Genomic DNA, 54,820 nt, shown 5'->3' on the forward strand with positions numbered 1-54,820 from the left:
GGCTTATCAAGCACCCTGTTGAGTTCTCAAAGAACAACCACACACCATCCGAAAGCCCTACACCGTAGGACCCCCGTCCGGGGCATTTCGTTCGTTCCGCGCCCGCCGCTCTCGCGCCGGGCACTTTTACTACGTTACCTCACCGTCTTCTCCGTGTCAACCGGTGTGTCCCGGTGTGTCACGCTTGGTACGGTTAAGCGCCGGTGAACCCGCGCAGCAGCGAGCCGCTGCGCTTGATCATCGGATTTGGCAGAACCGGCCGCTGCGGTTTCCCGCATGCTCGCCCGGTGCCCTGCCGGTCGACAACCTTACCCGGTCGGTTCCGCTCGTCCAAATCCGCCTCGCGGCGTTTTCGGTGAGCCCGTCCGGACCGCGTCTCCGAGGAGCAAATCCTCGTCTGACCCGGTGCCAGTCTGGTTCGGCGCTCTGGGCTCTTCGTCCCGTTTGCCCCGTTCCGCGCTGGCAGAGAGAAAGTTACGCGTCTGCGGGTTTGATCGTCAAATCCGCGTGCCGCGTCCCGCGTCACATCATCACCGATCGTCTGTCTTCCCAGCTCAGCCTGTTTTCGTGGGCGGCAGGGCCAGGCCGAGCACGGGCCGAAGGGCCCACCGGGTCGGGAAGCAGCGTCCTGGGTGAGCCGGCGGCGCGCGGCAACGATGAGGTCGTGACAGTTCTGGTGACCGGCGCGACCGGCCGGGCCGGATGGCACGTCGCCCGGACCCTGCACGACAGCGACCACCGGGTGCGCGCGGCGGTCGCCGATCGGAGCGCCACCGTGGGACGGGGCGGTGGCCTTCTCGTTCACCGACCCTGGCACCTGGGATGCGGCCTTCACCGGGGTGGATCGCATGTTCCTCATGCGTCCCCCGCAGGTCGACAACGCCAAGCGGGACATGCTGCCCGCCCTGGAGCGCGCCCGGCAGCTGGGCGTACGCCGGATGGTGCTGCTCTCCCTCCAGGGGGCCGAGAAGAACCCGGTGGTGCCACACCACGCTCTGGAGAAGTGGCTGCGCGCCTCCGGCCTGGAGTGGACCTTCGTCCGGGCGGCCTTCTTCATGCAGAACCTTTCCACCACGCACGCGGCCGACATCCGGGACCGGGATCAGATCCTGCTCCAGTTCGCCCACGACGAGCGCGCCGCCTGGTTGCCGCAGTCCGCGGCGCAGCGGACCGGGACGGGCTGACCCGCCCGCCGGTCGGAGCGGCTCAGGCGCCGGAGCCGCCCCGGCTCTCCCGGGCGGCCCGCCAGCCACGGACACCGAGCACTCCGACGGTGGTGCCGATCACCAGCGACGCGGCGATCAGCAGGGCGTGCACCCAGAGGAAGGCGGTCGGTACGCCCTCGCCCACCGCGCCGCCGGCCCAGGCGCGCCGGTCGTTCCAGATGGCGAGGGCGAACCTCGGCCAGATCACCCAGGTCCAGACGCCGACCCCGACGAGGAAGACCGACCAGCCGCGCGACAGCACCATGGTTGGCGAGTATGCCAGCGCCTGGACCGGCCATCACCGCCGCGACCAGCGACGGAGACGCTCCGGGGCTCGCGATCGGTGCGGACCCCGGAGCGGGGCGGCTCAGAAGCAGGTGCCGATGCCGCCGATCGCCGGGTTCGCCCGGTCGTGGTACTGGATCGTGCCGCTCGGGTCGGCCATGAAGCCGCCCCAGATGGTGCAGCCACCGCGGACGTACGCCCGGGTCGGGCCGGCCGCGTACAGCTTGTTGCCGTCGTCGGTCTGGGTGGGCAGGTACTGCGCGGCGAGGTAGACCTGGGTACGGGTGAGCGTGCCGACGTACGCGGACTTCAGGGTGACCGTGCAGCCGTAGCCGGTGACCGGGTTGTAGAGCAGGTGCACGGTGCCGAGCAGGGCGCCGGTCGAGGCATCGTGGATCGGGTCCTGGTCGACGGTGGTGTAGCCGAGCCCGCAGAGCGACTGCGCGCTGTACGGGTTGACCACCGCCTGCGCGGCCGCCCCCCGTCCCGCCGACCAGCGCCACGGCGAGCGCCCCCACGAACCCGATCCGTCGAATGGTGCGGTACATCTGCGTCCCCCTTTTCTCGGTGCTGCCGGATGCGGGACCAGAATCGTCGGCGGCCGTGGCCGGACGAATGTGCCGGCGGGATACTCCGCGGGCCACCGGAATGTGTGGCGAGAGGATCGCACCTGTCGCGAGCTGCGCGGGAAGCGGGCAATCGATAGACCGGTCCCGAATATGAGCTAATTCGCACCGCGACATTTTTGTGAACCCGGAATTGCCGTGCTGTTTCCGGAGACGGCGGGTGGGGCACCTGATGGCGGACTACTCGGACGACGTACCGGAGGTGTCGCAGATGCAGCCGTTCAATCCGTGGTCCTGGCGGGACCCGGCCGCCCTGGCCGGTGGATACGACCAGACCGACCCGGGCGAGGCGCCGCGCACGCGGCCTGGGCACGACGGCCCGGACGCGCCCGGCCCGGGCACCCCGATCGACCTGGTGGGCTACCGGGTGGAGGCGACCGACGGCCGGATCGGGGCGGTCGACGAGGCCAGCGACGACGCCGGCGCCCGGTGGCTGGTCGTGGACACCGGGCCGTGGATCTTCGGCCGCAAGGTGCTGCTACCGGCGGGCACGGTGGCCCGGGTCGACCACCTGGAGCGGGCGGTGCACGTCGACCGGACCCGGGAGCAGGTGAAGGAGTCGCCGGCCTTCGACCCGGACGACTTCGCCCGGCCCGACTACCGGGAGCAGGTCGGCAGCTACTACGAGGAGAGCTACCGGCGAGGCTGAGAGGCTCCGGCCGGACCCCGGCGAACGCGGTGAGCGACTACCGTGAAGGCATGGTCCGGCCGGTCATCCTCGCGCCGGAGGCCCTCGACGGCCTCCCGGGCGACCTCGTGCCGTCCTTCCCGACCAGCCCCGGCGACGGCCGGGAGCGGATCCTCGACGTCCTCCGTGCCGGTGGGTTGCGGTTCCGCGCCGGCGCGCGATGGCGGTCCGTGCTCTGACGAGCCGACCCCACCGACCCTGATGGGCGACCACGCCCCGGGTCGATCGCGCGCGTGCGCGTCCTGCATTCCATCGGCACGAAAGGCGTACCACCATGTCCGTTTCACGGATGCTCACCGGGGACCGCCCGACCGGGCGGCTGCACCTCGGCCACTACGTCGGCAGCATCGCCAACCGGGTGGCGCTGCACCAGCGCTACGACAGCTACTTCATCATCGCCGACCTGCACATGCTGACCACCCGCAACAGCCGGGAGGACATCTCCCGGGTCGCCGGCAACGCCCGGGAGATGGTCACCGACATCCTCGCCTGCGGGGTCGACCCGGCCCGCGCGACGTTCTACCTCCAGTCGGCGATCCCCGAGGTGGGCGAGCTGAACACCCTCTTCCAGAACCTGGTCACCGTCCCCCGGCTGGAGCGCGTGCCGTCGGTGAAGGAGATGGCGACCGACGCCGGCCGGGAGGAGATCCCCTACGGCCTGCTCGGTTATCCCGTGCTCCAGGCCGCCGACATCCTCTGCGTGAAGGGGCAGGTGGTGCCGGTCGGCAAGGACAACGCGGCGCACGTCGAGGTGACCCGGGAGATCGCCCCCCGCTTCAACCACCTCTACGGCGAGGTCTTCCCGGTGCCCGAGATGATCGCCTCTGCGACGCCCACCCTGGTCGGCACCGACGGCCAGGGAAAGATGAGCAAGAGCCGGGGCAACGCCATCGCGCTCTCCGCCGACCCGGCCAGCGTGCGCCGGGCGGTGCTGGGCATGTACACCGACCCGAACCGGGTCCGCGCCGACGTCCCGGGAACCGTCGAGGGCAACCCGGTCTTCGCGTACCACGACGTGTTCAACCCGGACCGGACCCAGGTGGCCGGGTTCAAGGAGCGCTACCGGGCCGGGCGGATCGGCGACGTCGAGGTCAAGGAGGCGCTCGCCGTCGCGCTCAACCGCTTCCTCGACCCGATCCGGGAGCGCCGGGCCCGCATCGAGGGCACCCCGGGCCTGGTCGACCAGTTGATCGTCGAAGGCACCGAGCGGACCCGGGAACAGGTCCGCGCCACCGTGGTCGAGGTCCGCCGGGCGATGGGGCTGACCGCGGCGTACCAGCAGGTGCGACGCCGGGCCGAGCGGGCCCGCAAGGCCGCCGCCACGCCGGCCTGACCGGGGTACGACGAGCGGGCCGGCCGGGAACCGGGGTGCCCCCGCCCCGGCCGGCCGCTAGGCTCCTCGGCATGACCAGCGCGCCCGCCCTCACCACCGGAACGTCGTACGACGTCCAGGTCGGTGCGGAGCGACGCCGGCGATCCGTCGCCCGCCCGCGCTGACCCTTCCCTGCGACCGGCGGATCGAGCCGCCGGTCACCGCCGATCGTCCTCGGTCCGTCCGCAGTCTCCCCGTCCGGAGATCCGCGTGACTGACGGATCCGACCAGATCGGCGTACCCATGGATCTTGAAAAGCTGCTCACCGACCGGCTGGTGCCGGCGTTCGCGGCCGTGGCCGGCGGCCCGGTCGACCCCGTGGTGCGGCGTTCCCCGCGCGCGGACTTCCAGTCCGACGCGGCGCTCGCGCTGGCCCGGCGGCTCGGGCGCCCACCGCGGGAGATCGCCGCGGCGGTGCTGGAGCGCGCCGAGCTGGGCGACCTCTGCGCGGCGGCGGAGGTCTCCGGGCCGGGTTTTCTCAACCTGACCGTCGCTGACGGGGCACTCGCCGCCCTGGTCGGCGGGCTGGCCGGCGACGAGCGGCTCGGGGTGCCGGTGTCCGCCGCCCCCGAGCGGGTGGTGGTGGACTATTCGGCGCCGAACGTGGCCAAGGAGATGCACGTCGGGCACCTGCGCTCCACCGTGATCGGCGACGCGGCGGTCCGGCTGCTGGACTGGCTCGGGCACCGGGTGGTCCGGGTCAACCACCTGGGCGACTGGGGAACCCCGTTCGGGATGCTCATCGAGCACCTGGTCGATCTCGGCGAGGCCGAGGCGGGGCGGGCACTGTCCATGGGGGACCTGGACAGGTTCTACAGGACGGCCCGGTGGAAGTTCGACACCGACGAGGTGTTCCGCCAGCGCTCCCGGCGGCGGGTCGTCGCGTTGCAGGGGGGCGACCCGCGCACCCGGGAGCTGTGGCGGCTGTTGGTGGAGCAGTCCGAGCGGTACTTCCTGGCCGTCTACGCGCTCCTCGACGTCACCCTGACCGGGGTCGACTTCCGGGGTGAGAGCGCGTACAACGACCGGCTCGCCGGGGTCGTCGCCGACCTGGACCGGATGGGCCTGCTGACCTCCAGCGACGGGGCGGAGTGCGCCTTCCCGCCGGGCTTCACCGGCCGGGACGGTGCGGCGTTGCCGCTGATCGCGCGCAAGGCCGACGGCGGCTACGGCTACCCGGCCACCGACCTGGCGGCGCTGCGGCACCGGACCGACGAGCTGGGCGCGACCCGGCTGCTCTACGTCGTCGGCCTGCCCCAGCGACAGCACTTCGCGATGGTCTTCGCGGTCGCCGAGCAGGCCGGCTGGCTGCGCCCGCCGGCCCGGGCCGAGCACCTGGGCTTCGGATCGATCCTCGGCGCCGACGGGCGGATGCTGCGCAGCCGGGCCGGCGACTCGGTGAAGCTGGTCACGCTGCTGGAGGAGGCGGTCGCCCGGGCCACCGAACTGGCCCGCGCCAAGAACCCCGGGCTGGACGCCGAGGCCGCCGCCGAGATCGGCCGGGCCGTCGGCATCGGCGCGCTGAAGTACGCCGACCTCGCCACCGAACGCACCCGGGACCACGTCCTGGACTGGGAACGGATGCTCTCCCTCGACGGGAACACGGCGCCCTACCTCCAGTACGCGTACGCCCGGATCCGGTCGGTGTTCCGACGGGCCGGGACCGACCCGCGGCCGGACGTACAGATCGTGCTCGCCGAGCCCGCGGAACGAGCGCTGGCGGTCGAGCTGCTCGGCTTCGCCGCGGTGGTCGCCGAGACGGAACGGACCCTGGCGTTCCACCACCTCGCCGGCTACCTGCACCGACTGGCCGTCACCTTCAGCGCGTTCTACGAGCGCTGCCCAGTGCTGCGGGCTACCGGCGAGCTGCGCGAGAGCCGGCTGCTGCTGGCCGACCTGACCGCCCGGACGCTGCGGCAGGGACTGCACCTGCTCGGCATCCGGACCGTGGAGCGGATGTGACCGGTCGTCCGGCGGGTCGGCGGGGCTGAGCGGTCAGCTCCGGGCCTGCCAGGTCTGCACCTCGACCAGGTTGCCCTCAGGGTCCCGCAGGTAGGCCGAGCGGATGCCCCAGCCGGGACGGTCGGCGGGCGCGGACACCACCGCGCCCGCCGGCTGGCCGGCGACCACGTCGTCCACGTCGGACACCGGGAGCACCAGCAGCACCCCGCCGTCTCCGGACCCCACCGGCACCGCCGCCTCGGCGGCCCGCCGGCCCAGAATCGCGAGCACGGTTTCGCCGGCCTGGTCGAAGCTGGCGTACTCGAACTCCGGGACCAGTCGCTCCGGTTCGGCGCCGAGCAGGTCGGTGTAGAAGCGCACGGTGGCCGGGAAGTCGTCGGCCACGACGCGGGCATGCATCGCCATGCCGCCGACCCTAACCGGATCCGCCCGCCAGCGAGGTCCCCCGCCGGTGGGCCCACCGTGCGCCGGGAAGCCGCGGTTCCGGTGAGCCGGAACACAGCGAAAAAACAATTGTTCCAAGCGCGGAAACAATCGAAACAAATTGCACCGTACGCACCGTCCTCATGGGACCAACAGCCCATAGGTGACCCGTTCCCGCCGATGATAGAAAAGAGGCGACAAAGGAACGGGCGGCACGCTCCACGAGACAGTCGGGGGGCGGGTTTCCGGAGTCGGTGACCGCCGACAGGATACGCCGCGCGTTCCACCATTCCCACGAGGAAAGGGGACCAGTCATGTCTGCCATGCTGCGTACCATCGGTCGGCTCATGACGGCGTTTGCGCTGCTCATCGGCGTCAGCGCCGGCACCGTCGCGATCGCCGGGCCGGCCCAGGCGGCCCGGGCGGGTGCCTACCAGGTGACCGTCACCCGTACCGGCGGATTCATCGGCGTGAACGAGACGTACACGGTTTTCCACGACACCGCGCACGTTTCCACCCCGGCGCTGATGACCGCCGTCGAGGGCCGCGAATTCCGTCACCTCTGCGCGTCGTACCCGCCCGCCGGAAACGGCGCCGACCGGTTCGTCTACACCGTTTCCGTGACCTACCGCAACGGAGTCACGAAGACGATCGTCACCGAGGACGGCGCCGACGCCCCCGAGCTGCTCTGGCGGGTCATCGGCACCACCTTGCAGATCACCCGCGACCTGGCGGCCACCACGGCCGGCTGAGCCGGCCGGTGACGACGGCCGGCCCGCGCGGTGCGGGCCGGCCGTCCCCGGTCCTGAAGAAGGTCAGCGCTCGTCCCGGTACGCCAGCAGCTCCCGCGCCCGCCGGCGGTGGGCGACCGCCTCGTCGTCGCGACCCAGCGCGTCGGCGAGGTCGGCGAGGTACCCGGCCACCGGCCCGAACGTCAGCACCCCGCTCCCCGCGCCCGCCAGTTCGTCGGCGGCGGGCAGCAGTTCGGCGTACAGCCGTCGCATCGTGCGACGGTCGTCGAGGGCCAGCGCCGCGCGGGTGGCGAGGCAGAGCCGGACTTCCCACATCAGGTCGTGCGGGGAGTCGGGGAGGGCGCGCAGCGCGACGCCGGCCTCGTCACGACGCCCCTCGGCCAGCAGCGTCGACGGTCGGACCCACGGCTCGTACGGGCCCCACTCCCGCTCGGCCGGACCGCCCACCTGGCCGGACGGGCGCAGGGAGAACAGGGCGAGCGGCAGCAGCCCCTCCGCCATCCCGGGCATGCCGGCACCGGAAAGGCGGACCTGCGCGGCCCGGTACGCGACCGCCGCCTCGGCCGGGTGCCCGTACGCGGCCAGGCGCAGGGCGCCGTACCACTGGGTGAAGACGCCGACCAGCGGCAGGTCGTACCGGTCGGCGAGGCGGTCGGCGGCCTGCGCGTCGGCGTCGGCGGCGGTGAAGTCCGCCAGCGCGCAGTGCGCCTGGAGGGCGATCAGGTGACCGAGGACCTCGAAGGTCACCAGCCGGTGCCGGGCGGCCAGCGCGATGAGCTCCACGCCGATGCGGACCCGGTCGGCAGCCTGCCCGGGGCGCTGGAACGTGTGCATGAAGCGGGCGTTGAGCGCGAACGCCAGCAGCGCCGGCTGCTCCGCCTGCCGGGCCAGCGCCTCCGCCTCCTCCGCCGCCCGTAGTCCCCGCTCGCCGGTCGTGCCGCGCAGTTCCATCGCCAGCGTGCTCAGCAGGCGGCTGCGCTGTTCCACCTCACCACCGGGAAGGGCCGCCAACGCGGCCTCGGCCGTCCGGACGACCTGACCGGAGAGCGCCTCGTCGTCGTTGCGGGTCCACACCCCGGGCACGTCGAAGGCGGTGAGCACGAGCGCGGTCAGCCCGGGGTCGGCCAGGTCTCGGACCGTACCGATCGCCTCGGCCCGACGACGGCGTGCCTCGTCCAGGTGGCCGGTCACGGCGAGCGCCCGGCCCAGCCCCATCACCGCGGTCAGCCGGCCCCGGACGTCCTCGCCGCCGGCCCGGTCGTGGGCGGCGACGGCCTGCTCCCACAGCCGCGCTGCGGCGTGCGGGTCGGCGCGGCGTTCCGCCTGCTCGGCGGCCGCCCGCGCGTAACGGGCGGCACGGGACGCGGTGGCCCGGCCCGCGGCGCGGCCGAAGTGGTACGCGAGGGCGGTCACGTCGTCCGGGCGGAGCCGTTCGATCGCCGCGCCGGCAACGGCGTGCCAGCGCGCCCGGCGCGGCGCGGACAGGTCGGCGTAGAGCGTGTCCCGGACCAGGATGTGCGCGAAGCGCAGCTGGCCGTCCGTGCCGCGCTCGGTGAGGAAACCCGCCCGCACCGCGTGATCCACCGCGTCGAGCAGCTGCTCGTCGTCGCCGGCCAGCGCGGCCAGCACCTCCGGGTCGACGTCCCGACCGAGCACGGCGGACTGCCGCAGCAGGGTCCGCACCGGCTCGGGCAGCTGCGCCAGGCGGTGCCGGATGACGTCGCGCACCCCCGCCGGGACGGACTCCAGGGCCGCGACGCCCTCCGTGGCGAGCAGCCGGGCCAGCTCCCGGACGAAGAACGGGTTGCCGCCGCTGCGCCGGTGGATCAGCCGGACCGTGTGGGCGTCCGGCTCCTGGCCGGCGACGGCTCCGGCAAGCTCGCCGGTCGCCGGCTCGGACAGCCCGCCCAGGTAGACCCGGACCGGTTCGGTCGGGGCGATCCGGGCCAGCGCCGCGGTCAGCTCCGGGGTGATCGCGGTGGCCCGGTAGGTGCCGACGATCAGCACCGGGCCGGCGACCGGCTCCGCCTCGCCGACCAGCGCGGTCAGCAGGTCCAGGGTGCCCTCGTCGGCGCGGTGCAGGTCGTCCACGACCAGCAGCAGCGGCCCGCGCGCCGCCACCTGGGTGACCAGCGAGACGGCGGCGCGGCGCAGCCGGAACCGGGTCACCGCCGGGTCCTCGACGGTGTGCCGGTCGGGTGGCGCACCGGTCAGCCGGGCGTCCGGCCGGTCCGCGCCGGCCGTCAGCGCGTCGGTGATCTGCGCCCACGGCCAGGCGACCGGCGCGTCGTCGTACTCGGGGCTGCGTCCCCAGGCGGTGGTCCAGCCGGCGGCGGCCAGGCGGCGGATGAGCGCCTCGGCCAGTGCCGTCTTCCCCGCGCCCGGGTCCCCGGAGATCAGCGCGAGTGCGGGCCGCTCGTCGTGGACGACTGCCTCGGCCGCCCGCGCCAGTCGATCCTCCTCGTCATCCCGGCCGACGAACGGTCGCCGGTCCTCCCCGGCGTGGCGGCCGACGAGGGGTGGCCGGTGCTGCCCGGGCGGCTGCTCGGCCGGACCGAGCTGTGGGGCCTGGGCCAGGATGTCGCTTTCCAGCTGCCGCAGTCGCGGGCCGGGGTCCACGCCCAGCTCCGCCACCAGGGTCTCCCGGGCGCTACGCAGCGCGGCGAGCGCGTCGCCCTGCCGGCCCGCCCGGTAGCGGGCCAGCGCCAGCAGGTGCCAGGCGTCCTCCCGCAGCGGATGCCCGGCGACGTGGCCGCGCAGGTCGGAGGCGGCCTCGGCGGCGCGTCCCTGGGCCAGCAGCGCCTCGGCCCGCCGCTCCACGGCGAGCATCCGCAACTCGTCGAGCCGGTCGATCTCGGCCCGCGCCCAGAACTCCCCGGCGTACTCCGCGTACGCCGGCCCGCGCCACTGGGCCAGCGCGCCGTCCAGGCAGTCCAGGGCCTCGGCGGCCCGACCCGCGGCCAACAGCTCGCCGGACGCGCCGACGGCCGCCTCGAACCGCCAGGCGTCCACGGCGTCCGGGGCGGCGTGCAACGCGTAGCCGGGCGGCGCGGTCACCAGCAACGTCGCCGGCTGCCGGGGCGGACGGTCCGGTTCCAGCGCCCGTCGCAGGTCGGAGACGAAGGTACGGATCGCCCCGATCGCCCCGTCCGGCGGTGTCTCCCAGAGGTCGTCCACCAGCCGATCGACCGGTACGACCCGGCCCCGCGCGATCAGCAGGCGGGCCAGCACCGCTCGCTGTCGTGGGCCCTTCAGGGCCACCGCGTCGCCGTCGCGCACCGCCTCCACCGGGCCCAGCACGCCGAAGGCCACCGCCGGGGCCTCCGCCTGCCTGGTCATGGCCCCAATCTAGGCCGCCGCCAGGTTCCGCCCGACGGACACTGATCCGTTGCTGATCCGCTGCTCATCGCCCCCGGGCAACCTCGGTGCCGGACGACGAACCCGGCCGGCGGACGACCGGCCCCGAAGAGAGGCACCTCCTGTGAGCCCGACGATCAGTGGATTCGAGTACCAGCGCGTCACCGTGGCCGACGGCGTGGCGCTGAACGCCGCCGTTGGCGGCTCCGGCAGCCCGATCGTGCTGCTGCACGGCTTCCCGCAGACCCACCTGATGTGGCGGCACGTCGCCGCCGACCTCGCCGCCGACCACACCGTCATCCTCCCCGACCTGCGCGGCTACGGCGACAGCGACAAACCCGCCGACCCGGACGGCACCCGGTACGCCAAGCGCACCATGGCGGCCGACATCGTCGCGCTCGCCCGCGCCCTCAGGCACGAGCGGTTCGCCCTCGCCGGGCACGACCGGGGTGCCCTGGTCGCCGTCCGGGCCGGCCTCGACCACCCGGAGGCGGTCACTCACCTCGCCGCCCTCGACGTGCTGCCCACCCTCGACATGTGGGACGTGCTCCGCGGCACCAGCGCGGCGGTCGGCTTCCACCTCTACCTGATGGCCCAGCCGCCCGGCCTGCCCGAGCAGCTGATCAGCGCCAGCGCCGACGCCTTCTTCGGCCACTTCCTCGACGTCTGGACCCGCGACCCGGACGCCATCCCCGCCGACGTGCGGGCGGCGTACCTGCGGGCGTCCCGGGAGGCCGTCCCCTCGATCGTCGCCGACTACCGGGCCTCCGCCGGTATCGACGTCGCCCACGACGAGGTCGACCGGGCGGCCGGGAACCAGCTTCGGATGCCGGTGACCGTGATGCAGCAGGACTGGGGCGCGGCCCTCGGCTACGACGCGGCCGCGGTGTGGCGGTCGTGGGCCCCGGACCTGGCACACCAGACCGTCACCTGCGGTCACTTCATGGCCGAGGAGGCGCCGGCGGAGGTGGTGAAGGCGCTGCGTGCCCTGCTGACCCGGTGACCGGGCCGACCAGGCGCTGAATCCCCCGGCGACGGGCACCTCACGGCAACGACGGAACGCGGGCGGCGGGCGGTGGCGTGTTCAGGCGGCGAGCCCCAGCGCAAGTGTGGCGATGGTCGGCGCCATGTACAGCAGCGGATACGGGACGTGCGAGAAGGCGCCCGCCCGGAGCACGTCGTTGGGAAGGACGACATCGGCAGCGGCGAGCTGGGACTCGAGGTGCTCCATGGTCCGGGGGCCGATGATCGGCGCGGTCACCCCTGGATGCCGCAGCACGAAGGCGATCGCCATCTCGATCAGCGTCATGCCGGCCTCGTCGGCCAGTTCGGCCAACTGGTCAGCGGCGTCGAACTTGCGCTTGTTCTCCGGCAGGGACATGTCGAACCGGTTGGCCAGCCGCTGCCGGCGACCGACATCGGTCCAGCCTGGTCGCTGTTGCGGTATCGGCCGGAGAGCCAGCCGCAGGCGAGCGGGCTGTACGGGATGACACCCATGCCGTAGCGCTGACAGACGGGCAGGACCTCGCTTTTGCCCATCAGGGCACCTGCGGAGGACCCTCCTTGTTTCCTGCGCACGATTGGGCCGGACGCGCGTGTTTGGCACGCAAGCGATGCGGCGGGCCCGTCACACCGATGGGCGGGTCGTCGACGTCGCCGTCATGGGGTGGACCTTCTCGGTCAGACATAGTTGAACAACGGAGGGAAGAGGAGGACCACGATCCAGGCCCACACGGCGTACACGGGTAGGTAGTCGGTCTGCCAGCGCTCGAGCGCCGCGAACGGTGTGCGCCGCCGAATGAACCTCAGCAACAGCCACGCCGAGTAGGCGAGGTTGGCCAGCAGGATGACGTTCTCGCCGAGCGCGGCAGCCCTGTTGGGTGTGGTGCCGTACTCGTCGGTGATGCGTCCGGTGATCGCGAGCAGTACCAGTACGTCGATGGCCAACGCGCTGACCACGAGAGCGAGCTGAAGTTTGTCGAACGGGCCGGTCGGGGCCAGCGGATCGCGGGCTGAGATCGAGTAGAGCAGTAGCCCCAGCACCACGACCAGCAGGAGGTCGAACAGGATGAGCGCTTCGCGCTCCACGTTGATGCCATGGCTGGTCCAGACGACGGCGACAAGGAAGGCCAGCAGTGCTGCCGTGAACAGCGGAGTGAATAGCCGCGTGAGCACCGGGGCGATATTTTCGACCACGCTCTGCTTGGCCTCGACCAGCCACCCGGCCACGACAGCCCCGGCCACGGCGCCGCAGGGAAGGAGCCACTGCGAGATGAACTCCTGCGGGATGATCCCGATCGCATTGAAGGTGTGGAACAGGAACACGCTGAGCACACCGCCGCCGAGGGCGATGAGGACGAAGTAGATGAACCACTCGCCGGTAAATCGGATGAAGTCCATGCGTCGGCGCGAGGAGCGCCAGTCGTCGGCAACGTAGGCCAGACCCACCACAAGCCACAGGGCGATGGGGAGGTGGATGCTGGTGAGGACCAGCGACTTTGACTCCTCGGCCAGGGGGTAGGCGTTGGCCGCCACCGCACCGAGCCCGAACAGCGCCACCAGTGTCCCGATCAGCGGGCGTCGGGCCTGTCGGCGCCAGGCCAGGAAGACCGCCAGCCAGGGCAGGGCGAACAGGGTGAAGTTCCGCGCGTAGAACGCGCCGTCGTCCGCCAACCTCAACCCGAACAGCTCGGGCACCTTGATGGACACCGCCGCGCCCGCCGCGCAGATGACCATCGCCCACATGTCCCGCCGTGAGTGCGTGTCCGCCGCCGGGCTGTCAGGGCCGCCGGTCAGCACCAACTGCTTCCACAGCCGTTCCGAATGCTCCCGGGCGAACTCGCGGGACAGTTCGTCGAGGCTACCCATCCGCTTGACCGCGACCAGGAACGCTTCATCCAGGCTCAGGCCGACCGCGATGAGCTCGTCGACGGATCCGCGGAGATGGTCTTCGAGTTCGTCGACGTCGGACGGCTGCAGTTCCCCGCGGCGGAGTACGTAGCGACGCCACTGCTCGAACTGCGCCTCCAACTCCTCCTGACCCTCCCGCGCCGTCATGCCCGGCACCCCAGCGGGATCGCCGTCAGCGGCCCGCGGTCGCCGAGGTCGAGCCAGATCTCCTTGAGCGCGTCGGTGACCGTGTCCCACTGGCGGCGTTGCTCGGCCAACTCAGCCAGGCCCTTGTCAGTGATGCGGTAGTACTTGCGCCGCCGCTCGCCGGCTACCGACTGCCAGCTCGACTCCGAATAACCGAGGCGCTCAAGCCGGTGCAGCAACGGGTAGAGCAGCCCCTCGGTCCAGTCCAGCTCGCCACTGGACAGCTCGTTGATCCGCCTGAGGATGGCGTAGCCGTAGCTCTCCCCCTCGGCCAGGATGCCGAGCACCATCGGTGTCGCCGAGGCGGCCACCAGATCCTTGGCGACCTTCACGAGAACTCACCCCGTTCCATACCTAGAAGTATTGTGCATAGTACTGCTAGGTATTGCGTGGCACAACGGCCCGGTCACGCGTCCGTGGCGGGCCGCCTTGATCTGATAGAGCGGAATTCGGCAGTGCTCGGGCTTGCGTCATGTCCTCCGTCGACTGATGCGCGACAGTCGTCCGCCAACTGATCTGCGACATCCGAGCGCGGATCGCGGCAGATGTGCGCACCCGATCATGCCAAGGCAGCGGCGTCGCCCGCCGGCCGCGAACGCGACGAGCCGTACCCACGCGATCGCCATGACACCGTCTTGTGCCCTACTGCGGCCCCACCGGTGGGGACTGTCGTTGCTCGCCGTGTCGACCTGCCCGGGCACGCTGAAGGGTGCCGGGAGAGATGTGGACATCCCGACGGGTGCGGCCCTGCCACGCTCAGGCCCTCGCTGGGCCCCGCGCCTTGATCCCGCGCCTTAGCGTGGCAGGGTGGCAGCACCCCGGATGGCACCGACGTCGGAGATGACCCGTCGGCTGACGTTCCTGTTCGCGTTGGCGGCGGGAGTGGCCATCGGCAACCTGTACTGGGCGCAGCCGCTGCTCAGCTTCATTGCAGGCGATCTACGCGCCGCGACCGCGACGGCCGGCTGGCTCGTCACCGCGACGCAGGTCGGGTACGCCGTCGGCGTGCTGCTGCTCGTGCCGCTCGGTGACGTCCTGGACCGCCGCCGGTTCGTCCCGGTGATGCTGCTGACCTCGGCCGCCGCACTGCTGCTGTGCGCGCTGGCGCCGTCGATCGGCGTACTCCTCCTCGCGCTGGGCGTGCTCGGCGTGACGACGATTTCCGGGCAGGTCCTCACACCGCTCGCCGGGGACCTGGCCGGTGACGCCCACCGCGGTCGGATCGTCGGCGCCGTCGGGTCCGGGACCCTCACCGGTATCCTGGCCTCCCGCACGATCAGCGGGTTCGTCGCCGGCACCGCCGGGTGGCGTAGGATCTTCGGCCTCGCCGCGGTCGTCGCCGTCCTGCTCGCGGTCCTGCTCTACCGCGCGATCCCACCGCTGGCACCGCGGACGCGCATGCCATACCCGCAGCTCATCGCCTCGGTCGGCGCGGTGGTCATGCGCGAACGGGCGGCCCGATGGACGCTGGTCCTCGCCGCCACAGGGTTCGCCGCGTTCTCGCTGTTCTGGACGGCGCTGACGTTCCTGCTCAGCGGCCCACCGTTCCGGTACCCGGTAGCGGTGATTGGGTTGTTCGGGTTGGCTGGCCTCGCTGGTGTCCTTTCCGGCCTGCACGGCGGTCGTTTGCACGACCGCGGTTGGTCGATTCCGGCCACCGGCGCGGCCTGGGTACTGGCCCTCGGCGCCTTCGTCGTCGCGGCGTTCGCCGGCCGGTCCGTCGTACTTATCATCATCGCGATCATCATGATCGATGTTGCCCTCCAGACGCAGGCCCTCCTCAACCGGGGGCGGCTGTTCGCCCTCTCCCACGAGGCCCGCAGCCGGCTCAACACGGCGCTAGCCACCGGCAACTTCATCGGCGCTGCTATCGGCTCCGCTGCCGCGACCACGCTCTGGTCCGCGGGCGGCTGGACAGCGGTCACGATCACGGGAACGGCACTCTGCTGCTTCGCGCTTACCGTGTGGGCGCTGGGACGTCGGGGCCCACTCGTGATCGCTTCGCCGTGACGGACAGCTGTAACGGGCCGCAGCGAAACCTCCCCTCAACCCCGCGACATTCGCTCGCAGTGCTCCGGAGTCGAACACGCCATGACGCCCTCGTGCGCAGTCCACGCGTCCGCACCTCGGCAGATCCGCGCGTTCAGGCACCCACGGCCTGCTGCTTAGTTTCCTGGCACATGTCGCACTTCAACCGGCGGAGATCTGTCGCACATCAGCTGTCGGACCCCAGGCGGGTCAGGCGTGTGTCCCGTCACGGGACATGCTTGACGCTCACGTCCCACCTGATGCCCGACATGATCCTCAAAGGGCGCCGCGGAAGCCTTCACGGTCCGCGATACGGGCGCGCATCGCGGCACGGCCGAACCGCCGGCGATGGGCTGCCACGCCCCGTAGCGATCGGATCGCGGCAGATCCGGACGTCTGGGCGTCCCCTTTGGCTGGAGCGAGCTTGTCCTATCCCTGTGCTCCAATCCCGTCATGCATGTCGTCGTCACAGGCGCACTCGTTGAAGACGGCGCGGTCCTGCTAGTACACCGCAGGCCGACCAAACGGGCATACCCAGATGTCTGGGATCTGCCCGGGGGGCAGGTCGAAGCGGGTGAGTCGGAACTACAAGCCCTCGCGCGTGAGATGCACGAGGAGCTCGGTGTTCACATTGTGGCGGAGTCCGCTTCACGGTTGGGCGTCCTGCATGCCGGCAGTGGTGAGGACGCCGTTCACGTGGGCGTCTGGCAAATTGGAGACTGGGTTGGCTCTCCGACCAACCGTGCACCTGACGAGCATGACGACATCGCATGGGTCGGGATCAGCGAGCTGGGCGGCCTTCCCCTCGTGCATGGCGTCTTGGCGGCAATGGTTCGTTCTCTGCCTGAGTTTGAGTGCGCCCGCAGGCACTCAGATGTCACCGGCTGTAACCAGGACGACCGAGGAACCAAGGCCGACTGTCGTGCATGTGCTGGGACGGATTCGTCAAGCAGGTGGTGGGACTAGACACGCACATCAGCTGTCGGATCACAGCTCCTACCGCTTCTCGGCCGACCGCTTCCGGGTGAGGGTGATCCCGGCAAGGACCAGCGCGATGCCGGCCGCGATGGGTCGACGTGGACCTGGTCGACAACGTGCTCCGCGTTCGGCAGTCGCTGCAACGCACCGGCGGGGAGCTCCGGTTCGGGCCGGTGAAGACGGACGGCTCAGAGCGGGCCGTGGCTCTGCCGCTCAGTCTGGTCGACGTGCTGCGCGGTCATCGGGCGCCGCAACGGACGGAGCGGGAGGCGGCCGGGGACCGCTGGCAAGAGCATGGATTGCTGTTCACCACGAAGATCGGCACTCCGATCGAGCCCCGCAACATCAATCGGCACTTCGACCAGTTGAGCGAGCGGGCGGGAGTCCGGCGCATTCGGGTGCATGACCTGCGTCATTCGTGCGCGACGCTGCTTTACGACCAGGGCGTGCCGCTCGAACGGATTCAAGACGTGCTCGGGCACAGCTCCCCTAAGGTCACCAAGTCGATCTACGTGGAGGCGACACGCCGGGTGCAGCAGGACTTCGTCGACCGGCTCGGCTTCCTCTTCGACGCGTAGGCGTAGGGGTCAGCCGTGGGGGTCAGAAAGATCAAGGGCCGGTCTCCCGTGCTGGGAAACTGGCCCTTGACCTGCTGTGCGCCCGAAGGGACTCGAACCCCTAACCTTCTGATCCGTAGTCAGATGCTCTATCCGTTGAGCTACGGGCGCCCGGTTGCTCAGCCAGCCTACACGACCGACTTTCGCGCGGAGACTCCGGGATTCGAACCCGGGAGGGGCTTTAAGACCCCAACCGCATTAGCAGTGCGGCGCCATAGACCAGACTAGGCGAAGTCTCCCTGGTGACCCTGCGGACCACCGCGGACGAGGATACAGGTCCGCCCCCACCGGGAGCAAAGCGACTACCGCGGCGCGGGCGAGGCGGGTCTCCGGCTCAGGCGTTTCCATCGTGTGCGGGGTCACATTCGAGACTACGCTCCATCGACATGCAGGAGCAGCCGCCGAGCGACCCGCCCCGCGAGCAGGCGCGGAGCCGCTCCCCGAAGGCCACCTTCACCCCGCCGCCGACTCCGGCGAAGGCGTTCCCGCCGGCCGAGGAGCCCATGTCGGCACCGCCCCGGAAGCCACGCCCGAGGCCCGCGCCGACGGTGCTGTTCCAGCCCCCCGTCCCGGACGAGGCGTTGCCCCGGCAGGGCGGGGCCGAGCGGTTCCCGCGTACGGCCGCCTCGGGCCCGGCGGAGTCCCGTCCGACGAAGCCGGAGCCCGAGGCGGCGCCTCCGGCCCCGGCAGGTGTCGAGGCCGCCGCCGAGGAGAGCAGCGTCACGGCGGCACCGCCCACCGGGGCGAGGAGCAGGTCCGGTACGGCGCGAGCCCGGCGGGCCGCCGGGGCGGAGGATGGGCCCTCGGCCCGGCCCCGGAAGGCGACCTCGGCCACCCGACGCGGCGCCGTGACTCCCGGGCAGGGCACGGCGAACGCCCTTGATGACTCGTCCCAGGCTCCGGCCTCCGAAGGCGCCGCGCGCCAAGCGGGAGCCGCTGCGGTGTCCGATGCCACCGACGCCCCGAGGCCGGAGGCCGCAGCGACGGTCCCGACCGGCGCGGCGGAACCGACCGGTCCGGTGAGCTCCGGCGAGGTGGTCGCGGAGGCGGCGGCGCCCCGGCTCGGGGCCGCCGGCGGCGAGGAACCGGGCGAATCGGCGCCGCGCCGCCGGCGCGCCACGAAGAAGGCGACCCCGGTGGCCGGGGCGGATGCCTCCCTGGTGAAGGCCCCGGCCGCGAAGAAGGCGACTCCCCCGAAGAAGGCCACGGCCAGGAAGACCGCCGGCCCACCACCCGCGCCGCCGGTGACCGAGCCGGACGTCGCACCACCGGCCGGCCTGCCAGGCGACCCGGCGCAGACGAACGCCGAAACGGCCACCGCCAGGACCGATACCACGATGTCGGACGCCGCCAAGCCCCCGACGGTCGAGCCGACCGCCGCCACGAGGACGAAGGACGCCGCAGTGGTGACGCCGGCTGCCGGCACGCGGGCGACGGCCGAGGCCAGCCCGTCGGGGCGTACCCGGGAACTGGGGTTGGCGGAGCTGCGGACCCGGCTGCTGGACCACCCGGGTTTCGCGCCGGAGCTGCTCGCCCTGGCCGCCGTCGAGGCGGTCGGGCCGCGCGCCCGGGACTGGGCGCACGGTCTCCGCGAGGCGTACCCCGATGCGGGTCCGGACGGCCTGGCCCGGCTCGCCACCCGGCGGTACGTGCGGGCGGCCGGGGCGGGTGGCGCGGCCGCGGCGGTGGCCGGGCTCTTCGCGCCGGCGGCGGAGCTGGTGGCGGTGCTCTGGACCCAGGCGGGCCTGGTGCTGCACCTGGCGGCGGCGTACGGCCGGGATCCGCTGCACCCGGACCGGGCGGTGGAGCTGCTGGTGCTGACCCAGGTGCACCCGGACGGGGAGAGCGCGCGCACCGCCCTGGACGCGGCCCGGGCGGCGGACGGCCCGGGGGACCGGCCGTGGCCGCGGGCGGTGGAGGCGGCCTGGCGGCTCGCCGCGCCGCTGGCCGTGCAGGCCGGCGGTTGGGCGGCGCTGCGGCTGGCGTCCCGGCTGCTGCCCGGGGCGGCGGTGCTCGCCACGGCGGCCGGGGATGCCGCCGCGGCCGAACGGCTGGCGGCCCGGGCGGTGGCCGTCTACCGGCCGGTCAGAGCCAGCTGAACCACGCCTTCGGCAGCAGCGAGTAGCCGACGAAGGCGACCACGTCGAGCAGGGTGTGCGCCACGATCAGCGGCATCACCCGCTTCGTGCGCAGGTAGAAGAGGCTGAACACGACGCCCATCACGGCGTTGCCGAGGAACGCGCCGAAGCCCTGGTAGAGGTGGTACGAGCCGCGCAGCAGCGCGCTCGCGGCGATCACCGCGCCGAGCCGCCACTGGAACTGGCGCAGCCGGGTGACCAGGTAGCCGACCACGATCACCTCCTCCAGCACGGCGTTCTGCACGGCGGCGAGGATCAGCACCGGCACCGCCCACCACAGGTGCGGCAGGCCGGCGGGGACCAGCGTGGCGTTCACGCCGAGCTGTGCGGCGGCCCAGAACAACGCCAGGCCGGGCAGCCCGATCAGCGCCGCGAGGCCGGCGCCGCGGGCCAGGTCGGTGCCGGGGCGGCGCAGGTCGACGCCGAGGGTCCGGGCCGGGTCGCCCGGGTCCCGCGCCAGCAGGTGTACGGCGAGCAGCACCGGCAGCAGCGCGAAGGCGATGCCGAGCAGCTGGTACGTCAGGTCCAGGTACGGCCGGGCGGACTGCGAGGTGTTGAGCGAGGCGGTCTGCTTCGACAGCGGCCCCGCGGCGGTCAGCTTCGCGATCAGCGACACCAGCGCGTAGACGGCCGACTGCCCGAGCGACAGGCCGAGCACCAGCAGCGTCTCGGTGCCCAGCACCCGGCGGGTGGTCGGGCGGGTCAGCTCGTCGACGGTCACCGCACCACTGTGCCGCACCGGTGGGAACGACGGGAACGGTCGCACAGTCTGTGCGACCGGCGCGCACGCTCCGTGGACATTCTATGTGGGCCCGATCCGCGTCAGGAGGAGGAGCACCCCGTGGACAACGTCGCGAAGCTGCTGAAGGAGAGCTGGACCCTGGTCGAGGAGAATCGGGACCGGCTCAGCGCTCACTTCTACGCCCGGCTGTTCCTCCTCGACCCGGCGCTGCGCCAGCACTTCCCGGCCCAGATGACCGGTCAGGGCGACCGGATCCTGGACGCGATCGTCGCCGCCACGCAGGTCGTCGACGACCCGGAGAGCTTCGACGAGTACCTGCGCTCGCTCGGCCGCGACCACCGCAAGTACCACGTGGAAGCCGCGCACTACGCGACGATGGGGGTCGCGCTGCTGGACGCGCTGCGCAGCACCGCCGGCGACGGCTGGAACCTGGAGTACGACCAGGCCTGGCGGGACGCGTACGCGTCGATCACGAAGACGATGGTGGCCGGGGCGGCGGAGGACGACAACCCGCCGTACTGGCACGCCGAGGTGCTGACCCACGAGCGGCACGGCCCGGACACCGCTGTGCTGACCGTGCGCGCGCTCCAGCACCCGCTGCCGTGGCGGGCCGGCCAGTACGTCAGCGTCGAGGTCCCCCGGCACCTGCCCAAGGTGTGGCGGACGTACTCGGTGGCGAACGCCCCGAACGACGACAACGTGCTGGAGTTCCACGTGCGTACGCCGGCGGGGGCGGGTTGGGTCTCCGGCGCGCTGGTCCGCCGGACCAAGCCGGGCGACCTGCTGCGGGTGGCCGCGCCGATGGGCTCGATGACGCTGGACCGGGAGTCGACCCGGGACATCCTCTGCGTGGCCGGCGGGGTGGGCCTGGCCCCGGTGAAGGCGCTGGTGGAGGAGTTGACCGGCTGGAACCGGACCCGCTGGGTGCACGTCTTCTACGGCGCGCGGCACCGCGACGACCTGTACGCGCTGGCCGGCCTGGAGGAACTGCACGCCGCGCACCCCTGGCTGTCGGTGACCCCGGCGTGCAGCGACGACCCGGGCTTCGACGGTGAGCAGGGGGACATCTCCGAGGTGGTCACCCGGTACGGCCCGTGGACGACGCACGACTGCTACGTCTCCGGTTCGGCGGCGATGGTCCGGGCCACCCTGCGCGCGCTCGCCGAGGACGAGGTCCCGCCGACGCACATCCGCTACGACACCTTCGGCAACCTGTAGAGCTCTCCTCCCCCCGACCGGGTCGCGTGCCCCTGCCCCGTGGGGCACGCGACCCGGTCCCCTGGCACTGGGCACTCTCAGGGGCCGGGGTACTCCTCCACCGGCACCAGCGGCACGCCGGGCGTCATCCGGTCGGTCCAGAGTCGTCCCTCCAGGTGGTCGACCTCGTGGGCGACCAGCCGGGCCATCCCGTGCGCGAACGAGGTGATGACCCGGCTGCCGTCCCAGCGGGCGTGCTCGACGTCGATCCGCAGCGGCCGGGGCACCAGCCCCCGGTGGTCGACGTAGGAGAGGCAGCCCTCGTACTGCTCGTCCGTGTCCGGGCTGGTGTCGACCACCCGGGGGTTGAGCAGGACGACCGGTGGGGCGGCCCGGTCGGCAGGGCGGACCACGGCCGCGGCGGCGTCGATGCCGAGCTGTGGTGCGGCGAGGCCCAGCCCGGCGTGGAACGGGTGCAGTTCGTCGGCCCGGTCGAGCAGGCCGGTCAGCCGGTCGACCACCTCGCGGGCGGCGGGCTCGTCCCGGGGCAGGTCGAACGGTCGGGCGGGGCGGCGCAGCGCCTCGGCGTCGCGGGGCAGCACGCCGAGGTCGCGTCTCCGGTCGGCGGGTCGGCCGCCGACCGCCGGGCGGGTGGCGTCGGGAAGTTCCCGGCGGAACCGCCACTGGAGGCGGTAGCGGGTGTTGAGCGGCGGGTCGTCGGTGGACCAGTCGAAGATGGCGCGGTCGCCGCGGTCGTGCCGGCGGATCGGGGTGCGTAGCGGGCCCTCGTCGGCGGAGAGGGAGGTCTCCACCCCCCACACCCGCGGGTCGAGCGCCGCCGGGACGTCCAGCCGCACCGCCAGGTGCCGGGTGGGCAGGCGTACGGCCCGCTGGAACCAGGGGCCCCACTTCTCGCGGCCCACCCGGTAGGCGTACTCGACCTCGGCCCGTTCGCCGGGGTGCAGCGGGAAGGGGCCGTCGGCGTTCTCGAAGAGGAGCCAGATCTCCTTGTACGCGTCGCGGTCGTGCCGGACCCGCCAGTGCATCGCGTCCCGGGTGCCGCCGTCGTCGCGCAGCGCCCGGAACTGGAGCTCGGCGAAGGTGAGCGGGTGCTCCCGGTGGTGCCGGTTGGAGCGGCCGGGGTCGTCGGGCCAGCGGTCGACGGCGACCCGGACCAGGTAGCGGGTCACCGGCTCGGTGCCGGCGTTCCAGAGCTGGCGGCGCACCTCGCACCGGTAGGCGTCGTCGAGGAGGGTGAGGGTGGCGGTCTCGCGTTCGACCAGCAGGCCGGTGCCGGGGGGCAGCCACTGCCCGGGGGCGGCGGGTTCGCGGGGGGTCGGGTTGGCGCGGGCCTGGCGCAGCTGGTCGTACTCCCGGAAGCGCTGCCAGATTGCGCCGCCGGCGTCGAGGACGGCCTCGGCGCGGCGGGCGAAGTCCTCGGTGGGCCGGTGCCGGCGCCCCTCGACGTGACTGACGTACGACGGGTCGAAGCCCATCAGGGTGGCGAGCTGCTTCTTCGAGAGTCGCCGCCCCGTCCGGTGCCGGGCGAGCTCAGCGGCGAAGGACTCGGCGGCGCGCTCCAGGGGGGAGGTCGTCATCAGCTTCCTCACGGCCGGTACGACAAGTCTTCACGTTCTTCCCCCGAGTCGCAGTGAACTGGCACTTTGCCGACATTTGGCTTGACAACGCCGCCAGCGGGGGTAGCGGTTTCCGGCCTCAGTGGCCGGGTAGTACGCGGAGCCCGGGCCGGTTCGTCGCCGACGACGTCGACGGAGTGACCCGGGCCTCTCGATCCACCGCCGGCGACGCTTCCCCTGGGCCGACAACTGTGGTTAGGCTAGCCTTAGCTATACGGACGCACTTCGGACAAGGGGACGGACCAGGTGACAGCGGTGATGCCGAGGCGGGACGTCGTCCCCCCGCTCGCCCCGGTGACCGCCACCCTGCGGGCCATGTTCGGCACCGACGAGCTGCCCGGCCTCGCGCCCGGACTGGTGGTGGCCGACGAGGCCGGCTGGAGCCCGGCGACCACCCTGATCGACGGCACCCGGCTCCCCGAGTTCCTGACCGCCGCGGGCCGGCGCTGGGGCGGCACCCCGCACGCCTGCGCCGCGCTGGCCTGGAAGTCCTACAGCTACTGGACGGCCCTACCGGTGGTGCTCGGCTGGGCCTCCGCCCGGCGGGTGCCGCTGCTCGACCCGGCCGACGTCCTGATCCACTTCGAGGACCACCACCAGCTGCTGACCATGGGTCTGCGCCGCTCGACCACGGTCGCGGTGCTCCCCGGTGACCCGCTGGCGCTCACCGGCCAGCCGGGGGTCCGGGTCGTCGCGGACGAGGCGGAACTGCTCCGGGTGCTCCGCGCCTCGCTGCTCGACGCCCACCTGAACCCCATGATCGCCGCGATCCAGGCGGAGGTCCGGGTCGGCGCCCGTACCCTGCTCGGCTCGGTGGCCTCCGGCATCGCGCACGGCATCCTGCGCGCGGCCGACGTGCTGCCGGGCTCCTCGGTGCGCACGGTCGAGACGCTGCTCGACGCGCTGGACCTCGCCGACCTGGTCGAGCTGGTGCCCGGTCCCGGCGACGAGCCGACCGTGCAGCGGCGCACCTGTTGCCTGGCCTTCACCCTGCCCCGGCCGAAGATCTGCCAGGGCTGCTGCGTCCGCCCCTCCTGACCCCGGTCAGTCGGTAAGCGGCCGGACGTCCCAGAGCCACACCCCGCCGGTGAAGGTCGGGGTGATCCCGGTCAGGTCGGTCATCGCCCGGCGCAGCGCGTCGGCGTTGGGCTGCGGGCCGAGGACGACCGCGCCAGCCCGCCAGTAGCGCAGGTCGGTCGCGGCCGCGACCCGGTCCCGGCGGGTGATCGGCGGGATCGCCCCGGTTCGCGCGACGCCACGGATGAAGTTGCTGGTCCGGCGGTACGGGGCGGTGAAGAGCGCGGCGTTCGGCTCCGGCGCCCGGGGGCGGGTGTCCGGGTAGAGGAAGTAGCCCCGGGCCAGCGGCATGTCCAGCCCGGTCCGGGCGGACCAGCGCAGCGGGTCGGCGTAGTTCGTGTCGGGCAGCGGCAGGGTGACGATGCTGCGCCCGCCGGCCACGTACGGGCGCCAGGCGCCGGAGGTCACGAAGGCCGGGGTCGGGTCGAGCCCGACGGCGGGCAGCGGGGTCGGCAGGTTCGGCAGCAGGGCCATCAGCAGCACGGTTACCGTGGCGAACCGGAGCTGCGGCGCCGCGGCCGGGTGCTGGTGGATCAGCTGCCGGGCGCGTTCCGCGCCGAGCGCGAGCAGCACGCCGATGATCGGGGTGATCGCCAGCGACCAGCGGGTGGGGACCACCGAGTGCAGCAGCGGCAGCTTCTCCAGCACCGCCCAGGGCGCGGGCACGCCGGTGTCCCGCCCGCCGAGCTGGACCTCCCGGCCCAGCGAGAGCACCGCGAAGAACACGCCGAGGACGGCCAGGCCACGCACCAGCGCGCTGCGCCACAGCCAGCAGACCAGCGCGACAGACAGGACGACCAGCGGCCAGCCGAAGAAGGAGTTCTCCTCGGTGGCGTTGCGGGCCAGTGGCTCGGCGGACCGGGCGTTGCCGGCCAGCGACTCCCGGGAGAACGCGACGAAGGACGCGAGGTCGGTGCGGTAGCCGCGGATCAGCCGGGACAGCCCCTGGTACGAGCCGGGGCCGAAGAGCTGGACGTAGAGCGGGTACGCCAGCAGCACGGCGGAGAGGACGGCGGCGACGCCGAGGCCGGCGAGGAATGGTCGGGCGCCCCGGCGCAGCTCGGGTCGGCCGAGGGCGAGCGCGCCGACCACCCCGGCGAGCGCGATCGCGGTCATCAGCAGGATCTCGAGGTTGAGGAAGGCCTGCCAGACGATCAGCAGGCCGAGCAGGACACCGTTGCGCAGCCACCGGCCCGGCTGGTTCAGCCGCAGCGTCCGCCAGGCGATCAGGGGTACCACGAACTGGGACACGATGTTCGGGTGGGCGTTGGCGTGCGAGACCATCGCCGGGGCGAAGGCGCAGAACGCGGCGCCCAGCCAGGCCGGTCCGCGCGACCCGGTGACCACCCGGGAGAGGAAGAAGTACCAGGCGGCCCCGGTGGCCGCCATTCCCAGCGTGAGAAAGAGCAGAAATGACCAGTGCGGGCCGAAAAAGACGGTGACGGGCGTCATTGGGATTGAAACGGATAATACGGACGTGTTGGCCATGAGGTTCACGCCGTCCGGCACGTTCATCCGGTGCGTGGCGAATGGATAATCCCATTCCGTCACGACTCGTGCGCCGTGCGCCATCATCCACTCGAACTGCGACTGGTCCGACGGGTTGTCCCGGACCCCACTGCCGGGGCGCAGCCAGAAGCGGGCGGTCACCCAGAACGCCAGCAACACGAAGCTGAGCACCGCGGCGACGTCCCACCGTCGGCCCTCCCGCCGGCTCGCGCCACGGTCGTCGTCGACCACGGCGTCCCCGACGCCGGATCGTTCGACCCCGGGGTCCGATTCGGGAGTAGTCATAGCAATTCAGAGAGTAGTCACCGTATGGTGCCGAGGTGACATGATTCGGCGGACTGGCGTACTATCTGCCGGGTTCGCTGACCGCCGATCACGTGCCCTCCCCGACCCCCAATTCGGCCACCCCTCGGTGTCCCGTTTCCGCCGCCCCTCGCGCGGAGGATTCACCCCTGTCGGTTCGGGCACGGTTCGAGTCACACCGTGAGGAATCGACGCATGGCAGATATCACTGGGGATCAGCGCGTCCAGTCGGAGGTCCTGGAGGGCCTGGCCACCGCGGTCAACCACCGCAGGTGGTTCGTCGAACTGGCGGTGCCCCACCTCGGTGACGACCCCATCGAGATCGGCAGCGGGCTGGGCGACTACGCCCTGGAGTGGGCGCGGCACGTCCCCCGGTTCACCGCCACCGAGGCCGACCCCGACCGGCTCGTCCAGCTCAAGGAGCGCCTCGCCGGCGAGCCGACCATCGAGGTACGGCAGATGCTGCTGCCGCACCCCGAGGGCGGCAACCACAGCGCGGCGGTCTCGTACAACGTCCTCGAGCACATCGAGGACCACGTGGGCGCCCTGAGCAGCATGCGTGACCTGGTCCGGCCCGGTGGCAAGGTCATCATCATCGTGCCGGCGTTCCAGTTCGCGATGGGTCCGGCGGACATCGCCACCGGACACGTGCGCCGCTACACGAAGCGGACCCTGACCGCGGCGATGACCCAGGCCGGGCTGCACGTCGAGACGATGCACTACGCCAACGCGCTCGGCCTGATCGGCTACTTCATGGCGACCAAGGTCTTCCGGCTGATGCCGAAGGAGGGCCCGATGGTCAAGGTCTACGACACCCTGGTCCTGCCCGCCACCAAGGCGGCGGAGCAGCTCGTCCGACCCCCCTTCGGCCAGTCCGTCTTCGCGGTCGCCCGCGTCCCCGCCTGACCCGCCCCCGCCCCCGCGATCTTGCACTTTGCGCCCCTGGTTAGCGGCTTTCGCCCGATACGTCGGGGCCGAAACTGCAAGATCGCGGAGGATGTGGGGGTCACTCCTTGATCTGGTACGTCGGGCGGATGACCGCCCGGGCCAGGGTGTGGAAGGCCAGGTTGAAGCCGACGTACGCGGGAGACGCGTTCGGGCCGACGTCGAGGCGCTCGACATCCAGCGCGTGCACCGCGAAGACGTAGCGGTGCGGTCGGTCGCCGGGCGGTGGGGCGGCGCCGCCGTAGCCGGTGTCGCCGTAGTCGTTGCGGACGCTGAACGCGCCACCGAGGTCGGACTCCTTCACGGAGGTCGGCAGCTCGGTCACCGACGCGGGGACGTCGACCAGCACCCAGTGCCAGAAGCCGCTGCCGGTCGGGGCGTCCGGGTCGAAGCAGGTGACGACGAAGCTCTTCGTCTCGGCCGGGAAGCCCGACCAGGCCAACTGCGGGGAGATGTTCTCGCCGCCGGCGCTGTCGTGCGCGTACCGCGCGTCCATCGGCTCGCCGTTGTGCACGTCGTCACTGGTCAGGTTGAACGACGAGACGGTCGGCAGCAGCTCGTACGGGTCCGGGGCGATCGGTCGTTCCAGGGTCATCGGAGGTCCTTCCGGTACGCGTGAGGTCTCTGCTGCCCTTCATACCCCGCCCCGCCGCCCAAACGAACCGAAAGCGCCCGTGGTGACGGAGAACGCGCCGAACGGTTCCGCCGCCGCGCGGACCTGTCCCCGGCCGGGTCGGACCATTAATCTCGCTCCATGATCGCGATGTCCCCCAGTGGGCGTTCCTGGCGCGCCAGGGCCGTCACCGCCGCCACCATCGCCGCCACGGTGACGTGCGTCGGCGGGCCGGCAAGGTGGGCGGTGGTGCGGACGTTCCAGGCCGAACGGGGCGAGACGACGCCCGCCGCCGCGGCCGATGCCTACCTCGAGGCCGTGTTCGAGTCGGGCGACGGTCTCGAGATCAACCGATGCCTGTGCGGCGACAGCCGCGACGACCTGTTCCGGGAAGCGCGGAAGCTGCGCGAACAGGTCGAGTCGCAGGCCAACTTCGGCCTCGAGGTCGAGTCGTCCGACTGGCGCACGAGCGACTCGGAGGACACGGTCTCCGCGATGGTGAACTTCCGGGTGACGCAGATCGATCCGGCGACGGGAGGGGTCAGCTTCGTCGAGGGCCCCGCCCAGCGGTGGCGCTTCCACACCACGGAGGAAGGAGGCATCGACGGCGGCTGGAAGGTCTGCCGCATCGAGGCTCCGCCCCTGTGTGGCGCCGGCACCGTGAACCGCTGCTGACCCGCATCGCCGGGCTGTCTGACCTGGCCGATCCCCGACCGGCGTTCGCGCTGGCCAGGGAGCCTCTGTCGGTCGGGAGCGGAGGGTGTGGGATTCGAACCCACGAAGACATCGCTGCCTTACCGGTTTTCAAGACCAGCGCCATCGGCCACTAGGCGAACCCTCCCGGACGCGCGCCCCGAGGGGTACGCGACCGGTTCTAGTCTGCCATGGCCGCCGGCCGGGCGAACCGGCCTCCCACCCCCCGGACGCGCGGCGGGACGGCCGGTCACCAGGATCGGGACGGCCCGCCGGTCCACTGTGGGCGGAATCCCGGTCGGGGGATATCGCGGCCCCGGCGTGGGCCGGCGCGCGGATCGGGTAAGACTGGGCCATGCGCGCGATCACGATCCCGGAACCCGGCGGACCCGAGGCACTCGTCTGGGCTGAGGTGCCCGACCCCGAGCCCGGCCCGGGTGAGGTGGTCGTCGACGTCCGCGCGAGCGCGGTGAACCGGGCGGACCTGCTCCAGCGGCAGGGGCACTACCCACCACCGCCGGGCGCGCCCGCGTACCCCGGGCTGGAGTGCTCCGGGGTGGTCAGCGCGGTCGGCGCGGACGTGCCCGGCTGGCAGGTCGGTCAGGAGGTCTGCGCGCTGCTGGCCGGCGGCGGCTACGCCGAGCGGGTGGCCGTGCCGGCCGGGCAGCTGCTGCCGGTGCCGGCCGGCGTCGACCTGGTCGACGCGGCGGCGCTGCCGGAGGTGGCCTGCACGGTCTGGTCGAACGTGGTGCGGCTGGCCCGGCTGGGCCGGGGCGAGACGCTGCTGGTGCACGGCGGCGGCAGCGGGATCGGCACCTTCGCCATCCAGCTGGGCACCGCGCTCGGCGCGACCGTGCTGGTGACGGCGCGGACGGCCAAGCACGAGCGGCTGCGCGAGCTGGGCGCCGCGCACACCATCGACTACCGGGAGCAGGACTTCGTCGAGGAGGTCCGCCGGGTCACCGACGGCCGGGGCGCCGACGTCATCCTCGACATCATGGGCGCCTCCTACCTGGGGCGGAACGTGACGGCGCTGGCCGACGGCGGACGGCTGGTGGTGATCGGGATGCAGGGCGGCCGCAAGGGCGAGCTGGACCTGGGCGCGCTGCTGGCCAAGCGGGCCACCGTGGCGGCCACCGCGCTGCGCTCCCGCCCGCTGGACGACAAGGCGGAGATCGTCCGGGGCGTCCGGGAGCAGGTCTGGCCGCTGGTCGAGTCGGGTGCGGTCCGGCCGATCGTGGACCGGCGGATACCTATCACCGACGCGGCGCAGGCGCACCGCCTGGTGGAGTCGAACGAGCACGTGGGCAAGGTGCTGCTCACGGTCGGCTGACGTCCCGGACCACGACGGTACGGTCCGGCGCCCCGCGGTCGGCCAGGTAGCCCCACCAACCGCGCCACCCCGTCCACCGGTCCCGGACGACGGGCACGTCCGACCCGTCGAAGTGCCACCGCTGCCGGACGACCATGCCGGCGTGCCACCACTCGTCGCGCACCACGGGGCGGGTCAGGTGGTCGGTCAGCCACTCCACGGCCGCCGCCGCGCAGCGGTCCGGGTCGGGGTCACGCAGCGTGAGACAGTCGGGATCGTCCGCTGCGTAGGAGTCCATCAGGTAGTGGTCGCCGAGGCAGCCGGTCACCTCGCAATCGTCCTGCTCCGGGATCCGGAGGGCGAGCTGGAGGCTCTGCTCCTCGGGGAGGCTCGGGACGTCCCAGTCGACGGTGACGATGACGCCGCGGCCGTCGGTGTCGAGGAGACACATCGTCTCCACGGCGGACACCCCGACCGCCTCCAGCGCAGCGACCCGGGAGCGCAGGCCCGCCAGGAACGTGGCGACGGTGGCGTCGGCCGGCGGTCGACCCGGGTCGAACCAGGGCTCACCCACGGTGGCCGACCGTCGGCTCGGCCGGGCGGGGCAGCACCAGCCGGGCACCCGGCCCCTCGCCGGCGAGCGAGTCCTCCGGGTTGTAGAGGGTGCAGCGCGTCAGCGACAGGCAGCCGCAGCCGATGCAGCCGTCCAGGTCGTCGCGGAGCTTGCCGAGCAGCCGGATCTTCTCGTCCAGCCGCTCCTGCCAGGTGCGGGAGAGCGCGGCCCAGTCCTCGGGGGTGGGGGTCCGTGCCGACGGCAGCGAATCCAGCGCCTCCCGGATCTCGTCGAGGGAGACTCCGACCTGCTGGGAGATCCGGACGAAGGCCACCCGGCGCAGCTCGGTGCGGGCGTACCGGCGCTGGTTGCCGCCGGTGCGCTCGGCACGGATCAGACCGAGCCGCTCGTAGTAGCGCAGCGCCGAGGGTGCGACGCCGCTGCGGGCCGCGAGCTGCCCGATGGTGAGAGACTCGTACATCACACTCGCCTTGAGTTGAAGTGAACTTCAACTTGCAGGCTAGCGGCATGACCACCACGACCGCCACCGCCCCACCCGGCCACACCCTTCCGGGGCCGGTCGCCGCGCCGCTGGAACGGCTGCGCGCCGGCCGCAAGTACGGCGCCAACGTGTACTCCACCATCGACGTGCTCTGGGTGCTCTACGACCGGATCCTGCGGACCACCCCGGCGACCGTCGACGACCCCGAGCGGGACCGCTTCCTGCTCTCCAAGGGCCACGCCGTCGCCGGCTACTACGCCGTCCTCGCCGCCAAGGGTTTCGTTCCCGCCGACTGGCTGGACGACCAGGGCGGCCCGGACAGCCGGCTCGGTGACCATCCCGACCGGTTGCTGGTGCCCGGGGTCGAGATCGGCTCCGGCTCGCTCGGCCACGGCCTCGGGCTGGGCGTGGGCACCGCGCTCGGGCTGCGTGCCCAGAACCGCCCCGACCCCCGGGTGTACGTGCTGCTCGGCGACGCCGAGCTCGACGAGGGGTCGAACCACGAGGCGATCGCGTACGCCGGCGCCACCGGCCTGGGCAACCTGACCGCGATCGTGGCAGACAACCGCTCCGCCAGCCACGGCTGGCCGGGCGGGGCGGCCAGCCGGTTCACCGTCAACGGCTGGACCGGCGCCACCGTCGACGGACGGGACCACGACGCCCTGCACGCCGCCCTGACCGGGCACGACGGGCAGCGCCCGCACGTCGTCGTCGCGGTCGTCACCGAGGGGGAACAGCCATGATGCGGGAGAACTTCGTCGACACCGCCACCGCCCTGCTGGACGACCCGCGGACCACGATCGTGCTGGCGGACATCTCCGCCGCGTCGTTCGCCCCGGCCGCCCGGCGGCACCCCGACCGGGTGCTGAACGTGGGCATCCGGGAGCAGTTGATGGTGGGCGTGGCCGGTGGGCTGGCGCTGACCGGGCAGCGCCCGATCGTGCACAGCTACGCCCCGTTCCTGGTCGAGCGGGCGTACGAGCAGATCAAGCTGGACCTGGACCACCAGGGCGTCGGTGCGGTGCTGGTGAGCATCGGGGCGTCGTACGACCGGGCGGCCGCCGGGCGCACCCACCTCTCCCCGGCGGACGTGAGCCTGATCGACACCCTGAACGGCTGGACGGTGCACGTGCCCGGGCACCCGGACGAGGTGCCGGGGCTGCTGCGGAGCGCGGTCTGCGGGCGGGACTCGGCATACCTGCGGTTGTCGACGCAGACCAACGCACGGGCGTACCCGGAGGCGGGCGAGCTGCGGGTGGTGCGCGACGCCGGGCCGGGCGCGGCGCTGGTGGTGGCGGTCGGGCCGGTACGCGACGCGGCGCTCGCCGCGGTGGCCGACCTGCCGGTCACCGTGGCGTACACCCACCGGCCGCGGCCGTTCGACGTGGCGGGCCTGCGGGCGCTGGCCGGCACGGAGGTGATCCTGGTCGAGCCCTACCTGGCGGGCACGTCGGCGCGGGTGGTCTCCGAGGCGCTGGCCGACCGGCCGCACCGGCTGCTCAGCCTGGGCGTGGGGCGGTCGGAACTACGTAGGTACGGCTCGGCCGAGGACCACACCCGCTGGCACGGGCTGGACGCGGCCGGCCTGCGCCGGTCGGTGGCCGACTTCCTGACGCCGGCCGGGTCAGCGCGCGGTTGACCGGGCGGGACGGCGGCGGGTGCGCTCCCGGCCGAGGATGAAGAGCGCCTCGACGCCGTCCTTCCAGGTGATCTTCTTGCCCTCCTCGCGACCGCGGGCCCGGTAGCTGATCGGCACCTCGTACGGGCGGATCCGGCGGCGCAGCAGCTTGCCGGTCACCTCCGCCTCCATGCCGAACCCCCGGGACCGGATCTCCAGCGAGCGGTAGAGCTCCACCGGCATCAGCTTGAAGCAGGTCTCCAGGTCGCCGATGTAGGAGTTGAAGAGCACGTTGGCGGCCATCGTGACGCCCTTGTTGCCCATCACGTACCAGAAGCTGTAGGCACTGTGGCTGCCGAAGGTCCGATTTCCGTAGACCACGTCGGCGCGGCCGTCGAGCACCGGGGCGAGCAGCCGGGGGATGTCCTGCGGGTCGTACTCCAGGTCCGCGTCCAGGATGACCATGTACTCGCCGTCGGCGGCGTCGACCGCCGTCCTGATCGCCGCACCCTTGCCGGCGTTGCGCTGGTGGGTGATCACCCGAAGCCGCGCGTCGTCGGCCCGGTCGAGGATCTCCCCGGTGCCGTCCCGGCTGCCGTCGTCGACCACGACCAGCTCGATCTCGCACGGATAGTCGACCGCCAATGCCTGCTTGAGGGCATCCGCGATGCGTTCTTCCTCGTTGTAGACCGGCATGAGGATCGAGAGCTTCACGGGGATCTCCACGGTGGCGACAGTAAATCGGCCCTAGCGTAGCCTGGCTGGCCAGGCGTATCGAGGCCGCCACCACGGGCGGCCGGCGTCAGCACAGGGCCGGACGGCATCTCCCGCGAGTATCCGGCACCGGACACGGTCCGGGCACGCAGATGGCGGAAACCTTTCCCGAGACATATTCACATCAATACGGGTGCGGCGTTACCTTCCGGTAACTCGATCGACGTCCCGCGATCGAGCCGAAAGGAGTGCGTCGATGCTTGGCACCCCCACCAGGCGCGCACCGGCGATCCGACGGGTCCTCGCCGTCGCCTCCGCCGCCGCCCTCGCCCTGCCCATGCTCCTCGGTCCGGCGTCCCCCGCCGCCGCCGACGATCGCCCGACCGTCCAGCCACTCCCGACGAACCTCGAAACGGTCCGCGCTGCCGAGGCCACCGCGCTCTACGGCTCTCCGGAGATCCGGCCGCTCGAGCAGCGCCGCACCGCCCTGGTCACCATGGGCGACAGTGAGATCTCCGGCGAGGGCGTGGGCAACTACGTCCCCGGCACGCACACCGACGGCAACTGGTGCGACCGCTCGTACGACCAGGCCGTCTTCCGGACCGGCATCGCCTCCGACACCCAGTACAACCTGGCCTGCTCCGGCGCCACCCCGTGGAACCTCGTCGCCGGCGGCCCCACCCAGCACAACGAGCTCAACCAGGGCGACTACCTGGCCGTCAAGGCGCGCAACACGCACGTCAAGCTGATCTGGGTGGTCGTCGGGGCCAACGGCGACGGCACCATCCAGTTCGGCCCGGTCGCCACCGACTGCGCGGTGCGGCGGGTCTTCTTCCAGGGCCCCTGCTACCCGACCTACACCGACCAGTGGACCATCCGCACCGACGGCAGCCGGCGGGCCGTCGAGGAGGCCCTCACCTCGATCCGGCAGACCATGACCGACGCCGGCTACCTGCGCACCGACTACGAGCTGGTGCTGATGTCGTACCCGAGCCCCGGCAGCCCGGACGTGGAGGACAACCCGAACTTCCCCGGCTGGTACTCCGGCGGCTGCCTGCTCTACCTCGCCGACGCCGCGTTCGCCCGGAACAAGGCGGTGCCACTGTTCGAGTCGGCGCTGCGTGCGGCGGCCACCGAGACCGGCACCCGCTACCTGGACGCCAGCCGGCTCTTCCACGGCCACGAGGTGTGCACCGACAACACCTCCGTCCGCGGCCTCTACATCGAGGTGGGAATCTGGGACGAGAACGCCGCCCGGCAGTCGTTCCATCCCAACGTCCGCGGGCACGGCATGTTCGCCCAGTGCATCACCCAGTTCTGGAACTCCGGGCAGCAGCGGGCCACCTGCGTCGACCCGGCCAGCACCGGCAGCGGCGTGCTCTACCCCGGGCTGATGGAGTTCCGGCAGCTGCGCAACGCGGCCACCGGCACCTGCGTGGACGGTCGCGGGTACGACTCACGCAACAGCACCGCCCAGCAGTCGTACGCCTGTCACGGCGGCCGTAACCAGGGCTTCTGGTACGACCCGACCCGGCGGTCGCTGCACTCCGAGCTCTCCCACGACCGCTGCCTGGACGTGGCGGGCGGCTCGCTGACCGCCAACACCGCGGTCAACATCTACGACTGTCACGGCGGCGCCAACCAGCAGTTCGTCTTCGTCGGCAACCAGCTCAAGCCGGCCGGCGCGACGAGCCTCTGCGTGGCGTTCGACAACCCGTGGCTGGGCACCCCGCGGCTGCGGCTGGCCACCTGTTCCACCAGCGCCCGCCAGCAGTGGTCCTTCGAGTCCCGGTCGTTCCCCACCCCGGTCGGGTACGGGCACGACGACTTCATCGGCTCCCGGGTCTACTGAGCACGCCGAGGAGCGGCCGTCCCGGCGGGACGGCCGCTCCTCCCATGCGTCACTTCTGCTTGAGCGGGACCACGATCAGCCGGGCCATAGCGTTGTCGCCGTCCTTCGCGCCGGCCACGCCGACGGTGGTGCCGACCTTGATGTCGGTCGACTGCACGGTGTTCCGCCGCTCGACCACCTTCAGGTCCTCGCCGAAGGTCCAGGTCATGGTGAATCCGTCGGTCGACTTCACGGTCATCGAGTCGCCGTCGATGGCGGTCACCTGGCCGCGTTGGACGGCGACGGTCTTCGTACCGCCGTCCCTGGTCTGCACCACGGCCTCACCGTGCAGGGTGTTCTTCCGCAGCAGCACCCGGGCCTGCCGCCGCTTGCGCCACTCCTCGGCCCGCTCACCCCGCTTGCCCTTCCCGCCGGCGGACGCCTCCGGGGCCGGCGAACCGGACGGGGCGGCACCGGCTGCGGCCACCGGCTCCAGCTCGGTGGGGTCGAAGCCCATCGCGGCGAGCGCCTGGCCCTCCACGCCCATCGCCGCGGCCACGTCCACTGCCGCCGCCTTCGAGGTGTCCTCGGCGACCTGCGCCGGGCCGCAGCCGGCGACGCCCAGCGCGAGCGCCGCGAGCAGCGACGTGGTGCCGATGGCCAATCCGTGACGTGCCATGAGTCTCCCTCTCGTCCGTGGTGACTACAGCGTCCGGTACCGGGATGGGTGGCGCGTCAGGCCGATGTTCGGGTCAGGTAAGGATGCGCGGGCAGGCGGACGGTGAAGGCCGCGCCGCCCTCCGGCGCGTGCCCGGCGGCGATGTCCCCGCCGAGCCGGCGGACCAGGCCGGCGGCGAGCGCCAGCCCCAGGCCGCTGCCGACCTTGCGCACCCCCCGGTAGCGCTGGTGCAGCGCCCCGCGCTCGAACGCCACCGCCAGGTCGCCGTCGGTGAAGCCCGGTCCGCCGTCGCGGACCTCGACCACCCCGCCGGCCGCCGGGTCCGGTCCGGCCGGCCGGACCGCGAGCACCACGGCCGCCCCCGGGGGTACGACCCGCAGCGCGTTCTCCAGCAGCCCGTCCACCACCTGCCGGATCCGCCCCGGATCGGTGTACGCGGGCACCGGCCCCGAAGGCACCTCCAGCCGGAACGGCACGCCGAGCGCCGCGCACCGGTCCGACCAGGTGCGCCCCGCGTCGGCGGCCAGCCGGGTGAGGTCGACCGGCACCGGCTCCAGCGGGAAGTCCGCCGCCTCCAGCCGGGCCAGCGCCAGCAGGTCGCTGACCAACCGGTCCAGGTGCTGGGCCTCGGCGAGCATGGTCCGGCCGGTGGCCGGCGCCTCGTCCGGGTCGATCACCCCGTCGGCCAGCGCCTCGGCCCAACCCCGGATCGCGGTCAGCGGGGTGCGCAGCTCGTGCGAGACGGAGAGCAGGAACTCCCGCTGCCGTCCCTCGCTGGTGGCCAGCGCGGCGGCCAACCCGTTCAGCGCGTACGCCAGGTCGGCCACCTCGTCCGGCGGCTCCACCGGCACCCGGACCGTCCGGTCCCCGGCGCGCAGCCGGGCCGCCGCGGTGGCCGCCTGCCGGATCGGCCGGGCCAGCCGACGGGCGAGCAGCAGCCCGGCCGCCACCCCGGCGGCGAGCCCGGCCAGCAGCGGCAGCCACAGGGTGCGCAGCACCTGCCGCCACGGGCCCTGCGGGGTGGCCCGGGCGAGCACCACGCCGTCGCCGGCGCCGCCGGGCACGGCCCGTCCCTCGACCAGGGACCGCCTGCCGGCCACCAGCCGCGGGCCGGAGACGTTCCCGCCTGCGGCGATCCGGTTCACCACCTGCCGGGGCAGTCCCGGCCGGTCGACCTCGCCGGCCCGGACGACGTACACGTCGATTTTCTGCTGACTCAGCTGACGGATCAGCCGGTCGCCGGCGGTGTCGCGCTGCCGGGCCGGGCGGAACCGCAGCACGTCGGCGGCGAGCCGGGCCTGGGCGGCGAGCGCCTCCTGGTCGCGCCGCTCGGCGCCGCGAACCGCCAGGGGAACCGCGACCAGGGCGGTGACCAGCACCGACACCAGCGCCACCGCACAGGTGACCAGGACCGCGCGGGCGGTCAGGGTCCGGCCGAGCCAGCTCCGTCGGGGCGCGGAGGACACCGGGCGGCCGCCGATCACCGGCAGCGCGACGGTGGGCTCGTGCGGCCGGTGCGGTCCGGGCGGCCGGGCCGAGGCGGTGGGCTCAAGCGACCGGGGCGGGCCGGTGGGCTCGGGCGGCCGGGGCGGGCCGGTGGGCTCAGCCATCGGCCGCGTACCCGACGCCGCGGTGGGTACGGATCACGCTGGCCGGGCCGAGCTTCGCCCGAACCTGTGCCACGTGCACGTCGACGGTCCGGGTACCGGCGTGCGCCGCGTATCCCCAGACGCCGGCCAGCAGTTCCTCCCGGGTGAAGACCCGCCCCGGGCGGGCCATCAGGTGGGCGAGCAGGTCGAACTCGGTGGAGGTGAGCTGCACGGGCGCGCCGGCCGCGGTGACCGTGCGCCGGGCCGGGTCGAGGGTGACCGGGCCGACCGTCCGGGGCTGCTCCGCGCCGCCCGGAGCGCCGACGGTGCGACGCAGCACCGCGCGGACCCGGGCCACCAGTTCGCGGGGGCTGAACGGCTTGGTGACGTAGTCGTCGGCGCCGAGTTCCAGGCCGACGATCCGGTCGACCTCGTCGTCGCGGGCGGTGAGGAAGATGACCGGAGTCCAGTCGCCCGCCTCCCGCAGCCGTCGGCAGATCTCGGTGCCGGCCAGGCCGGGCAGGGCGATGTCCAGCACGCAGGCCACCGGGCGCAACCGGCGGGCGGCCGCCAGCCCCGCCTCGCCGTCCCGTTCCAGGTGGACGCCGAACCCGTCCCGAACCAGGTAGAGCCGGACCAGGTCGGCGATGGCCGGCTCGTCCTCCACCACGAGGACGAGCCCGCGCGGCGCGGCGTCGGCGGTCACCGGCCCATGATGACCGACGGTCGGGCGGGACGGACGTATGGCTGTGTTCGGGTCAGGTAAGGATGCGGTCAGCGCGCCACGACGGGGCGCAGCGCGGGGATCGGCGGGACGGCCGGCGTCTCGCCGATCTTCGCGACGACGCGCTCCGCCGGCTTGCGCAGCCGGGTCCGGAAGGCGTGGTGGAGCAGCGTGTCGAGCTGCCAGACCTGCTTCGGGTGCTGGGTACGGATGACGAACCGCTCGCGCGCCCCGTCGATGGCGGTGGCGGCCAGCTCGACGGAGTGCGACCGCGGGTCCGGGCTCCAGGTCACGTTGCTGAGCTCACGCAGTTCGGTGTTGAGGTGCAGGCGCAGCCGGTGCAGCACCCGGGTCTGCTGGGTGACCACCATCCGGCGGTGGGTGAGCAGGAGGAGGTACTCGCCGGCCACCGGCCGGTCGGGGCGGCTGCACCGGGTGACCAGGATGGTGGCGTCACCGGAGCCGACGCACTGCCGGAAGACCGGCATGTGCCGGGCCACCGTCTGGACCGCCAGTCCGGTCTCGGCGGCAGCCGGGAGGAACGTTCGCGAGAAGACGTCCATGCCCTGGTCAACGAGCCGTTACCTGCGGTGACGTGGGTCACTACGGCATTTTGGAAGTTCCACTCCTGCAAGTCGCACCCTGGGTGCGACGAGCGCGCAGGGTCAGGACCGGCCGGTCGAGATCGTCCCGGTGAACCGCCGCGGGTACGCCGGCTGCGCCAGGTCGAGGTAGTTGCTGTCGATGTTGATCCGGACGCCGCCCCAGGTCTCGTCGTGGTCGCCCTGGTACTGCTTCATCCGCCGCTTGGGCGCCCAGTACGTCGACGGCACCGCCGGGTCGGTGACGGTCTTCACCCCGTCCCACCGGGCGAAGTCGAGGACGTCCGGGCGGCGGTACCCGGGCCGGGAGTAGGCGGCCAACTGGTCGGTGAGACCGGCCGAGGAGACGTTGGTGTAGAGGCCGGAGAAGAAGCTGGACTGGTGCAGCCGGGTCGTCCAGGCCGAGACGAACGCGTTGACGGCGGTGGTGCAGGCCGCATCGCCGGTCTCGTAGTGCTCCAGGTCCAGGATGATCGTGCTCCAATACGCCAGGCCGAGGCTGCGGGCGCTGGCCGCCGCGTCGTTGGCCGCCTCCCAGCCCTGGGTGGCCGCCCGGGCCGGGTCGATCTTGCGGAGAAAATCAGAGCAGGGGGCCTGCAGGCCGACGTAGAGCGGGAAGAACCGCCAGCCCGCCGCCTGCTGGTTCGCCACCCAGGTCCGGGTCAGGTTCGGCTGCGCGCAGCCCCGGTTGACCCCCCCGATGTAGATCCCGACCGCCCGGTACGGCGACTGCAGCCACGCCTGCATCGCCACGTCCGAGGGTGCCGCGCAGGTGTCGAAGCCCAGGCCGGTGAAGGTGCCGGGCTGCGGGCCGTAGTAGCCGGCGGCCTGCGCCGGCTGGCTCGTGCCGGTCACTGCGGCGGCCACGGCGAGCACACCGGTCAGGGCGGCGGCGAGCACCCGGCGGACGGCACGACGCCGGCCCCACGGGGTGGAGGGGATCGTCACAGGTCTCCCGATCTGATCGAACGACGGTGGGGGGCGGAGCGGGCCCGGACGGGCCGCGCGCTCGACGCCAACCCGAGGAATACTGCCGTGCCGTGGCCCGGCTGTCCACCCCGTCCGGGGTGAACGGGTCCACCGTGGACGATGAGGCTCAGAGCGGGGCGGGGGCGAAGAGCTCCTCCAGCCAGCCGGGCACCGCCGCGGCGTACTCAGTCCGGGACGGGTCGGGGCTGTCCAGGGCACGCCGCCAGGACAGTGACCGGCTCACCGTGGTCACGACCATCGCCAGCGCCGCCGCCTCCCGCAGGTCACCCCGGTCGTACCGGTCGGTCCACGGCTCCAGGTACGCGTCCCGCAGCCGGGCCAGCGCCGGGTCACCCGGCCCCAGCGCGAAGCCGTCGGCGACGGAGCGCAGGGTCACCAGCAGGGTGCCGAAGGGGTGGGCGACCGAGGCGTCCCCCCAGTCGAAGAAGCGGTACCCGTCGTCGGCGGCGAAGACGTTGCCGTCGTGCAGGTCGTCGTGCTGGATGGTGGCCGGTATCCCGAACCCGGCGAGCCGGCGGCAGTCCGCCGCGTACCCGGCCCGGTGCGCGCGCAGCCGCTCGTAGCCGGCCGGGGCCAGCCCGTCCTCGGCGCCGATCAGCAGCGATCCGGTGTCGTCCAACAGGGACTCGAAGAGCGCCGGCAGCACCTCGGGGCGGTGGTCGGGCACGCCGGCGGCCAGCATCGCGTCGACCCGCGGTGCGGTGGCCCGCTGGAGGTCGGCGTACGCCGGCAGCACCCCCTCCCAGCGGGTCAGGTCGCGGTCGCCGGCCAGCACCGCACGCAGGCTCGGACCCCCGTCGGGCAGCAGTGACCAGCCCCGCCGCAGGTCGAGCGCGAGCGGTTCGAGCACCCCGCCCGGGGCGGTCCGGGCCAACTCGGCCAGGAGCGCCGCCTCGTGCCGGGTGCCCGGGTTGTTGGCCTTGAACCAGACCGGCCCGGCGTCGGTGGGCACCTGCCAGACCAGCGACCAGGGGCGGACCCGCGGCTCGACCGGACCGGTGACCCGCCGGCCGAGCGGTGTCAGCTGCCCGGTGACCCAGGCAAGGGCGTCGTCGGCCCACCGGGGGTCCGACCAGTGCGGGGCGTGGGTAGTCGTCACGGCCGGCAGGTTAGGCCGCCCGGGCGCGGGACGGCCACCGATTTCAGAGCAGTTCGACGATGGTGGCGTTGGCCATGCCGCCGCCCTCGCACATGGTCTGCAGGCCGTAGCGGATGCCGTTGTCGCGCATGTGCTGGAGCATCGTGGTCATGATCCGAGCGCCGCTGGCGCCGAGCGGGTGGCCGAGGGCGATCGCGCCGCCCCGCGGGTTGAGCCGCTCCGGGTCCGCCTCGGTCTCCGCCAGCCACGCCAGCGGCACCGGGGCGAACGCCTCGTTCACCTCGTACACCCCGATCTCCTCGATGCCCAGCCCCGCGCGGCGCAGCGCCTTCGCGGTGGCCGGGATGGGGGCGGTGAGCATGGTGACCGGGTCGTCGCCGGCGACCACGGCGGTGTGGATCCGGGCCAGCGGGCGCAGCCCGTGCCGGCTGGCCCACTCGCTGGTGGTGACGGCGAGCGCGGCGGCGCCGTCGGAGATCTGCGACGCGGACCCGGCCGTGACCACGCCGTCGGCGCGGAACGGGGTGGCCAGCTCACCGAGCTTGGCCAGCGACGTCTCCCGGCGGATGCCCTCGTCGGCGACGAACTTGCCGCCGTCGGCCAGCGCCACCGGGGCCAGCTCCGGGTCGAACGCGCCGGCGTCCTGCGCGGCGGCCGCCTTCTCATGGCTGGCCAGCGCGAACTCGTCGAGCTGGGTACGGGAGAAGCGCCAGCGTTCGGCGATCAGCTCCGCCCCGACGCCCTGGTTGAACGGCAGCGGCTGGTCGTCGGCGAAGCCCTCGACGCCCCGGTAGCGGTCCCGGAGCTGGTCGCTGAAGGGCATCCCGCCGCCGACGCTGGAGCCCATCGGCACCCGGGTCATCGACTCGACGCCACCGGCCACCACCAGCTCGGCCTGGCCGGACGCGACGGTGGCGGCGGCGAAGTGCAGGGCCTGCTGGCTGGAGCCGCACTGCCGGTCGAGGGTGGTGCCGGGCACCGACTCGGGCCAGCCGGCGGCGAGCACGCCGTTACGGGCGATGTTCCAGGACTGCTCGCCGACCTGGGAGACGCACCCCCAGACCACGTCGTCCACCTGGCCGGGCTCGATGCCGGTCCGCTCGGCGAGCGCGCGCAGCACGTGCGCCGAGAGGTCGACCGGGTGCACGGTGGCAAGGCTGCCCTTGCGCCGCCCGACCGGGGTGCGTACCGCGCCGACGATGACTGCGTCACTCATGTCTACTCCCCGGTAACCTGGCTGGGTCGATCCTACGTCGTCGGCCGGCCGTCGTCCGCCCCCGGGAGCCGGCCCGGTCCGGCTGGCATGCTGGAGCCGTGCAACCACCATCGTCCCCGGCCCGCCAGTGGCGGGTGCCGGCGGCCCTGCCGGTGGCGAAGCTGCTCGCCGCGGCCGGCCTGGTCCTGCTCGGGCTGGTCTTCGCCGACGGCGACCCGGTCCAGATCGCGCTGGCCGTCGCGGTGGGCGTCGCGCTCGCCGGCTGGGCGCTGCGCGACCTGCTCGTCCCGGTCCGCCTCGCCGTCGACCCGGCGGGGATCACCGTCATCGACGGGTACGCCGGCCGGCGGCTGCTGCCCTGGGAGACGGTGGAGGCGATCACCGTGGACCGGCGCAGCCGGCTCGGGCTCGCCACCGAGACGCTGGAGATCGACGCCGGGGAGTCGTTGCACCTCTTCGGCCGGGCAGACCTGGGCACCGAGCCGGCCGAGGTGGCCGAGGCGCTTCTGGCGGCCCGCCCCTGAGGCGAGGTCAGCCGGTCAGCATCGCGGTGCGGACGACCACCAGGCCGAGCAGCGCCACCAGGATGACCGCCGTACCGGCCGCCTGGAAGACCGACCGACGCATCCGCGGGGCGTACGCGAGCACCAGCGCCATCAGCGCCCCGACGACCAGGCCGCCGATGTGCCCCGGGACGGAGATGCCCGGCACGGTGAATGTGAAGACCAGGTTGATCACCAGGATCGGCACGATCGACGAGGTGTCCCGGCCCAGCCGCCGCATGATCACGAAGACCGCGGCGAAGAGCCCGAAGATCGCGGTCGAGGCACCGGCCGATGCCGCGTTCGGCGTGCTGAACAGGAAGGCCGCGACGTTGCCGCCGAGCCCGGCGACCAGGTAGAGCGCGAGGAAGCGCATCGGCCCGAGCAACGCCTCGAGGTCGCGCCCCAGCACCCAGAGCGCCCACATGTTGAGCAGCAGGTGCACCAGGCCGTAGTGCAGGAACATCGCGGTGACCAGCCGGTACCACTCGCCGGCGGCGACCCCGTGCGCCGGACCGAAGTCGACGTACGAGGCGTAGCTGATCACCGAGCCCCACTGGGTCAGCGGGGTACCGCCGCCCAGCAGGCCGCCGAGGCCGGAGCCGCCGGCCATCGAGTCGCCGCCCCGGTCGGAGGCGATGGAGAGCACCATCATCAGCACGTTCAGCGCGATCAGGGTGCGGGTCACCAGGCCCCGTCGGCCGGCGGCACCGCCGCCGAAGGCGGTGCGCGCCGGCCGTACGGTGCGGCGTCCCTCGCTCACGCACTCCGGGCACTGGTGGCCGACGGAGGCGTCCCGCATGCAGTCCGGACAGATCGGCCGGTCACAGCGGGTGCAGCGGACGTACGTCTCCCGGTCGGGGTGGCGGTAGCAGACCGGAGTGGTCGGCACCGACCCACCGGTGGCGTCGCCGGCCGGCCCGGAGCGTTCAGTCATGCGTGCAAAGGTACCTCGCGGGCGCGATCAGGCCGGGGTGCGCTCGATCTCGACCCGCTCGATCACCACGTCCTGCAGCGGCCGGTCGCTCGGGCCGGTCGGGGTGTTGGCGATCGCGTCGACGACCTTCACCGACTGCTCGTCGGCCACCTGGCCGAAGATGGTGTGCCGGTTGTTCAGGTGCGGCGTCGGCGAGACGGTGATGAAGAACTGCGAGCCGTTGGTGCCCGGCCCGGCGTTCGCCATCGCCAGCAGGTACGGCCGGTCGAAGCGCAGCTCCGGGTGGAACTCGTCGCCGAACTGGTAGCCCGGTCCACCCCGGCCGGTGCCGGTCGGGTCGCCCATCTGGACCATGAAGCCGCTGATCACGCGGTGCGAGATGGTGCCGTCGTAGTACGGCCCGCTGCCCGGCTGGCCGGTGCGCGGGTCGGTGTACTTCGCGGTGCCCTCGGCCAGTTCCACGAAGTTGCGGACCGTCTTCGGAGCATGGTTCGGGAAGAGCTCCAGCCGGATCGGGCCAGCGTTGGTGTGCAAGGTGGCGTAGACAGCCTCGGCCACGGGTACTCCTCACTCGTTGGTCAGTTCCATGCGGATCCTCCCATGTGCCCGATCTGGCAGTGCGGAGGCATCCGAAGGTGGAGGATGACGAAGGAACAACTCCCAGGAGGTGGGACCGTGTTTGGAATCGGGCGGCGCAAGACCCAGGGACAGCTCGCGAAGATCGAGCTCAACCAGGGCATCGGACACCTGCGTCAGGCCGCGAACCATGCGGCGAAGGGTGCCGGCGCCACGGTCGGCCCGCGGGTCCAGGCGGCCCGGGGCGCCGTCGCGCCGACCGCCGTCGTCGTGAAGGACCGGGCGTCGAGCGGGTTCGCGTCCACCGTCGCGGCCCTCGCGCCGCTGGCCCTGGCCGTGCGCAACGCGCAGGCCGGCACGGCGGGCAAGATGGTCGCCGACCGCAAGGCCGCCGCCGCGAAGCAGGCCGCGGTGAGCAAGAAGGCCAAGGCGAAGAACGCCAAGGCCAGCAAGAAGAAGCAGAAGAAGTCGGGCGGCATGATGACCGGCCTGCTGGCCGCCGGTGCGGTCGCCGGGGTGGCCGGCGCGATGGCCATGCGTCGCCGCCGGGAGCAGCAGGAGTGGGCCGAGTACGACCCGACCCGCGGCGTCGCGCCGGTGAGTGACGAGGTCGACACCCTGGTGGTGGAGACCCCCTCGCCCAGCGGCGAGAAGGGCACCGACGCCTCGACGATGTCCAGCGGCGCCGGCACGGCCGGTGGCCCGACCGGCGCGGGAAGCTCGGCGGTGGCCGGTGGCGACAGCGCGTCGACCACCCGTCCCGGCACGCAGCCGGTGATCCAGGCCAACGACAAGGTCCCCTCGGTCGCCGAGGGCGCCAAGGACGTCTCCGGTCGTCCGGCCGACGACCTCACCAATGCGCTCGGCAAGGGTGCCGCGAAGACCCGTCGCTGACACCAGGGACAATCGCCGGCGGCGCGGGAGGCGACTCCCGCGCCGCCGGCGTATCCGAGGAGTGAACCTCGCTTATCGGATCGCCGGGCGTGCGCCCGGCTCCTACAGTGCAGGACATGCCGCCGTCGAGGAGTGAGCCCCCGGCGCCCGGGGTGGAGTCGGCACGTCCGGCCCCCGCGGGTCCCCGGGCGGTGTCCCGACGGCGGATCCTGACCGGCGCCGCGGCCGCGCTGGGCGGCGCGGCCGCCACCCTCACCGGCGAAATCGGGTACGACGAGGCCACCGCCGACAGCAAGCTGCCCTTCTACGGCGGGTACGCCGCCACCGTGCACGCCGACCGGCGCACGCCGCCGCGCTCCTCGCGGGTGGAGGTGGTGTGGGGAGTGGACACCACCCGGCGGCTGGTCGCGTTGACCTTCGACGACGGGCCCGCGCCGAACTGGACCCCGCAGGTGCTGTCGATCCTGGCCGACGCCGACGCCCGGGCCACCTTCTTCATGGTCGGGCGCAACGCCCGCGAGCACGGCCACCTGGTCGCCGACCGGTTGGCCGGGCACGAGGTCGGCAACCACACCTGGGCCCACCTGGACCTGGCCCGGATGACGTACGAGCAGAGCCGCGAGGCGATCAGCCGGGCGCACGACGAGCTGACCCGGCTCTGGGGCCGGGAGCCCACCCTGCTCCGCCCGCCGTACGGGCACCTAGGCGGCAGCACGCTGCTCGCGGCGAACGACCTGGGCTACCAGTTGGTGCTCTGGAACCGGCAGATGCTCGAGTCGCAGTACGTCCAGAACCCCGCCGGCCTGGTCGACTACGTGGTCGGGGCGTGCACCCCCGGGACGATCCTGCTGGCCCACGACACCGGGCCGGCCGACCGGCTGGTCGCCATCCGGGGCCTGGCCGGAATGATCAAGGGGCTGCGCGCCCGGGGCTTCGACTTCGTCACCGTCTCCGAGCTGCTCGCCGCCGGTTGAGCCGGCGCTACAGCCAGCCGTTGCGGCGGAACAGGCGGTAGAGGGTGAACGACGACGCCAGCATCAGCGCCCAGACGCCCGGGTAGCCGTACGTCCAGCCCAGCTCCGGCATGTTCTCGAAGTTCATGCCGTAGATGCCGGCGATCGCGGTCCACACCGCTCCTATCGCGGCCCACGCGGCGATCTTGCGCATGTCGTTGTTCTGGTCGACGGTGACCTGCGCCAGCCGGGCCTGGAGGATCGAGTTGAGCAGGTCGTCGTAGGAGTTGACCTGTTCGACGGTGCGGCTGAGGTGATCCTGCACGTCGCGGAAGTACCGCCGGATCTCCTTCGGCACGTCCCGGTTGACCTGCGAGGTCAGCGTGAGCAGCGGCCGTTGCAGCGGGACCACCGCGCGCTTGAACTCCACCAGCTCCCGCTTCATCTGGTAGATCCGCTGGATCCGCCCGCTGCCCTGCCGGTCGAAGACGTCCGCCTCCAGCACGTCCAGGTCGTCCTCCAGCTGGTCGGCCACCTCCAGGTAGAGGTCGACCACCCGGTCGGTGATCGCGTACGCCACGGCCCACGGACCATGCACCAGCAGCTCGCGCTTGGCCTCCAGGTCGGCCCGCACCGGGGCCAGCCGGCAGGCGTCGCCGTGCCGGACGCTGATCAGGAAGTTCGGCCCGATGAAGAGCATCACCTGGCCGGTCTCCACCACCTCGGAGTTCTCGGTCAGCTCGGTGTGCTCGCAGTACCGGGCGGTGCGCAGCACCAGGAAGACGACCTCGCCGAAGCGCTCCAGCTTGGGGCGCTGCTCGGCCTTGACCGCGTCCTCGACCGCCAGCTCGTGCAGGCCGTACGTCTCGGCGATGGCGGTCATCTCGGCCAGCTCCGGCTCGTGCAGCCCGATCCAGACGAACGCGTCGCGTTCCCGACGGGCCGCCTCCAGCGCCTCGGCGTAGTGCCACTGGCCGGACTGGCGCTCCCCGTCGACGTAGAGACCGCAGTCGACGACGCCGCTGCGCTCCGGGCCGGCCGGCGCGGCCGTACGCGGGGAGCCGTCGGCGTTGAGGATGCGGGACATCGCGCGGACCGGGGCCGCCCAGGCGCGGGGGCGCGGCGCCCGTCCGGCGTTCGGTGTCGTTGACCGCTCCTGGTCCGTCATGGCGTCCCCCTCCCCCACGCTGCTGCGGCTTGCAGGTTACGCCGCCGCCGGGGTCCGGCCCGTCAGCGAGGTGCGGGGCGTTCCGAGCGTCCGATCCGGGGGGTGGGGGCCGTGACAGTGGTCACAGCTCGGGCCGCGGTGGCGGAGCCCGGAGCAGCCGCGGCGACGGCCGGGCGGGTGCGGGCACCGGCGCCGGGGTGGCGCCGGGTGGGCCGTACCGCGTCAGGGGGTGAGGGGCGACACGGCCCACCCGACGCCGTTGGGGGCGGGGGTAGTGCTGCGTGGCGTCGCCGTCCACCCCGCCGCGGGGGTACCGGCCCTGGTGGGGACGGTGCGGCGGTGGACGTGAGTGACGCTCGCAGCATTGTGGGCCGCCGGCCGGCCCTGGGGGAGTCCCAAGCCGGCCGGCATCGCCTGATTGTCGGAAACCCGACAGAAAATCAGCCGCGAACGGCGGCCACGGCCTCCGCCAGCCGGCGGACACCCTCGTCGATCCGGTCCGCGGTCACCGCGGAGAACGCCAGCCGGAGCGCGTGCCGGCCGCCCTCGATGACGAAGTCGCTGCCCTTGACCACGGCCACGCCACGCTCGGCGGCGGCCGGGGCGAGCTTCTCCACCAGCACGTCCTCCGGGAACTCGACCCAGAGGAAGTAGCCACCGTCCGGCTCCACGAACCGGGCCTCCGGCAGGTGCCGGCGCAACGAGTCGGCCAGCACCCGGGCCCGCTCGCCGAGCGCCGTCGACACCGTCTCGATCGACCGCTGGATGTCGCCGGAGACGCAGAACTGGTGCACGATCGCCTCGGAGACCATGCCCGGGGAGATGTAGAGGCTGGTCGCCTTCTTGGCGATGTCGGCGATCAGGTCGGCCGACCCGACCAGGTAGCCGACCCGGACGCCCGGGCAGACCGTCTTGGTGAAGCTGGACGCGTGCACCACCACGTCGCGGGTGTCCATCGAGAGCATCGACGGCAGCGGCTCCCCACGGAAGCGGATGTCGGCGTAGGGGTCGTCCTCGAAGATGATGAACTCGTACTCCGCGGCCAGGTCGAGCAGCTCACGCCGCTTCTCCAGGGAGAGGGTCACCCCGGCGGGGTTCTGGTAGTTCGGGATGACGTGCGCCAGCCGGGGCCGCACCCCGGACTCCAGCAGCTTGCGCAGCTCGGCGGTGTCCAGGCCGTCCGGCTGGATGGAGACGCCGTGGATCTCGCCGCCCATCTTCTGCAGGTTGAGCAGGGTCCGGTCGTACGTCGGTCGCTCCACCACCACCGCGTCGCCGCGCCGCACCAGGTGGTCGAAGAGGAACGCGTCGGCCTGGAGCGAGCCGTTGGTGACGAGCACCTGATCGGGCTGGACGCCGTGCTTGTCGGCGATCCACTTTCGCAGGGGTGGGTAGCCGACGGAGGTGCCGTAGGCCGTGACCCCGGCGGGGTCGGCGTCGAAGGCGCGGACGGCGGCTGCCTTGAGACCCTCGACATCCACGATGTCCAGCGAGGGAGCTCCACGGGCGAACGAGATCAGCTGCTCGGCGGTCATGCGCACGAGCCTAGGGCCTGCGCCGGCCACTCCGACCGGCATACACGCCAAGTTCAACATGCGGGCAGTGATCGATTGGCGGACCCGAATTCCGCTCTCGTTCTCCCTGCTGGCGGGCCGGGCCGGGAGTCGTCGGGGGAGGGTACGACGACTCCCGCCCCGGGGGTCAGCGCAGCGCGAGCCCCTGCTGCGCCCAGACCCGCATCAGGTCCCGGACCGAGATCACCCCGGCCACCTCGCGGCCGTCGAGCACCACCAGGTGCCGGAAGCCGCCCCGGGCCATCGCCGTCGCCGCCTCCTCCACCGTCCACTCCGGACCGGCGTAGACGACATCCCAGCTCACGTGCCCCCTGGTCCGCTCGACATCGCAGTCCAGGTCGGCTCCGATCGCGTTCAGCACGTCGCGTTCGGTCATGATGCCGATTCCCTCGGACTCCGGGTCGATCACGACCGCCGACCCGACACCGCGGGCCGACATCATTCGGGCCGCCTGGCGGAGCGTGTGCTCCGGGCCGACCACGAGTACCTCACTGGACATCGCTTCTCGAACCTGCATCACGCATCACCCCTGTGGGACGGCGGCACCGGTACCCCACATGGTGGGCCCTCGAGGCAGATCGGGACAAGACCGGTCAGCGGCGAGCTCCGCGGCGGCTCGCTACTGTCGACGCTGTGCCCACCGAGCCTCTCCGCTGCGCCGGCGCGCTGATCGTGGACGACGACGGCCGCCTTTTTGTCCAGCGCCGGTCCCCCGAGCGGCGCCTTTTTCCCAACACGTGGGACATCGTCGGCGGCCATCTGGAACCCGGTGAGGACGCCGAGGACGCGCTGCGCCGCGAGGTCGCCGAGGAGACGGGCTGGACCGTCTCGCACGTGCTGGCCCGGTTCCCCGCATTCCGCTGGACCGGCGACGACGGCCTGGACCGAATCGAGACGGACTTCCTGGTCCGGGTCGACGGCGACCTGAGCCGGCCCCGCCTGGAGGCCGGCAAGCACACAGAGTTCCGCTGGCTGACCGAACGCGACGTGGCGCTGCTGGACGAGAACCGGGACGTCGACGACGGTGAGATCCGGCGAATCGTCGAGGACGCGTTCGCCGCCCTCCGGTCCATCGGCCGGTGAACGAGGGCGTCGAGCTGGCCCCGCACCGGTTCGCCGGGCTGGTCGCCCCGGCGGTCGAACGGACCTTCGTCGCCGGCATGCTCGCCGGCCGCGACGGCGGCGGCGCCGAGTTGAGCCAGCGGTACGGCGGGCCGGCGGCGACCGGCTTCCTGGTCGAGTTCCGGACCCGGCTCGCCGCGCCGGGCGGGACGGTCGACGGGCACGGCTTCGCCGCGGTCACCCGGTACCGGGACCCGGCGGCCTGCCAGCGGGCGCTGGACAAGCAGGTGGCGCACGGCATGATCGCCCGCCAGCCCGACGGCGGGTTCGCCGCGACCGAACGCGGGGCGGACTTCCTGGCCGAGATCTACCAGGTGCACGGCGAGGTGACCGAGGAGCTCTGGGTCGGGCACGACGACCGGGTGGTCCGGCTGGTCGAGGCCCTCGGGCGGCTGCTGGCGTACGCGCTGCTGCTCGCCGACGCCCCGGACGCCGAGCCCGGCCCCGCCTTCGCCACCATGGCGCCGCCGTACGAGCCGGACGGCACCCCGCCCGGCGTGCTGCTGCTGAACCGGCTCAGCACGCTGCGTTACCACCGGGCGGACGCGCACGCCGCCGCGTGGACGGCCGCCGGGCACACCGCCGCGACCGTGGCGGACCTGCCGCCCGGACCGGAGCGCCGGGCCATCGAGCTGGAGACCGACCGGCGGGCCGGCGGGCCGTACGCCGTGCTCACCGCCGACGAGCGGCTGGGCATGCTGGCCGACCTGGCGGCGCTGCCCGGCTGAACGACCGTGCGCACCGGTTGGCCGCAGGACGACCGCCAGGTGGCGTTATCCTCCACGATGACCGTGGGTAGTTCGTGGGGAGGACGTCGGAATGATCGGGATGGTGCTCGCCGCCGGTGCCGGGCGGCGACTTCGCCCGTACACCGACACCCTGCCCAAGGCGCTGGTGCCGGTGGACGGTGAGACCACCATCCTCGACATCGCGCTGCGCAACCTCGCCGAGGTCGGGCTCACCGAGATCGTGATCGTGGTCGGCTACGCCGCCGACGCGGTCGTCGCGCGGCAGGCGGCCCTGGAGCAGCGGTACGGCGTCCAGCTCACCCTGGTGCACAACGACAAGGCCGAGGAGTGGAACAACGCCTACTCCCTCTGGCTGGCCCGGGAGCACTTCGCCCGTGGCGTGCTGCTGGTCAACGGCGACACCGTGCACCCGGTGAGCGTGGAGAAGACCCTGCTGGCCGAGCGCGGCCCGGGCGTCCTGCTGGCCGTGGACAACATCAAGCCGCTGGCCGAGGAGGAGATGAAGACCACCTTCGACGCGGCCGGCCAGCTCACCCGGATCACCAAGCTGATGGACCCGGGCGAGGCGTACGGCGAGTACATCGGCGCGACGCTGATCGAGCCGCAGGTGGCGGTCCCGCTCGCCGACGCCCTGGAGGCGACCTGGCGGCGCGACCCGAACCTGTACTACGAGGACGGCTACCAGGAGTTCGCCGACCGGGGCGGCGAGGTGCGGGCGGCGCCGATCGGTGACGTGCTCTGGGTCGAGGTCGACAACCACGCCGACCTGGCCCGGGCGCGGGAGATCGCGTGCCGCTACTAGCCCGGACGATCCTCACCCCGCTCCACATCGACGTGCGGCGGGGTGCGGTGGCGGACCTGGCCGCGATCCTGGTCGACGGGCGGATCTCCGCCGGGGGCGACGTGGCGGTGGTGGTCGGACCCGGGCAGGGCGAGCAGATCGCCGAGCTGATCCGGCCGAAGCTGCGCTCGGCGGACGTCTTCACCGTGGCGGGCGGCACCCTGGACGCCGCGGACGACCTGGGCGCGAAGCTGCGCGCCCGCTCGTACGACGCGGTGGTGGGGATCGGCGGCGGCAAGACCATCGACGTGGCGAAATACGCCGCGACCCGGCGCGGGCTGCCGATGGTGACCGTGGCGACCAGCCTGGCGAACGACGGCATCGCCTCCCCCGTGGCCAGCCTGGTCAACGAGGGCATCAAGGGCTCCTACGGGGTGCACATCCCGATCGCGGTGATCGTCGACCTGGACTTCGTGGAGGCCGGCCCGGAGCGACACAACCGGGCGGGCATCGGCGACGTGGTCAGCAACATCAGCGCGCTCGCGGACTGGGAGCTGGCCCGGCAGGTCCGCGGCGAGCCGGTCGACGGGCTGGCCGCCTCGCTGGCCCGGATGGGCGCCGAGGCGGTGCTCGCCCACCGGGGCGACATGACCGACGACGCGTTCGTCACCGTGCTGGCCGAGGCGCTGATCTCCAGCGGCCTGGCGATGGCGGTCTGCGGCACGAGCCGCCCGGCCAGCGGCGGCTGCCACGAGATCATGCACGCGGTCGACTCGCTCTTCCCGGGCACGGCCTCGCACGGCGAACTGGCCGGGCTCGGGGCGCTCTTCTGCACGTTCCTGCGCGGCGACCGGCGGCGCTTCGAGGAGATGTCGGCCTGCCTGGCCCGGCACGGCCTACCTCGACTCCCCGCCGACGTGGGCCTGTCCGACGAGCAGTTCGTCGAGGCGGTGCAGTACGCCCCGCAGACCCGCCCCGACCGCTACACCATCCTCGAACACCTCGCGCTGACCCCGGCCGAGACCCGACAGCGGCTTGGAGAGTACGCCGATGAACTCCGCGTCCACCTTGGCTGAGCCGACCCGGCCCTCCGTCGCCGACTTCTACCGGGTCAACCGGGGTGGCGGGCTGTTCAGCGAGTCGGTGAGCCAGCGCCTGGGGGCCATGTTCGCCCTGGTCGCCCAGCGGCTCGGGCTGCGCCCCACCGCGCTGAGCATCGGCAACCTGGTACTCGGGCTGGCCACCTCGGTGACCGTGGTGGCGCTCGCCGACCGGGTCGCCGCCGGGGACGTGCCGGCCTGGGTCGTCGGGCTGGTCGCGCTGGTCGGCTGGCAGGTCGCGTACGCGCTGGACTGTGCCGACGGGCAGCTGGCCCGGGTGACCGGCACGGGCAGCGCGGCGGGCGCCCGGGTGGACGTGCTCTGCGACGTGGCCGCCCAGATCGCCCTGGTCGCCGCGCTGGCCGCGACCGTCGTCGCGCAGCATCCCGGCGTACCGACCTGGCTGATGGTGACCTTCGCCGGCACCTGGATGGTCAACCTGGTGACCTCGGTGATGCAGTCCGGCCCGAACGCCGCCAGCATGGTCACCTCGACGTCGCTGCCGGTACGCCTGGTGAAGCTGGTCCGCGACTACGGCGCGGTGATCTTCGTGGCCGCGCTGGTGCTGATGGTCGCGCCCGCCCTCACCCTCTGGGTGGTCCTCGCCTTCACCATCGTCAACGGCGGCTTCCTGCTGGCCAGCATCGCCTTCTCCGCCCGCGCCTCCCTCCGCTGACCTCCCTCCGGCCCTCCGCCGGCCGCGGGTCTCAGGGGCGGGGGGCGGAGGGCCGGGCCACGTCGGCGTAGATGTCGAGGAGGCGGTTGGTGACCACGTCGGGGTGGAAGGTCTGCTCGTAGCGGGCGCGGGCCGTGGCGGCCAGGGCGGGTGCGCCGGCGCGGGCGACCGGGAGGGCGGCGGCCATCGCGGCCGGCTCCGGGGGGACGACCCAACCGGCGGTGCCGGTGACCACGCCGGTCGGCAGCGGTGCGACGCCGGCTCCGGCGACGGCGGAGGTGACGGCGGCGGAGCCGGTGCCCGCGGGCTCGTGCGGCGCGTCGGCCCCCACCAGGTAGGGGATGCCGCCGAGCGCGGTGCCGAGCACCGGCCGCCCGCTGGCCAGCGCCTCGATGATCACCGTCGGGAGCACGTCGTGCCAGGTGGAGGCAGCGATCACCACGGCGCTCGCCTCGATCGCGGCCCGTACCCCGGCCCGATCCAGCTGGCCCAGATAGAGCACGTCGGGTCGCTCGGCGGCGGCCGCCTCGACCAGCGGCCGCAGCTCCCCGTCACCGGCGACGCGCAGCGGGCCCAGCGCCCCGACCGGGTGCTGGCGCCACGCCTCCAGCAGCAGGTCGAGCCCCTTCTCGGGGGTGAGCCTGGCCATGTAGAGGAACCCGTCGCCGAGCGGCGCGGGCGCGCCCGGGTCCGGCACCGCGTTGGGCTTGACCACGATCCGGTCCGCCGGGATGCCGTAGTCCCGCAGGTGGTCGGCGATCGCCGAGGTGAGCGCGATGAACCGGTCCACCGACCGCCAGGTGCCCCGGTGCACGGCCAGGGTGGTCGCCATCAGCGCGCTCTGCGCCGCCGAGTTCCGGTAGCAGCGGTGCACGATCGCCGGCACGCCCAGCGCCCGGCCCTTGCAGTCCTGGCAGATCATCCCGTCCCGGAAGTAGATGCCCGAGGAGCAGACCTGCCGGTAGTTGTGCACCGTCTGCACCACCGGCACGCCGTGCCGGTGCGCGGTCCGCACCACCCAGGGCGAGATCAGGGGGTACGGGTTGTGCAGGTGCAGCACGTCCGGCCGGTGCTCGGTGATCAGCCGGCTCAGGTCCTCCTGGGCGCGCGGCGCCCAGATCGGGGAGATCGGCAGCAGCGCCTTGGCCGCCTTCGACATCGACGGGATCTCGTCGGAGCTGCGGATGAACGGCAACACCTCGACGCCGGCGGCGGTGAGCTGGGCGATCTCCGAGTCGACGATGGTGTTCTCGCCGGAGGGCTGGGCTTCCCGGTACCGGTTGTGCGCCACCACGATTCTCACGGGAAAGAAGGCTACCTTTGTACGGTGCCCGAGCTACCGGAGGTGGAGGCGCTCGCGGGTTACCTGCGTGAGCGCGCGGTGGGGCGGCGCGTCGACCGGTGCGAGGTCGCCGCGATCAGCGCCCTGAAGACGTACGACCCGGCGCCGACCGCGCTGGCCGGCCGGGCGGTGACGGATGCCCGGCGGCACGGCAAGTTCCTCGACGTGGTCTTCGACGGCGGCCTGCACCTGGTGGTGCACCTGGCCCGGGCGGGCTGGCTGCACTACCGGGAGGCGTTCTCGTCGACCGTCCCGCTCCGGCCGGGCAAGGGCCCGATCGCGCTGCGGGTACGCCTCGACGACGGCTCCGGCTTCGACCTGACCGAGGCGGGCACCCAGAAGAAGCTCGCCGTCTACCTGGTGACCGATCCGGCCCAGGTGCCCGGCGTGGCGAAGCTGGGGCCGGACGCGCTCGGCGCCGACCTCGCCACCTTCGCCGAGCGGCTGCGCAGCCGCCGCGGTCAGGTCAAGGGAGTGCTCACCGACCAGTCGGTGCTCGCCGGGGTGGGCAACGCGTACTCCGACGAGATCCTGCACGCGGCGAAGCTCTCCCCGTTCGCGATCAGCGACCGGCTCACCGACGACCAGATCGCCGTGCTGCACGGGGCGACCCGGGCGGTGCTCGGCGACGCGGTCCGCCGCTCGCTGGGCCAGCGGGCCGCGGAGCTGAAGGGCGAGAAGCGCTCCGGGCTGAAGGTGCACGCCCGGAAGGGGCTGCCCTGTCCGGTCTGCGG

General features: G+C 72.8%; 56 protein-coding genes, 3 tRNA genes and 1 pseudogene (1 of these 60 cut by a window edge). 28 read left to right on the forward strand and 32 right to left on the reverse strand.

Features of this window, described 5'->3' with window-relative positions; translation table 11 throughout:
- Positions 1-788: 788 nt before the first annotated feature.
- Positions 789-1,184 (forward strand): SDR family oxidoreductase, encoded by a 396-nt coding sequence (locus V6U81_RS11010; protein ID WP_334487559.1) that lies wholly within the window; start codon positions 789-791, stop codon positions 1,182-1,184.
- A 22-nt stretch (positions 1,185-1,206) separates the two neighbouring features.
- On the opposite strand, the gene V6U81_RS11015 is transcribed toward V6U81_RS11010, so the two are convergent.
- Positions 1,207-1,470: an SCO4848 family membrane protein gene (locus V6U81_RS11015; protein WP_334487562.1), complete on the reverse strand. Its 264-nt coding sequence runs from the start codon at positions 1,468-1,470 to the stop codon at positions 1,207-1,209.
- A 102-nt stretch (positions 1,471-1,572) separates the two neighbouring features.
- A complete protein-coding gene (locus V6U81_RS11020) occupies positions 1,573-1,953 on the reverse strand; it encodes a hypothetical protein (protein ID WP_334487564.1) in 381 nt (126 codons plus the stop codon).
- A gap of 374 nt (positions 1,954-2,327) precedes the next feature.
- Between V6U81_RS11020 and V6U81_RS11025 the strand changes: the two genes are divergently transcribed.
- The 4 genes from V6U81_RS11025 (at position 2,328) to argS (ending at position 6,138) form a co-directional block, all read left to right on the forward strand.
- The gene (locus V6U81_RS11025) at positions 2,328-2,765 is read left to right on the forward strand and encodes a PRC-barrel domain-containing protein (protein WP_334487893.1); all 438 of its coding nucleotides are present in this window, start codon (positions 2,328-2,330) and stop codon (positions 2,763-2,765) included.
- A 50-nt stretch (positions 2,766-2,815) separates the two neighbouring features.
- Positions 2,816-2,983, forward strand: a complete 168-nt coding sequence (locus V6U81_RS11030; protein ID WP_334487567.1) for a hypothetical protein — start codon at positions 2,816-2,818, stop codon at positions 2,981-2,983.
- A 95-nt stretch (positions 2,984-3,078) separates the two neighbouring features.
- Positions 3,079-4,137, forward strand: a complete 1,059-nt coding sequence (gene trpS, locus V6U81_RS11035; RefSeq protein ID WP_334487570.1) for a tryptophan--tRNA ligase — start codon at positions 3,079-3,081, stop codon at positions 4,135-4,137.
- 282 nt (positions 4,138-4,419) lie between these two features.
- Positions 4,420-6,138: an arginine--tRNA ligase gene (gene argS / locus V6U81_RS11040; RefSeq protein WP_334487895.1), complete on the forward strand. Its 1,719-nt coding sequence runs from the start codon at positions 4,420-4,422 to the stop codon at positions 6,136-6,138.
- Positions 6,139-6,171: 33 nt separating this feature from the next.
- Here argS and V6U81_RS11045 read toward each other — a convergent pair whose 3' ends face one another.
- Positions 6,172-6,543, reverse strand: a complete 372-nt coding sequence (locus tag V6U81_RS11045) for a VOC family protein (RefSeq protein ID WP_334487572.1) — start codon at positions 6,541-6,543, stop codon at positions 6,172-6,174.
- 365 nt (positions 6,544-6,908) lie between these two features.
- On the opposite strand from V6U81_RS11045, the gene V6U81_RS11050 reads away from it, so the two are divergent.
- Positions 6,909-7,313, forward strand: a complete 405-nt coding sequence (locus V6U81_RS11050) for a protealysin inhibitor emfourin (RefSeq protein ID WP_334487575.1) — start codon at positions 6,909-6,911, stop codon at positions 7,311-7,313.
- A 63-nt stretch (positions 7,314-7,376) separates the two neighbouring features.
- Here V6U81_RS11050 and V6U81_RS11055 read toward each other — a convergent pair whose 3' ends face one another.
- Positions 7,377-10,652, reverse strand: coding sequence for an ATP-binding protein (locus tag V6U81_RS11055; protein WP_334487578.1), 3,276 nt, complete (start codon positions 10,650-10,652; stop codon positions 7,377-7,379).
- Positions 10,653-10,794: 142 nt separating this feature from the next.
- Here V6U81_RS11055 and V6U81_RS11060 point away from each other — a divergent pair, with 142 nt between their 5' ends.
- Positions 10,795-11,673, forward strand: coding sequence for an alpha/beta fold hydrolase (locus V6U81_RS11060; protein ID WP_334487581.1), 879 nt, complete (start codon positions 10,795-10,797; stop codon positions 11,671-11,673).
- Between the two features lie 81 nt (positions 11,674-11,754).
- Here V6U81_RS11060 and V6U81_RS11065 read toward each other — a convergent pair whose 3' ends face one another.
- The 4 genes from V6U81_RS11065 to V6U81_RS11080 all read right to left on the reverse strand — a co-directional run bounded on the left by V6U81_RS11065 (position 11,755) and on the right by V6U81_RS11080 (position 14,098).
- Positions 11,755-12,051 (reverse strand): aldo/keto reductase, encoded by a 297-nt coding sequence (locus tag V6U81_RS11065; RefSeq protein ID WP_334487584.1) that lies wholly within the window; start codon positions 12,049-12,051, stop codon positions 11,755-11,757.
- Positions 11,976-12,209, reverse strand: a complete 234-nt coding sequence (locus V6U81_RS11070; protein WP_334487586.1) for an aldo/keto reductase — start codon at positions 12,207-12,209, stop codon at positions 11,976-11,978. The genes V6U81_RS11065 and V6U81_RS11070 overlap by 76 nt, the downstream gene beginning before the upstream one ends.
- A 141-nt stretch (positions 12,210-12,350) precedes the next feature.
- Complete coding sequence (locus V6U81_RS11075; RefSeq protein ID WP_334487589.1) at positions 12,351-13,727, reverse strand: permease prefix domain 1-containing protein; 1,377 nt, start codon at positions 13,725-13,727, stop codon at positions 12,351-12,353.
- Positions 13,724-14,098: a PadR family transcriptional regulator gene (locus V6U81_RS11080; protein ID WP_334487592.1), complete on the reverse strand. Its 375-nt coding sequence runs from the start codon at positions 14,096-14,098 to the stop codon at positions 13,724-13,726. The genes V6U81_RS11075 and V6U81_RS11080 overlap by 4 nt, the downstream gene beginning before the upstream one ends.
- 508 nt (positions 14,099-14,606) lie before the next feature.
- Here V6U81_RS11080 and V6U81_RS11085 point away from each other — a divergent pair.
- From V6U81_RS11085 to V6U81_RS11095, 3 genes and pseudogenes are all read left to right on the forward strand, one after another.
- Positions 14,607-15,776, forward strand: coding sequence for an MFS transporter (locus V6U81_RS11085; protein ID WP_334487898.1), 1,170 nt, complete (start codon positions 14,607-14,609; stop codon positions 15,774-15,776).
- 471 nt (positions 15,777-16,247) lie between these two features.
- Positions 16,248-16,760, forward strand: coding sequence for an NUDIX domain-containing protein (locus V6U81_RS11090; RefSeq protein ID WP_334487595.1), 513 nt, complete (start codon positions 16,248-16,250; stop codon positions 16,758-16,760).
- A 104-nt stretch (positions 16,761-16,864) separates the two neighbouring features.
- Positions 16,865-17,350, forward strand: a pseudogene (locus tag V6U81_RS11095) (site-specific integrase); the annotation flags it as partial.
- A gap of 77 nt (positions 17,351-17,427) precedes the next feature.
- Here the strand turns inward: V6U81_RS11095 and V6U81_RS11100 are convergent.
- The 3 genes from V6U81_RS11100 to V6U81_RS11110 all read right to left on the reverse strand — a co-directional run bounded on the left by V6U81_RS11100 (position 17,428) and on the right by V6U81_RS11110 (position 18,224).
- Positions 17,428-17,500 (reverse strand) — tRNA-Arg (locus V6U81_RS11100).
- 37 nt (positions 17,501-17,537) lie between these two features.
- Positions 17,538-17,628: transfer RNA gene (locus tag V6U81_RS11105), tRNA-Ser, on the reverse strand.
- Between the two features lie 95 nt (positions 17,629-17,723).
- On the reverse strand, positions 17,724-18,224 hold the full coding sequence (locus V6U81_RS11110; protein WP_334487597.1) for a hypothetical protein: 501 nt from the start codon (positions 18,222-18,224) through the stop codon (positions 17,724-17,726).
- A 106-nt stretch (positions 18,225-18,330) separates the two neighbouring features.
- On the opposite strand from V6U81_RS11110, the gene V6U81_RS11115 reads away from it, so the two are divergent.
- Entirely contained in the window at positions 18,331-19,488 is a 1,158-nt protein-coding gene (locus V6U81_RS11115; protein ID WP_334487600.1) for a hypothetical protein, read from the forward strand.
- On the opposite strand, the gene V6U81_RS11120 is transcribed toward V6U81_RS11115, so the two are convergent.
- Positions 19,475-20,248: a CPBP family intramembrane glutamic endopeptidase gene (locus tag V6U81_RS11120; RefSeq protein WP_334487602.1), complete on the reverse strand. Its 774-nt coding sequence runs from the start codon at positions 20,246-20,248 to the stop codon at positions 19,475-19,477. The two genes, V6U81_RS11115 and V6U81_RS11120, sit on opposite strands and share 14 nt — an antisense overlap.
- Before the next feature lie 120 nt (positions 20,249-20,368).
- On the opposite strand from V6U81_RS11120, the gene V6U81_RS11125 reads away from it, so the two are divergent.
- Complete coding sequence (locus V6U81_RS11125) at positions 20,369-21,487, forward strand: globin domain-containing protein (RefSeq protein ID WP_334487605.1); 1,119 nt, start codon at positions 20,369-20,371, stop codon at positions 21,485-21,487.
- 77 nt (positions 21,488-21,564) lie between these two features.
- Here V6U81_RS11125 and V6U81_RS11130 read toward each other — a convergent pair whose 3' ends face one another.
- A complete protein-coding gene (locus V6U81_RS11130; RefSeq protein ID WP_334487607.1) occupies positions 21,565-23,064 on the reverse strand; it encodes a peptide deformylase in 1,500 nt (499 codons plus the stop codon).
- A 297-nt stretch (positions 23,065-23,361) separates the two neighbouring features.
- Here V6U81_RS11130 and V6U81_RS11135 point away from each other — a divergent pair, with 297 nt between their 5' ends.
- A complete protein-coding gene (locus tag V6U81_RS11135) occupies positions 23,362-24,141 on the forward strand; it encodes a hypothetical protein (protein WP_334487610.1) in 780 nt (259 codons plus the stop codon).
- 6 nt (positions 24,142-24,147) lie between these two features.
- Here the strand turns inward: V6U81_RS11135 and V6U81_RS11140 are convergent, their stop codons facing one another.
- The gene (locus tag V6U81_RS11140) at positions 24,148-25,974 is read right to left on the reverse strand and encodes a DUF6311 domain-containing protein (RefSeq protein ID WP_334487613.1); all 1,827 of its coding nucleotides are present in this window, start codon (positions 25,972-25,974) and stop codon (positions 24,148-24,150) included.
- A 213-nt stretch (positions 25,975-26,187) separates the two neighbouring features.
- On the opposite strand from V6U81_RS11140, the gene V6U81_RS11145 reads away from it, so the two are divergent.
- The gene (locus V6U81_RS11145) at positions 26,188-26,898 is read left to right on the forward strand and encodes a class I SAM-dependent methyltransferase (RefSeq protein WP_334487616.1); all 711 of its coding nucleotides are present in this window, start codon (positions 26,188-26,190) and stop codon (positions 26,896-26,898) included.
- A gap of 100 nt (positions 26,899-26,998) precedes the next feature.
- On the opposite strand, the gene V6U81_RS11150 is transcribed toward V6U81_RS11145, so the two are convergent.
- Positions 26,999-27,532 carry a YbhB/YbcL family Raf kinase inhibitor-like protein gene (locus V6U81_RS11150; protein ID WP_334487618.1) on the reverse strand — a complete coding sequence of 178 codons (534 nt, stop codon included), beginning with the start codon at positions 27,530-27,532 and terminating at the stop codon, positions 26,999-27,001.
- A 159-nt stretch (positions 27,533-27,691) separates the two neighbouring features.
- On the opposite strand from V6U81_RS11150, the gene V6U81_RS11155 reads away from it, so the two are divergent.
- Positions 27,692-28,225 (forward strand): hypothetical protein, encoded by a 534-nt coding sequence (locus V6U81_RS11155; protein WP_334487620.1) that lies wholly within the window; start codon positions 27,692-27,694, stop codon positions 28,223-28,225.
- Between the two features lie 79 nt (positions 28,226-28,304).
- On the opposite strand, the gene V6U81_RS11160 is transcribed toward V6U81_RS11155, so the two are convergent.
- Positions 28,305-28,391: transfer RNA gene (locus V6U81_RS11160), tRNA-Ser, on the reverse strand.
- 207 nt (positions 28,392-28,598) lie between these two features.
- Between V6U81_RS11160 and V6U81_RS11165 the strand changes: the two genes are divergently transcribed.
- Entirely contained in the window at positions 28,599-29,576 is a 978-nt protein-coding gene (locus V6U81_RS11165; protein ID WP_334487624.1) for an NAD(P)H-quinone oxidoreductase, read from the forward strand.
- On the opposite strand, the gene V6U81_RS11170 is transcribed toward V6U81_RS11165, so the two are convergent.
- Positions 29,563-30,129 carry a hypothetical protein gene (locus V6U81_RS11170; protein WP_334487627.1) on the reverse strand — a complete coding sequence of 189 codons (567 nt, stop codon included), beginning with the start codon at positions 30,127-30,129 and terminating at the stop codon, positions 29,563-29,565. The two genes, V6U81_RS11165 and V6U81_RS11170, sit on opposite strands and share 14 nt — an antisense overlap.
- On the reverse strand, positions 30,122-30,589 hold the full coding sequence (gene soxR / locus V6U81_RS11175) for a redox-sensitive transcriptional activator SoxR (protein WP_334487630.1): 468 nt from the start codon (positions 30,587-30,589) through the stop codon (positions 30,122-30,124). Before soxR ends, V6U81_RS11170 begins: the two co-directional genes overlap by 8 nt.
- Before the next feature lie 47 nt (positions 30,590-30,636).
- On the opposite strand from soxR, the gene V6U81_RS11180 reads away from it, so the two are divergent.
- Positions 30,637-31,353: a transketolase gene (locus V6U81_RS11180; protein ID WP_334487633.1), complete on the forward strand. Its 717-nt coding sequence runs from the start codon at positions 30,637-30,639 to the stop codon at positions 31,351-31,353.
- Positions 31,353-32,249: a transketolase family protein gene (locus V6U81_RS11185; RefSeq protein ID WP_334487901.1), complete on the forward strand. Its 897-nt coding sequence runs from the start codon at positions 31,353-31,355 to the stop codon at positions 32,247-32,249. Before V6U81_RS11180 ends, V6U81_RS11185 begins: the two co-directional genes overlap by 1 nt.
- On the opposite strand, the gene V6U81_RS11190 is transcribed toward V6U81_RS11185, so the two are convergent.
- Positions 32,235-32,942 carry a glycosyltransferase family 2 protein gene (locus tag V6U81_RS11190; RefSeq protein WP_334487904.1) on the reverse strand — a complete coding sequence of 236 codons (708 nt, stop codon included), beginning with the start codon at positions 32,940-32,942 and terminating at the stop codon, positions 32,235-32,237. The genes V6U81_RS11185 and V6U81_RS11190 overlap by 15 nt on opposite strands.
- 256 nt (positions 32,943-33,198) lie before the next feature.
- Here V6U81_RS11190 and V6U81_RS11195 point away from each other — a divergent pair, with 256 nt between their 5' ends.
- Complete coding sequence (locus V6U81_RS11195) at positions 33,199-34,794, forward strand: ricin-type beta-trefoil lectin domain protein (RefSeq protein ID WP_334487635.1); 1,596 nt, start codon at positions 33,199-33,201, stop codon at positions 34,792-34,794.
- A gap of 49 nt (positions 34,795-34,843) precedes the next feature.
- Here V6U81_RS11195 and V6U81_RS11200 read toward each other — a convergent pair whose 3' ends face one another.
- The 7 genes from V6U81_RS11200 to V6U81_RS11230 form a co-directional block, all read right to left on the reverse strand.
- The gene (locus V6U81_RS11200; RefSeq protein ID WP_334487637.1) at positions 34,844-35,452 is read right to left on the reverse strand and encodes a hypothetical protein; all 609 of its coding nucleotides are present in this window, start codon (positions 35,450-35,452) and stop codon (positions 34,844-34,846) included.
- A 56-nt stretch (positions 35,453-35,508) separates the two neighbouring features.
- Positions 35,509-37,062: a sensor histidine kinase gene (locus V6U81_RS11205; RefSeq protein ID WP_334487640.1), complete on the reverse strand. Its 1,554-nt coding sequence runs from the start codon at positions 37,060-37,062 to the stop codon at positions 35,509-35,511.
- Positions 37,055-37,747 (reverse strand): response regulator transcription factor, encoded by a 693-nt coding sequence (locus V6U81_RS11210; RefSeq protein ID WP_334487642.1) that lies wholly within the window; start codon positions 37,745-37,747, stop codon positions 37,055-37,057. Before V6U81_RS11210 ends, V6U81_RS11205 begins: the two co-directional genes overlap by 8 nt.
- Before the next feature lie 68 nt (positions 37,748-37,815).
- Positions 37,816-38,328, reverse strand: coding sequence for a hypothetical protein (locus V6U81_RS11215; protein WP_334487645.1), 513 nt, complete (start codon positions 38,326-38,328; stop codon positions 37,816-37,818).
- A gap of 102 nt (positions 38,329-38,430) precedes the next feature.
- Positions 38,431-39,315 (reverse strand): DUF1906 domain-containing protein, encoded by an 885-nt coding sequence (locus V6U81_RS11220; RefSeq protein WP_334487647.1) that lies wholly within the window; start codon positions 39,313-39,315, stop codon positions 38,431-38,433.
- Between the two features lie 148 nt (positions 39,316-39,463).
- Positions 39,464-40,456: an aminoglycoside phosphotransferase family protein gene (locus V6U81_RS11225; protein ID WP_334487649.1), complete on the reverse strand. Its 993-nt coding sequence runs from the start codon at positions 40,454-40,456 to the stop codon at positions 39,464-39,466.
- 43 nt (positions 40,457-40,499) lie between these two features.
- Positions 40,500-41,672 (reverse strand): thiolase family protein, encoded by a 1,173-nt coding sequence (locus tag V6U81_RS11230; protein ID WP_334487652.1) that lies wholly within the window; start codon positions 41,670-41,672, stop codon positions 40,500-40,502.
- Between the two features lie 98 nt (positions 41,673-41,770).
- On the opposite strand from V6U81_RS11230, the gene V6U81_RS11235 reads away from it, so the two are divergent.
- Positions 41,771-42,196 carry a PH domain-containing protein gene (locus V6U81_RS11235; RefSeq protein WP_334487654.1) on the forward strand — a complete coding sequence of 142 codons (426 nt, stop codon included), beginning with the start codon at positions 41,771-41,773 and terminating at the stop codon, positions 42,194-42,196.
- A gap of 7 nt (positions 42,197-42,203) precedes the next feature.
- Here V6U81_RS11235 and V6U81_RS11240 read toward each other — a convergent pair whose 3' ends face one another.
- Positions 42,204-43,151, reverse strand: coding sequence for a rhomboid family intramembrane serine protease (locus V6U81_RS11240; RefSeq protein ID WP_334487657.1), 948 nt, complete (start codon positions 43,149-43,151; stop codon positions 42,204-42,206).
- 27 nt (positions 43,152-43,178) lie between these two features.
- A complete protein-coding gene (locus V6U81_RS11245) occupies positions 43,179-43,709 on the reverse strand; it encodes a peptidylprolyl isomerase (RefSeq protein ID WP_334487659.1) in 531 nt (176 codons plus the stop codon).
- 84 nt (positions 43,710-43,793) lie between these two features.
- Here V6U81_RS11245 and V6U81_RS11250 point away from each other — a divergent pair, with 84 nt between their 5' ends.
- Positions 43,794-44,621 carry a hypothetical protein gene (locus V6U81_RS11250; protein ID WP_334487662.1) on the forward strand — a complete coding sequence of 276 codons (828 nt, stop codon included), beginning with the start codon at positions 43,794-43,796 and terminating at the stop codon, positions 44,619-44,621.
- A 191-nt stretch (positions 44,622-44,812) separates the two neighbouring features.
- Entirely contained in the window at positions 44,813-45,595 is a 783-nt protein-coding gene (locus V6U81_RS11255) for a polysaccharide deacetylase family protein (RefSeq protein ID WP_334487665.1), read from the forward strand.
- 7 nt (positions 45,596-45,602) lie between these two features.
- Here the strand turns inward: V6U81_RS11255 and corA are convergent, their stop codons facing one another.
- From corA to V6U81_RS11270, 3 genes are all read right to left on the reverse strand, one after another.
- Complete coding sequence (corA, locus tag V6U81_RS11260) at positions 45,603-46,742, reverse strand: magnesium/cobalt transporter CorA (protein ID WP_334487668.1); 1,140 nt, start codon at positions 46,740-46,742, stop codon at positions 45,603-45,605.
- A 440-nt stretch (positions 46,743-47,182) separates the two neighbouring features.
- The gene (locus V6U81_RS11265; RefSeq protein WP_334487670.1) at positions 47,183-48,277 is read right to left on the reverse strand and encodes an aminotransferase-like domain-containing protein; all 1,095 of its coding nucleotides are present in this window, start codon (positions 48,275-48,277) and stop codon (positions 47,183-47,185) included.
- A 166-nt stretch (positions 48,278-48,443) separates the two neighbouring features.
- Complete coding sequence (locus V6U81_RS11270) at positions 48,444-48,833, reverse strand: CBS domain-containing protein (protein ID WP_334487673.1); 390 nt, start codon at positions 48,831-48,833, stop codon at positions 48,444-48,446.
- A 116-nt stretch (positions 48,834-48,949) separates the two neighbouring features.
- Between V6U81_RS11270 and V6U81_RS11275 the strand changes: the two genes are divergently transcribed.
- The 5 genes from V6U81_RS11275 to V6U81_RS11295 all read left to right on the forward strand — a co-directional run bounded on the left by V6U81_RS11275 (position 48,950) and on the right by V6U81_RS11295 (position 52,744).
- Positions 48,950-49,399 (forward strand): NUDIX hydrolase, encoded by a 450-nt coding sequence (locus V6U81_RS11275; protein ID WP_334487676.1) that lies wholly within the window; start codon positions 48,950-48,952, stop codon positions 49,397-49,399.
- The gene (locus tag V6U81_RS11280) at positions 49,396-50,166 is read left to right on the forward strand and encodes a hypothetical protein (RefSeq protein ID WP_334487678.1); all 771 of its coding nucleotides are present in this window, start codon (positions 49,396-49,398) and stop codon (positions 50,164-50,166) included. The genes V6U81_RS11275 and V6U81_RS11280 overlap by 4 nt, the downstream gene beginning before the upstream one ends.
- 91 nt (positions 50,167-50,257) lie before the next feature.
- A complete protein-coding gene (locus V6U81_RS11285) occupies positions 50,258-50,989 on the forward strand; it encodes a phosphocholine cytidylyltransferase family protein (protein WP_334487681.1) in 732 nt (243 codons plus the stop codon).
- Positions 50,977-52,044, forward strand: a complete 1,068-nt coding sequence (locus tag V6U81_RS11290) for an iron-containing alcohol dehydrogenase family protein (RefSeq protein ID WP_334487684.1) — start codon at positions 50,977-50,979, stop codon at positions 52,042-52,044. Before V6U81_RS11285 ends, V6U81_RS11290 begins: the two co-directional genes overlap by 13 nt.
- A complete protein-coding gene (locus V6U81_RS11295; RefSeq protein WP_334487687.1) occupies positions 52,019-52,744 on the forward strand; it encodes a CDP-alcohol phosphatidyltransferase family protein in 726 nt (241 codons plus the stop codon). Before V6U81_RS11290 ends, V6U81_RS11295 begins: the two co-directional genes overlap by 26 nt.
- Positions 52,745-52,775: 31 nt before the next feature.
- On the opposite strand, the gene V6U81_RS11300 is transcribed toward V6U81_RS11295, so the two are convergent.
- Positions 52,776-54,047 (reverse strand): glycosyltransferase, encoded by a 1,272-nt coding sequence (locus tag V6U81_RS11300; protein WP_334487690.1) that lies wholly within the window; start codon positions 54,045-54,047, stop codon positions 52,776-52,778.
- Positions 54,048-54,071: 24 nt separating this feature from the next.
- Between V6U81_RS11300 and V6U81_RS11305 the strand changes: the two genes are divergently transcribed.
- On the forward strand, positions 54,072-54,820 hold the 5' portion of the coding sequence (locus V6U81_RS11305; protein ID WP_334487692.1) for an Fpg/Nei family DNA glycosylase. Its footprint extends 112 nt past the window's final position; 749 of the gene's 861 nt are visible here — the first part of the coding sequence; the start codon lies at positions 54,072-54,074; the stop codon falls past the right edge of the window.

The organism is Micromonospora lacuserhaii, from assembly GCF_036902735.1.
GTDB lineage: Bacteria > Actinomycetota > Actinomycetes > Mycobacteriales > Micromonosporaceae > Micromonospora.

Bases quoted from the DNA above. Each gene is read 5' to 3' on its own strand.
- V6U81_RS11015 (WP_334487562.1), bottom strand. From the start codon at position 1,470: ATGGTGCTGTCGCGCGGCTGGTCGGTCTTCCTCGTCGGGGTCGGCGTC.
- V6U81_RS11025 (WP_334487893.1), top strand. From the start codon at position 2,328: ATGCAGCCGTTCAATCCGTGGTCCTGGCGGGACCCGGCCGCCCTGGCC.
- V6U81_RS11030 (WP_334487567.1), top strand. From the start codon at position 2,816: ATGGTCCGGCCGGTCATCCTCGCGCCGGAGGCCCTCGACGGCCTCCCG.
- trpS (WP_334487570.1), top strand. From the start codon at position 3,079: ATGTCCGTTTCACGGATGCTCACCGGGGACCGCCCGACCGGGCGGCTG.
- argS (WP_334487895.1), top strand. From the start codon at position 4,420: ATGGATCTTGAAAAGCTGCTCACCGACCGGCTGGTGCCGGCGTTCGCG.
- V6U81_RS11045 (WP_334487572.1), bottom strand. From the start codon at position 6,543: ATGGCGATGCATGCCCGCGTCGTGGCCGACGACTTCCCGGCCACCGTG.
- V6U81_RS11050 (WP_334487575.1), top strand. From the start codon at position 6,909: ATGACGGCGTTTGCGCTGCTCATCGGCGTCAGCGCCGGCACCGTCGCG.
- V6U81_RS11055 (WP_334487578.1), bottom strand. From the start codon at position 10,652: ATGACCAGGCAGGCGGAGGCCCCGGCGGTGGCCTTCGGCGTGCTGGGC.
- V6U81_RS11065 (WP_334487584.1), bottom strand. From the start codon at position 12,051: ATGTCCCTGCCGGAGAACAAGCGCAAGTTCGACGCCGCTGACCAGTTG.
- V6U81_RS11070 (WP_334487586.1), bottom strand. From the start codon at position 12,209: ATGGGCAAAAGCGAGGTCCTGCCCGTCTGTCAGCGCTACGGCATGGGT.
- V6U81_RS11075 (WP_334487589.1), bottom strand. From the start codon at position 13,727: ATGACGGCGCGGGAGGGTCAGGAGGAGTTGGAGGCGCAGTTCGAGCAG.
- V6U81_RS11085 (WP_334487898.1), top strand. From the start codon at position 14,607: ATGACCCGTCGGCTGACGTTCCTGTTCGCGTTGGCGGCGGGAGTGGCC.
- V6U81_RS11090 (WP_334487595.1), top strand. From the start codon at position 16,248: ATGCATGTCGTCGTCACAGGCGCACTCGTTGAAGACGGCGCGGTCCTG.
- V6U81_RS11130 (WP_334487607.1), bottom strand. From the start codon at position 23,064: ATGACGACCTCCCCCCTGGAGCGCGCCGCCGAGTCCTTCGCCGCTGAG.
- V6U81_RS11135 (WP_334487610.1), top strand. From the start codon at position 23,362: ATGCCGAGGCGGGACGTCGTCCCCCCGCTCGCCCCGGTGACCGCCACC.
- V6U81_RS11140 (WP_334487613.1), bottom strand. From the start codon at position 25,974: ATGACTACTCCCGAATCGGACCCCGGGGTCGAACGATCCGGCGTCGGG.
- V6U81_RS11145 (WP_334487616.1), top strand. From the start codon at position 26,188: ATGGCAGATATCACTGGGGATCAGCGCGTCCAGTCGGAGGTCCTGGAG.
- V6U81_RS11150 (WP_334487618.1), bottom strand. From the start codon at position 27,532: ATGACCCTGGAACGACCGATCGCCCCGGACCCGTACGAGCTGCTGCCG.
- V6U81_RS11155 (WP_334487620.1), top strand. From the start codon at position 27,692: ATGATCGCGATGTCCCCCAGTGGGCGTTCCTGGCGCGCCAGGGCCGTC.
- V6U81_RS11165 (WP_334487624.1), top strand. From the start codon at position 28,599: ATGCGCGCGATCACGATCCCGGAACCCGGCGGACCCGAGGCACTCGTC.
- soxR (WP_334487630.1), bottom strand. From the start codon at position 30,589: ATGTACGAGTCTCTCACCATCGGGCAGCTCGCGGCCCGCAGCGGCGTC.
- V6U81_RS11180 (WP_334487633.1), top strand. From the start codon at position 30,637: ATGACCACCACGACCGCCACCGCCCCACCCGGCCACACCCTTCCGGGG.
- V6U81_RS11185 (WP_334487901.1), top strand. From the start codon at position 31,353: ATGCGGGAGAACTTCGTCGACACCGCCACCGCCCTGCTGGACGACCCG.
- V6U81_RS11195 (WP_334487635.1), top strand. From the start codon at position 33,199: ATGCTTGGCACCCCCACCAGGCGCGCACCGGCGATCCGACGGGTCCTC.
- V6U81_RS11200 (WP_334487637.1), bottom strand. From the start codon at position 35,452: ATGGCACGTCACGGATTGGCCATCGGCACCACGTCGCTGCTCGCGGCG.
- V6U81_RS11205 (WP_334487640.1), bottom strand. From the start codon at position 37,062: ATGGCTGAGCCCACCGGCCCGCCCCGGCCGCCCGAGCCCACCGGCCCG.
- V6U81_RS11215 (WP_334487645.1), bottom strand. From the start codon at position 38,328: ATGGACGTCTTCTCGCGAACGTTCCTCCCGGCTGCCGCCGAGACCGGA.
- V6U81_RS11230 (WP_334487652.1), bottom strand. From the start codon at position 41,672: ATGAGTGACGCAGTCATCGTCGGCGCGGTACGCACCCCGGTCGGGCGG.
- V6U81_RS11240 (WP_334487657.1), bottom strand. From the start codon at position 43,151: ATGACTGAACGCTCCGGGCCGGCCGGCGACGCCACCGGTGGGTCGGTG.
- V6U81_RS11250 (WP_334487662.1), top strand. From the start codon at position 43,794: ATGACGAAGGAACAACTCCCAGGAGGTGGGACCGTGTTTGGAATCGGG.
- corA (WP_334487668.1), bottom strand. From the start codon at position 46,742: ATGACGGACCAGGAGCGGTCAACGACACCGAACGCCGGACGGGCGCCG.
- V6U81_RS11265 (WP_334487670.1), bottom strand. From the start codon at position 48,277: ATGACCGCCGAGCAGCTGATCTCGTTCGCCCGTGGAGCTCCCTCGCTG.
- V6U81_RS11270 (WP_334487673.1), bottom strand. From the start codon at position 48,833: ATGCAGGTTCGAGAAGCGATGTCCAGTGAGGTACTCGTGGTCGGCCCG.
- V6U81_RS11285 (WP_334487681.1), top strand. From the start codon at position 50,258: ATGATCGGGATGGTGCTCGCCGCCGGTGCCGGGCGGCGACTTCGCCCG.
- V6U81_RS11295 (WP_334487687.1), top strand. From the start codon at position 52,019: ATGAACTCCGCGTCCACCTTGGCTGAGCCGACCCGGCCCTCCGTCGCC.